This window comes from Aureimonas glaciei (assembly GCF_014643375.1).
GTDB lineage: Bacteria > Pseudomonadota > Alphaproteobacteria > Rhizobiales > Rhizobiaceae > Plantimonas > Plantimonas glaciei.
In genome coordinates this window covers 1-56,652 of the sequence record NZ_BMJJ01000004.1, presented here as the reverse complement: position 1 = coordinate 56,652, position 56,652 = coordinate 1, and the positions used below count along the sequence as shown (strand labels likewise).

50 protein-coding genes (1 of these 50 only partly in view) are annotated in these 56,652 nt (G+C 66.5%); 28 read left to right on the top strand and 22 right to left on the bottom strand.

Annotated elements, in window-relative coordinates; all coding sequences use genetic code 11:
* On the bottom strand, window positions 1-470 hold the 5' portion of the coding sequence (locus IEX88_RS09595) for a hypothetical protein (RefSeq protein ID WP_188850397.1). It extends 85 nt beyond the left edge of the window; 470 of the gene's 555 nt are visible here — the first part of the coding sequence; it begins with the start codon at window positions 468-470; its stop codon lies off the left edge, out of view.
* Between the two features lie 233 nt (window positions 471-703).
* Here IEX88_RS09595 and IEX88_RS09590 point away from each other — a divergent pair, with 233 nt between their 5' ends.
* From IEX88_RS09590 to IEX88_RS09570, 5 genes are all read left to right on the top strand, one after another.
* Window positions 704-1,672 (top strand): DMT family transporter, encoded by a 969-nt coding sequence (locus IEX88_RS09590; RefSeq protein WP_188850396.1) that lies wholly within the window; start codon window positions 704-706, stop codon window positions 1,670-1,672.
* 288 nt (window positions 1,673-1,960) lie between these two features.
* Window positions 1,961-2,761: an ABC transporter substrate-binding protein gene (locus tag IEX88_RS09585; protein ID WP_188850395.1), complete on the top strand. Its 801-nt coding sequence runs from the start codon at window positions 1,961-1,963 to the stop codon at window positions 2,759-2,761.
* A gap of 141 nt (window positions 2,762-2,902) precedes the next feature.
* A complete protein-coding gene (locus IEX88_RS09580; RefSeq protein ID WP_188850394.1) occupies window positions 2,903-3,613 on the top strand; it encodes an ABC transporter permease in 711 nt (236 codons plus the stop codon).
* Window positions 3,610-4,407 carry an ABC transporter permease gene (locus IEX88_RS09575; protein WP_373289566.1) on the top strand — a complete coding sequence of 266 codons (798 nt, stop codon included), beginning with the start codon at window positions 3,610-3,612 and terminating at the stop codon, window positions 4,405-4,407. Before IEX88_RS09580 ends, IEX88_RS09575 begins: the two co-directional genes overlap by 4 nt.
* Before the next feature lie 145 nt (window positions 4,408-4,552).
* Window positions 4,553-5,422, top strand: coding sequence for an NAD(P)-dependent oxidoreductase (locus IEX88_RS09570; RefSeq protein WP_188850393.1), 870 nt, complete (start codon window positions 4,553-4,555; stop codon window positions 5,420-5,422).
* Window positions 5,423-5,791: 369 nt separating this feature from the next.
* Here the strand turns inward: IEX88_RS09570 and IEX88_RS09565 are convergent, their stop codons facing one another.
* Both IEX88_RS09565 and IEX88_RS09560 read right to left on the bottom strand, forming a co-directional pair.
* On the bottom strand, window positions 5,792-6,277 hold the full coding sequence (locus IEX88_RS09565) for an Lrp/AsnC family transcriptional regulator (protein ID WP_188850759.1): 486 nt from the start codon (window positions 6,275-6,277) through the stop codon (window positions 5,792-5,794).
* A 97-nt stretch (window positions 6,278-6,374) separates the two neighbouring features.
* On the bottom strand, window positions 6,375-6,986 hold the full coding sequence (locus IEX88_RS09560; RefSeq protein ID WP_188850392.1) for a glutathione S-transferase family protein: 612 nt from the start codon (window positions 6,984-6,986) through the stop codon (window positions 6,375-6,377).
* A gap of 142 nt (window positions 6,987-7,128) precedes the next feature.
* Here IEX88_RS09560 and IEX88_RS09555 point away from each other — a divergent pair, with 142 nt between their 5' ends.
* The 3 genes from IEX88_RS09555 (at window position 7,129) to IEX88_RS09545 (ending at window position 9,642) form a co-directional block, all read left to right on the top strand.
* A complete protein-coding gene (locus tag IEX88_RS09555) occupies window positions 7,129-8,634 on the top strand; it encodes a sensor histidine kinase (RefSeq protein WP_188850391.1) in 1,506 nt (501 codons plus the stop codon).
* A gap of 83 nt (window positions 8,635-8,717) precedes the next feature.
* Window positions 8,718-8,930, top strand: a complete 213-nt coding sequence (locus IEX88_RS09550; RefSeq protein WP_188850390.1) for a DUF1289 domain-containing protein — start codon at window positions 8,718-8,720, stop codon at window positions 8,928-8,930.
* Window positions 8,931-8,934: 4 nt separating this feature from the next.
* Window positions 8,935-9,642, top strand: coding sequence for a retropepsin-like aspartic protease family protein (locus IEX88_RS09545; protein ID WP_188850389.1), 708 nt, complete (start codon window positions 8,935-8,937; stop codon window positions 9,640-9,642).
* Window positions 9,643-9,664: 22 nt separating this feature from the next.
* On the opposite strand, the gene dusA is transcribed toward IEX88_RS09545, so the two are convergent.
* From dusA to IEX88_RS09530, 3 genes are all read right to left on the bottom strand, one after another.
* Complete coding sequence (gene dusA, locus IEX88_RS09540) at window positions 9,665-10,690, bottom strand: tRNA dihydrouridine(20/20a) synthase DusA (protein WP_188850388.1); 1,026 nt, start codon at window positions 10,688-10,690, stop codon at window positions 9,665-9,667.
* A 254-nt stretch (window positions 10,691-10,944) separates the two neighbouring features.
* On the bottom strand, window positions 10,945-12,147 hold the full coding sequence (locus IEX88_RS09535; RefSeq protein WP_188850387.1) for a porin: 1,203 nt from the start codon (window positions 12,145-12,147) through the stop codon (window positions 10,945-10,947).
* Window positions 12,148-12,854: 707 nt separating this feature from the next.
* Window positions 12,855-14,096 (bottom strand): porin, encoded by a 1,242-nt coding sequence (locus IEX88_RS09530; RefSeq protein ID WP_188850386.1) that lies wholly within the window; start codon window positions 14,094-14,096, stop codon window positions 12,855-12,857.
* Between the two features lie 601 nt (window positions 14,097-14,697).
* On the opposite strand from IEX88_RS09530, the gene IEX88_RS09525 reads away from it, so the two are divergent.
* From IEX88_RS09525 to IEX88_RS09505, 5 genes are all read left to right on the top strand, one after another.
* Entirely contained in the window at window positions 14,698-14,979 is a 282-nt protein-coding gene (locus tag IEX88_RS09525; protein WP_188850385.1) for an acyl carrier protein, read from the top strand.
* Between the two features lie 124 nt (window positions 14,980-15,103).
* Window positions 15,104-16,309, top strand: a complete 1,206-nt coding sequence (locus IEX88_RS09520; RefSeq protein WP_188850384.1) for a beta-ketoacyl-ACP synthase — start codon at window positions 15,104-15,106, stop codon at window positions 16,307-16,309.
* 13 nt (window positions 16,310-16,322) lie between these two features.
* A complete protein-coding gene (locus IEX88_RS09515) occupies window positions 16,323-17,603 on the top strand; it encodes a beta-ketoacyl-ACP synthase (RefSeq protein WP_188850383.1) in 1,281 nt (426 codons plus the stop codon).
* Between the two features lie 28 nt (window positions 17,604-17,631).
* Window positions 17,632-18,675: a zinc-binding dehydrogenase gene (locus IEX88_RS09510; RefSeq protein WP_188850382.1), complete on the top strand. Its 1,044-nt coding sequence runs from the start codon at window positions 17,632-17,634 to the stop codon at window positions 18,673-18,675.
* Window positions 18,672-19,589, top strand: coding sequence for a lipid A biosynthesis lauroyl acyltransferase (locus IEX88_RS09505; RefSeq protein WP_188850381.1), 918 nt, complete (start codon window positions 18,672-18,674; stop codon window positions 19,587-19,589). Before IEX88_RS09510 ends, IEX88_RS09505 begins: the two co-directional genes overlap by 4 nt.
* 134 nt (window positions 19,590-19,723) lie before the next feature.
* Here the strand turns inward: IEX88_RS09505 and IEX88_RS09500 are convergent, their stop codons facing one another.
* Window positions 19,724-20,158, bottom strand: coding sequence for a L,D-transpeptidase (locus IEX88_RS09500; RefSeq protein ID WP_188850380.1), 435 nt, complete (start codon window positions 20,156-20,158; stop codon window positions 19,724-19,726).
* Between the two features lie 256 nt (window positions 20,159-20,414).
* On the opposite strand from IEX88_RS09500, the gene IEX88_RS09495 reads away from it, so the two are divergent.
* The 4 genes from IEX88_RS09495 (at window position 20,415) to IEX88_RS09480 (ending at window position 26,422) form a co-directional block, all read left to right on the top strand.
* The gene (locus IEX88_RS09495; RefSeq protein WP_244640015.1) at window positions 20,415-22,412 is read left to right on the top strand and encodes a putative bifunctional diguanylate cyclase/phosphodiesterase; all 1,998 of its coding nucleotides are present in this window, start codon (window positions 20,415-20,417) and stop codon (window positions 22,410-22,412) included.
* Window positions 22,413-23,188: 776 nt separating this feature from the next.
* A complete protein-coding gene (locus IEX88_RS09490) occupies window positions 23,189-24,190 on the top strand; it encodes an ABC transporter substrate-binding protein (protein ID WP_188850379.1) in 1,002 nt (333 codons plus the stop codon).
* A gap of 335 nt (window positions 24,191-24,525) precedes the next feature.
* Complete coding sequence (locus IEX88_RS09485; protein WP_188850757.1) at window positions 24,526-25,386, top strand: ABC transporter permease; 861 nt, start codon at window positions 24,526-24,528, stop codon at window positions 25,384-25,386.
* Window positions 25,379-26,422, top strand: a complete 1,044-nt coding sequence (locus tag IEX88_RS09480) for a quaternary amine ABC transporter ATP-binding protein (RefSeq protein ID WP_188850378.1) — start codon at window positions 25,379-25,381, stop codon at window positions 26,420-26,422. The genes IEX88_RS09485 and IEX88_RS09480 overlap by 8 nt, the downstream gene beginning before the upstream one ends.
* Window positions 26,423-26,544: 122 nt before the next feature.
* On the opposite strand, the gene IEX88_RS09475 is transcribed toward IEX88_RS09480, so the two are convergent.
* Both IEX88_RS09475 and IEX88_RS09470 read right to left on the bottom strand, forming a co-directional pair.
* Window positions 26,545-26,754 carry a hypothetical protein gene (locus IEX88_RS09475; RefSeq protein WP_188850377.1) on the bottom strand — a complete coding sequence of 70 codons (210 nt, stop codon included), beginning with the start codon at window positions 26,752-26,754 and terminating at the stop codon, window positions 26,545-26,547.
* Between the two features lie 171 nt (window positions 26,755-26,925).
* Entirely contained in the window at window positions 26,926-27,072 is a 147-nt protein-coding gene (locus IEX88_RS09470; RefSeq protein WP_188850376.1) for an entericidin domain-containing protein, read from the bottom strand.
* A 143-nt stretch (window positions 27,073-27,215) separates the two neighbouring features.
* On the opposite strand from IEX88_RS09470, the gene IEX88_RS09465 reads away from it, so the two are divergent.
* The 3 genes from IEX88_RS09465 (at window position 27,216) to IEX88_RS09455 (ending at window position 30,207) form a co-directional block, all read left to right on the top strand.
* Window positions 27,216-28,364: a patatin-like phospholipase family protein gene (locus tag IEX88_RS09465; protein ID WP_188850375.1), complete on the top strand. Its 1,149-nt coding sequence runs from the start codon at window positions 27,216-27,218 to the stop codon at window positions 28,362-28,364.
* Window positions 28,365-28,510: 146 nt separating this feature from the next.
* A complete protein-coding gene (locus tag IEX88_RS09460) occupies window positions 28,511-28,885 on the top strand; it encodes a hypothetical protein (RefSeq protein WP_188850374.1) in 375 nt (124 codons plus the stop codon).
* A 266-nt stretch (window positions 28,886-29,151) separates the two neighbouring features.
* Window positions 29,152-30,207 (top strand): GlxA family transcriptional regulator, encoded by a 1,056-nt coding sequence (locus tag IEX88_RS09455; RefSeq protein ID WP_188850373.1) that lies wholly within the window; start codon window positions 29,152-29,154, stop codon window positions 30,205-30,207.
* Window positions 30,208-31,111: 904 nt separating this feature from the next.
* Here the strand turns inward: IEX88_RS09455 and IEX88_RS09450 are convergent.
* Window positions 31,112-31,963 carry a DUF1194 domain-containing protein gene (locus tag IEX88_RS09450; RefSeq protein ID WP_188850372.1) on the bottom strand — a complete coding sequence of 284 codons (852 nt, stop codon included), beginning with the start codon at window positions 31,961-31,963 and terminating at the stop codon, window positions 31,112-31,114.
* 83 nt (window positions 31,964-32,046) lie between these two features.
* The gene (locus IEX88_RS09445; protein WP_188850371.1) at window positions 32,047-34,560 is read right to left on the bottom strand and encodes a GcvT family protein; all 2,514 of its coding nucleotides are present in this window, start codon (window positions 34,558-34,560) and stop codon (window positions 32,047-32,049) included.
* Between the two features lie 363 nt (window positions 34,561-34,923).
* Between IEX88_RS09445 and IEX88_RS09440 the strand changes: the two genes are divergently transcribed.
* The gene (locus tag IEX88_RS09440) at window positions 34,924-36,561 is read left to right on the top strand and encodes a hypothetical protein (protein ID WP_244640014.1); all 1,638 of its coding nucleotides are present in this window, start codon (window positions 34,924-34,926) and stop codon (window positions 36,559-36,561) included.
* A gap of 202 nt (window positions 36,562-36,763) precedes the next feature.
* Here the strand turns inward: IEX88_RS09440 and IEX88_RS09435 are convergent, their stop codons facing one another.
* The 7 genes from IEX88_RS09435 to IEX88_RS09405 all read right to left on the bottom strand — a co-directional run bounded on the left by IEX88_RS09435 (window position 36,764) and on the right by IEX88_RS09405 (window position 46,501).
* A complete protein-coding gene (locus tag IEX88_RS09435) occupies window positions 36,764-38,146 on the bottom strand; it encodes an aspartate aminotransferase family protein (protein WP_244640063.1) in 1,383 nt (460 codons plus the stop codon).
* An 83-nt stretch (window positions 38,147-38,229) separates the two neighbouring features.
* Window positions 38,230-39,231, bottom strand: a complete 1,002-nt coding sequence (locus tag IEX88_RS09430; RefSeq protein ID WP_188850368.1) for an NAD-dependent epimerase/dehydratase family protein — start codon at window positions 39,229-39,231, stop codon at window positions 38,230-38,232.
* On the bottom strand, window positions 39,228-39,656 hold the full coding sequence (locus IEX88_RS09425) for an EamA family transporter (RefSeq protein WP_188850367.1): 429 nt from the start codon (window positions 39,654-39,656) through the stop codon (window positions 39,228-39,230). The genes IEX88_RS09430 and IEX88_RS09425 overlap by 4 nt, the downstream gene beginning before the upstream one ends.
* Window positions 39,657-39,785: 129 nt before the next feature.
* Complete coding sequence (locus IEX88_RS09420; protein ID WP_188850366.1) at window positions 39,786-41,168, bottom strand: FAD-binding oxidoreductase; 1,383 nt, start codon at window positions 41,166-41,168, stop codon at window positions 39,786-39,788.
* Window positions 41,161-42,597, bottom strand: a complete 1,437-nt coding sequence (locus tag IEX88_RS09415; protein WP_188850365.1) for a UbiA family prenyltransferase — start codon at window positions 42,595-42,597, stop codon at window positions 41,161-41,163. Before IEX88_RS09415 ends, IEX88_RS09420 begins: the two co-directional genes overlap by 8 nt.
* A gap of 221 nt (window positions 42,598-42,818) precedes the next feature.
* The gene (locus IEX88_RS09410; protein WP_188850364.1) at window positions 42,819-44,078 is read right to left on the bottom strand and encodes a CaiB/BaiF CoA transferase family protein; all 1,260 of its coding nucleotides are present in this window, start codon (window positions 44,076-44,078) and stop codon (window positions 42,819-42,821) included.
* 296 nt (window positions 44,079-44,374) lie between these two features.
* Window positions 44,375-46,501 (bottom strand): ice-binding family protein, encoded by a 2,127-nt coding sequence (locus tag IEX88_RS09405; protein WP_188850363.1) that lies wholly within the window; start codon window positions 46,499-46,501, stop codon window positions 44,375-44,377.
* A 223-nt stretch (window positions 46,502-46,724) separates the two neighbouring features.
* Between IEX88_RS09405 and IEX88_RS09400 the strand changes: the two genes are divergently transcribed.
* Window positions 46,725-47,318: a Crp/Fnr family transcriptional regulator gene (locus IEX88_RS09400; RefSeq protein ID WP_188850362.1), complete on the top strand. Its 594-nt coding sequence runs from the start codon at window positions 46,725-46,727 to the stop codon at window positions 47,316-47,318.
* Window positions 47,319-47,413: 95 nt separating this feature from the next.
* On the opposite strand, the gene IEX88_RS09395 is transcribed toward IEX88_RS09400, so the two are convergent.
* Window positions 47,414-47,947 (bottom strand): L,D-transpeptidase, encoded by a 534-nt coding sequence (locus IEX88_RS09395; RefSeq protein WP_244640013.1) that lies wholly within the window; start codon window positions 47,945-47,947, stop codon window positions 47,414-47,416.
* 288 nt (window positions 47,948-48,235) lie between these two features.
* Between IEX88_RS09395 and IEX88_RS09390 the strand changes: the two genes are divergently transcribed.
* The 6 genes from IEX88_RS09390 to IEX88_RS09365 all read left to right on the top strand — a co-directional run bounded on the left by IEX88_RS09390 (window position 48,236) and on the right by IEX88_RS09365 (window position 52,128).
* Window positions 48,236-48,646, top strand: a complete 411-nt coding sequence (locus IEX88_RS09390; RefSeq protein ID WP_244640012.1) for a ribbon-helix-helix domain-containing protein — start codon at window positions 48,236-48,238, stop codon at window positions 48,644-48,646.
* 37 nt (window positions 48,647-48,683) lie between these two features.
* Window positions 48,684-49,793: an extracellular catalytic domain type 1 short-chain-length polyhydroxyalkanoate depolymerase gene (locus tag IEX88_RS09385; protein ID WP_188850360.1), complete on the top strand. Its 1,110-nt coding sequence runs from the start codon at window positions 48,684-48,686 to the stop codon at window positions 49,791-49,793.
* 149 nt (window positions 49,794-49,942) lie between these two features.
* Window positions 49,943-50,788 carry a polysaccharide deacetylase family protein gene (locus tag IEX88_RS09380; RefSeq protein ID WP_188850359.1) on the top strand — a complete coding sequence of 282 codons (846 nt, stop codon included), beginning with the start codon at window positions 49,943-49,945 and terminating at the stop codon, window positions 50,786-50,788.
* Window positions 50,789-50,873: 85 nt separating this feature from the next.
* Window positions 50,874-51,533 carry a sulfite oxidase-like oxidoreductase gene (locus tag IEX88_RS09375; protein ID WP_188850358.1) on the top strand — a complete coding sequence of 220 codons (660 nt, stop codon included), beginning with the start codon at window positions 50,874-50,876 and terminating at the stop codon, window positions 51,531-51,533.
* Between the two features lie 78 nt (window positions 51,534-51,611).
* Entirely contained in the window at window positions 51,612-51,926 is a 315-nt protein-coding gene (locus IEX88_RS09370; protein WP_188850795.1) for a hypothetical protein, read from the top strand.
* 55 nt (window positions 51,927-51,981) lie between these two features.
* Complete coding sequence (locus IEX88_RS09365; RefSeq protein WP_188850357.1) at window positions 51,982-52,128, top strand: hypothetical protein; 147 nt, start codon at window positions 51,982-51,984, stop codon at window positions 52,126-52,128.
* A gap of 139 nt (window positions 52,129-52,267) precedes the next feature.
* Here the strand turns inward: IEX88_RS09365 and IEX88_RS09360 are convergent, their stop codons facing one another.
* From IEX88_RS09360 to IEX88_RS09350, 3 genes are all read right to left on the bottom strand, one after another.
* Complete coding sequence (locus IEX88_RS09360) at window positions 52,268-53,317, bottom strand: dipeptidase (protein ID WP_188850356.1); 1,050 nt, start codon at window positions 53,315-53,317, stop codon at window positions 52,268-52,270.
* 48 nt (window positions 53,318-53,365) lie between these two features.
* Window positions 53,366-54,667 (bottom strand): PQQ-dependent sugar dehydrogenase, encoded by a 1,302-nt coding sequence (locus IEX88_RS09355; protein WP_188850355.1) that lies wholly within the window; start codon window positions 54,665-54,667, stop codon window positions 53,366-53,368.
* A gap of 152 nt (window positions 54,668-54,819) precedes the next feature.
* Entirely contained in the window at window positions 54,820-56,388 is a 1,569-nt protein-coding gene (locus IEX88_RS09350; RefSeq protein WP_188850354.1) for an HAL/PAL/TAL family ammonia-lyase, read from the bottom strand.
* Between the last annotated feature and the right edge of the window lie 264 nt (window positions 56,389-56,652).

Genomic DNA, 56,652 nt, shown 5'->3' with positions numbered 1-56,652 from the left:
TCCCCGGCCTGGCGATAGGCGAAGGTGACCGGCAGGAACTCGTTCCGGCTGACGAACCAGTCGATGAGGTGCCGGACCCGCTCGGGATCCGGGCCGTAGGGCAGCGGCGCGGCGTCGGCCGGCTTTTGAGGCGCCGCCGCCGTTTCGGTCGCCCCGCTGGCCTCAACGCTCGTCGTCGCGGCAGCGACAAGCGGCGTTGCCAGCCAGGGGACGGAGAGCGCCGGCTCTGCCTCCTGAATGGCGATGTCGAGCGACGAGGCCGTCGGCGGCGTCGGCGACTGCGAGAGGCCGGTCGCTGTTAGCGGATGCACGGACGGGGTGGCCTGAACCGGACCGGTGTCGACAGCGTCGGTACGGCTCTCGCGGACGATCTCGGCGATGGGAATCGGCACCGGCTGGAGAGCGGCGAGATCCGTTCGGGTTTCGAGGCGCAGGGGCGAAAGCGGCTGGATGGCGTCGAATGCCCCCATGGCGGTGTCCTTCTTGACAGTTTCCTGACGGGAATTTCGCAGGAAACAATCGAGGGAACGCTACACCAATCATTAGGATTTGCCCGATTCGCAGGTTTCTGCCGGGATCGTTCCGCAAGGGCGGGAAGTCTGGGGAAGCGCCACCCGCCAAGAGGCGATCGGCGGCAACGGTCGCGCTGCCGGCCGCGAGCGGCTAAGGGAGGGTGACCCTCCGCGACCACCCTGGAATCAGCATGCCCCTTCCCGTTCGTCCGCCGCTGTCGGCCAATGTCCGCGCCGGCCTCTGCATGCTGGCCGCCATGGCGGCCTTCGTGGTCAATGACGGCCTCGTCAAGCTCGCTTCCGAGGACATGGGCGTGGGGCAGATCCTGGCGGTGCGCGGCCTGATGGCGACCGCCATCCTGGCCGCCTTCGCCTTCTGGCTGGGCGCCTTCAGGCCGCTGCGCACCGTGCTGCAGCCGATGCTTCTCCTGCGCACCCTCGCCGACATTCTGGCGACGCTGACCTATGTCTCGGCCCTCAGGGCCCTGCCGCTCGCCAACACGACGGCGATCTTCCAGGCGCTGCCGCTGGCGGTCACGCTCGGCGCCGCTTTGTTCTTCGGCGAGCGCGTCGGCTGGCGGCGCTGGACGGCGATCGCGGTCGGCTTTCTCGGCGTGGTCATCATCGTCCGCCCCGGCCTCGAAGGCTTCACCACCGCCTCGATCTACGTTCTTCTGTCCGTCGTCTGCGCCGCCACCCGCGACCTGGCGACGCGGCGTCTTCCGGCCGGCATTCCCTCGCTGTTCATTTCGATGACGACCGCGCTCGCCGTGTCGCTCACGGGATGGGCCATGCTGCCCTTCGAAGGCTGGCAGCCCATGGCCGCGCCGCAGGTGCTGACCCTCGGCTGCGCGGCGGTGCTGATCACCATCGGCTACGTCTTCATCGTCGAGGCCATGCGCGCCGGCGATATCAGCTTCGTCGCACCGTTTCGCTATTCCGTCCTCGTCTTCGCCCTGTTGATCGGTGTCCTCGTCTTCGGCGAGCGGCCGGACGGCTTCGTGCTGCTCGGCTCGCTGATCATCGTCGGCAGCGGCATCTATACCCTCTACCGCGAGCGGGTTCGCGGCGGCAGCCTCCCGGCGACGACGTCCCTGCCGGGACGGGCCGGGGCGATGGCGGTGGTCAAGAAGATCGGTGACAAGGTCGAGGCGGAGTAAGACGCTGCGCCGACCGGCCCGATCCGAGGGCTTCCGCGAAGCCGTCGGTTTCCCGTCCGCCGACTTTCCCGACGCCGCGGACGCCCTGGCCGTATCCCTTCTGCAGCGTCCACACGCCCGGCCGTCTTGCGGCTGGCCGGACCTTCGTGCAAACGCGGTGAAAACTCGGCAGGCGTGATCTCGGCTGTTGCACTTCGCGCAAAAACAGTGGGAGTATCGCCCGGATTACAGGCATGCCCATTGCAAAGGCTCAGGGTTCGCCTGCACCTCGATCTTCCGGAGAACTTCATGCGTTTTGCCCGTAGCCTCACCCTTGCCGTGGCGGCCCTCGCGATGGCGAGCAGCTTCGCCCCCGCCCGCGCCGACGATTCCGCCAAGGACTGGTCGACGATCAAGATCGGCACCGAGGGCGCCTACCCGCCCTTCAACTTTCTGACCGCCGGCGGCGAGCTCACCGGCTTCGACATCGATATCGCCAAGGCCCTCTGCGACAACATGAAGGTCACCTGCACCTTCGTGGCGCAGGACTGGGACGGCATGATTCCGGCGCTGCAGAACAACAAGTTCGACGCCATCATCGCCTCGATGTCGATCACGCCCGAGCGCCAGCAGCAGATCGACTTCACCAACAAATACTACAACACGCCGCCGGCGATCGCCGTCCCCAAGGACAGCCCGATCACCGAGACGACCGCTGAAGCCCTCGCCGGCAAGACCATCGGCGCGCAGGGCTCGACCACCCATTCGCAGGCGGCCGAAATCCTCTTCCCCGACAGCGAGATCAAGGTCTACCCGACCTCCGAAGAGTACAAGCTCGACATCGGCAACGGCCGCCTCGACGGCGTGATGGACGACGTCGTCGTCCTGTCGCAGTGGATCGACAGCCCGGATGGCGCCTGCTGCAAGGTTCTCGGCACCCTGCCCGCCGACCCGAAGATCTACGGCGTCGGCGCCGGCATCGGCCTGCGCAAGGGCGACGAGAAGCTGAAGAAAATGTTCAACGACGCGATCGTCGCCATCCGCAAGGACGGCACCTACAAGACCATCCAGGACAAGTACTTCAAGTTCGACGTCTACGGCGCCGAGTAAGACCGACGGCGCGGCGGCCTGACCGCCGCGCCCTTCGCTTCGGCCTTCGGCCGGTCGCCACTCCCGCAAGCTGCCGGTCCTCGGGCGCCGGCCCGGGCCATCCGGATGGACAGATCGAAGACATGACACTGCGGGGCGTGCATGGAGAGTAACTGGGCCCTGATCGGCTTCGGGCCGAACGGCTGGGGCGACGACATTCTCGCCGGCGTGCTCGTGACGGTCTCGCTGGCCTTGGCAACCCTGCCGCTGGGCCTTGCCTCCGGCTTTCTCCTGGCGCTCGCCAAGCAGTCGGAGGACAAGGCGCTGCGCCTTTCCGCCGACATCTACACCACCATTTTCCGCGGCCTGCCCGAACTCCTGACGCTGTTCCTGGTCTATTTCGGCGGCCAGAGCGCGATCAACGCGCTGACCGGCGCCGTCGGCCTGCCGGAGCTCACCGTCTCCTCCTTCATCGCCGGCATGATCGCGCTCGGCCTCGTCTTCTCGGCCTTCGCCAGCGAGGTGTTCCTGGCGGCGTTCCGCGCCATTCCCAAGGGCCAGACCGAAGGCGCCATGGCGCTCGGCCTGTCGCGGTGGCGGATCATGCTGCTCATCCTCATCCCGCAGTTGATCAAGATCGCGCTGCCGGGCCTCGCCAATCTCTGGATGAACCTGTTGAAGGATACCGCGCTCGTCTCCGTCGTCGGCCTCGCCGATACGCTCCGCCAGTCCGGCATCGCCTCGCGCGTCACGCGCGAGCCCTTCCTGTTCTTCGGCGTCGCCTGCGCAATCTTCCTGGTGCTGACCATGCTGTCCTCGATCGTCATCGGCCGGATCGACACCTGGACGCGGCGCAGCGGCGTGATGCGTTGAGCGAGGCAGCGCCTCCCGTCGTCCGCCGCCCCTATGGCAAGGCCGGCCTGATCACGCTCGGCTTCTGGCTGCTCACCGGCGTCGGCCTCGTCTATTATCTGGTCTCGGCCTACAATCCCGAGCTGATCGCCCGCTACGGACCGCTGTATCTCAAGGGCCTGTGGACGACGATCTCGCTCGTCCTCATCTCCTTCGTCGTCGGCGCGCTGATCTCGATTCCCGTCGCGCTCGGCCGGCGATCGCAAAACCGCATCGCCCGCGGCCTGTCCTTCGTCTTCGTCTACTTCTTCCGCGGCACCCCGCTGATCGCGCAGATTTTTCTCGTCTACTATGGTTTCGGCCAGTTCCGCGGCGCGTTCGAGAGCATCGGTCTCTGGTGGTTCTTCCGCGAGGCCTGGTACTGCGCCATCTTCGCCCTGTCCCTCAACACCGCGGCCTATCAGGCGGAAATCCTGCGCGGCGCGATCGAGAGCGTCGGCCGCGGCCAGTGGGAGGGCGCCCGCTCGCTCGGCCTGTCGCGCCTCGTCATCTTCTGGAAGATCATCCTGCCGCAGGCGATGATCGTGGCGCTCCGGCCCTATGCCAACGAGATCATCCTGATGATCAAGGCCTCGGCCATCGTCGCCATCATCACCGTCTATGATCTCTTCGGCGAGACGCGCCGCGCCTACTCCCGCACCTTCGACTTCCAGACCTATATCTGGGCGGCGATGTTCTACCTTGCCATCGTCGAGGTCCTGCGCAATCTCACCGCCGTCGCGGAGAAGCGCCTGATCCGGCATCTGAAGCGATAGAGGGGGCGGCCGGGAACTTCCGGCCGCCGATCGAAGCGCCGTCTCGCCCGATGCCCCCAGGATTTTTTGCTTTGACCGAGGGCCTCCTTCGTCTAACCCCTGACTGCTAAGGGGCGCGAAAAGCGCCCGAAACAGGGAGACGGGCATGGCGAAGGTCGCATTCATCGGATTGGGCGTCATGGGCTATCCCATGGCCGGGCATCTCAGGAACAAGGGCGGCCACGACGTCGCCGTCTTCAACCGCACCCACGCCAAGGCCGAGAAATGGGCGGCCGAGTTCGGCGGCACGGCGGCGAGGACTCCGTGCGAAGCGGCGACGGGCGCCGACTTCGTCTTCTCCTGCGTTGGCAATGACGACGACGTGCGCCAGGTCCTCCTCGGCGACGACGGCGCCATGGCCGGCATGAAGTCCGGCGCGACGTTGATCGACAACACCACCGCCTCGGCCGAACTCGCCCGCGAGCTCGACGCCGCCGCCCGCGAAAAGGGTCTGAAATTCCTCGACGCGCCCGTCTCCGGCGGCCAGGCCGGTGCCGAGAACGGCGCGCTGACCGTCATGGTCGGCGGTGACCAGGCCGATTTCGACGCGGCGCAGCCGATCATCTCGGCCTATGCCAAGATGGTCGGGCTGATGGGTCCCGCCGGCGCCGGCCAGCTCACCAAGATGATGAACCAGATCTGCATCGCCGGCCTCGTCCAGGGCCTGTCGGAAGCGATCGGCTTCGGCCAGAAGGCGGGCCTCGACATCGCCAAGGTCGTCGACGTCATCTCCAAGGGGGCCGCCGGCTCCTGGCAGATGGAGAACCGCCACAAGACGATGGCGGCAGGCCAGTACGAGTTCGGCTTCGCCGTCGAGTGGATGCGCAAGGATCTCGGCATCTGCCTCGCCGAAGCCCGCCGCAACGGCGCGGCGCTGCCGGCCACGGCGCTGATCGACCAGTTCTACGCCGAGGTCGAGGGCATGGGCGGCAAGCGCTGGGACACGTCCTCGCTCCTGGCGCGCCTCAACCGCTGACGCGGCGCGAGGGTGTTTGCGCACTGGGGCAGGTGCTTGAATCACCACGTGAGGAAGATGATTCGCTGTGCGAACTGTCAGCCTCAAGGGATTCGGGGGATTCAGAAATTCCGCCCCTCACTCCCCCGACGGTCGTCATCCCGGGCTTGACCCGGGATCCAATCCAAATCGCTGGACAAGTCAGGGACAGGGCCACTTCTGACCCGAATTGACCGTGACACGGCTTCGGAATGGATCCCGGCTCAAGGCCGGGATGACGAAGCTGAGAGGCTGTGCCCCAAGTCGGACAGGGCGTTGGGACTCCCTCGGACAACCTTCCCCGCGGATCGAGCCGAATCCCATGCAACGGCGAGGCGCGTTAGCGCCCGCTCACACCTCCTTCGGCTCCTTCTCCAACTGGATGTAGTCCAGCGGCATTTCCGTCGTGTACTTGATCTGCTCCATGGCGAAGGACGACGACACGTCGCGGATTTCGATGCGGGCGATCAGCCGCTTGTAGAAGGCGTCGTAGGCAGCGATGTCGGGCACCACGACGCGCAGGAGATAGTCGACGTCGCCGCTCATGCGGTAGAACTCGACCACTTCGGGAAAATCGCCGACGACTTCGGAAAACCGCTTCAGCCATTCGTTCGAATGCGAATTGGTGCGGATCGAGACGAAGACGGTGACGCGCAGATTGACCTTCGCCGGATCGACGACGGCAACCCTGCGGCGGATGACGCCCTCTTCCTCGAGCTTCTGGATGCGCCGCCAGCACGGCGTCGTCGACAGGCCGACGCGCTTGGCGATCTCGGCCACGGCGAGCGTCGCGTCTTCCTGCAGGAGCCGCAGAATCTTCTTGTCGAGCCGGTCCATGATGCTGCCTTCTGTGCCGTGTCCGACGCCCTTATAGCAGGTCATCCCGCGGCGTCAGGCCCGTCTGCACGCCGGAGCGAGCCTCGGAGCGACGGGCTTAGGCGCGGGCGCTCGGCCGAGCCGCCATCTCGGCGTGCCAGCGGCGGACGTGGTCGAGCCCGTCCGGCAGGACGATCCGCGCCGGCTTCATGAAATCGATGGCGACGAGGCCGGTGATATCGGCGATCGACAGCGCCTCGCCGGCGACGAAGCGATTCTCGGCCAGATGCGCGTCGAGAAGGCGCAGAAAAGCCTGGGCCCGCGGCTTGTTCGCCTCGCCCCAGTCGGCGATCTGCGGCACTTCCCATTCGCGCATGGCAGGATGCAGGTGGCGAAAGGCGGCGGCGACGCTGGCGAGGAGCTGGAGTTCGAGCCGCCGGTTCCACTCCTCCACCCGCGCCCGCCCGAGGGCCCCGATGCCGAACAGCGGCGGGTCGGGATGCAGCTCCTCGAAATATCGAGAGATAGCCACCGATTCAGTGAGGATCGTGCCGTCGTCGAGCTCCAGAACCGGCAGGCGCTGCAGGGGATTGCGGGCGGTAACGGCGTCGCCGCGATGCTCCATCGCGCCCATGTCGACCGGGTGCAACGGCACGGCAATGCCCTTTTCGGCCAAGAAGATGCGCACGCGGCGTGGATTGGGCGCCAGGCCCCCGTCGAAGAGCTTCATGGTCTTCCCCTGTGGCTGATTTTCACAAGCGTTCACTGCTCCAATGCAGCGTATTTTCGTGATTGCTTAAGGCATTTTTTTAAGCTTTCGGAAAGATGATGGGCCGGTCGAAGCCAGTCCGTGGAAGCCTCCCTCCCCCATCATGTCCGTCGCAGCCCCCCCCAGTTACGACAAGAACATTGTCGAGCGCCGCAGGGTCCCGCGCAATGCGGACCTGACGCGCACGCTGCGGCTGGCGCGCGGGCGGCTGACGTCCAGCCATGGCGTCGAGCCGCGATTCGACCGCGAAATTCTGCTGCAGCATGCCCAGGCGCTGAAGTCCTTCGTCGTCGTGATGCCCCTGCCGATCCTCCTGATCGGCTTCGGCCTCATGAGCTTCATCGGCTTGAACGTCGCGGCCGTGTGGGCGGCGATCGCCGTGGTCGGCTATTTCGTTCTCTACCTGATCACCCATCAGTTCCGCGCACTGGGCGATCGGCCAGTCGACGTCGCGGTCTGGAGCCGACGCTTTCTGTTCGGCCATCTCGTCGCCGGCACAGGCTGGGCCTATTTCGCCGCCGTGGACTGCCAGAACTGCGGGCCGCTGCGCTTCGAAATCTTCCAGCTGGTCGTGCTGCTGATCGCCGTGGCGTTGACCGCCATGGTGTCCTCGACGCTGCGCGGCGGCGTCATCGCCGCGTTCGTGCCGCTGATGGCCGTCCTCGCCTTCCGGATGTCGGACGGCGCCGAGCCGATCTCGATCGTCATGCGCGCCGTCGTCATCGGCGCCGTCCCCTTCTTCACCGTGGTCGCCGAGCATCTCCGGCGCATCAGTGTCGAACGGATGCGGCATCAGGCGGAAAAGGACGAGCTGATCGCCGAGCTCGACACGGCGCGCATCATTTCCGACGAGGCACGGCGGCGGGCCGAGGAAGCCAACTTGGCGAAGTCGCGATTCCTCGCGACCATGAGCCACGAGCTGCGCACGCCGCTTAACGCCATTCTCGGCTTCTCCGAGGTGATCGCCAAGGAGATCCTCGGCCCCATCGGCAATTCGACCTACAAGGACTATGTCGAGGACATCAACGCTTCCGGCCAGCACCTGCTCGACCTGATCAACGAGATCCTCGACCTCTCGCGCGTCGAGGCCGGGCGCTACGCGCTCGACGAGGAGGCGGTCGACCTGTCGCGGATCGCCCGCGACTGTCTGGCCTATGTGCAGCTGAAGACCGAGGCCAAGGGGATTGCGCTGCAGATTCAGTTCGAGCCGAACCTGCCGCAGCTCTGGGCCGACGAACGCTCGATCCGCCAGATCATCCTGAACCTCCTGTCCAATGCGGTGAAGTTCACGCCCCGCGGCGGCACGATTACCATTCGCGTCGGCTGGACGGCGGGCGGCGGGCAGTATGTCTCGATCCGCGATACCGGCCCCGGCATCCCCGAGGAGGAGATCCCGATCGTGCTCTCGTCCTTCGGCCAGGGCTCGATCGCCATCAAGAGCGCCGAGCAGGGAACCGGGCTCGGCCTGCCGATCGTCCAGGCGCTCGTCCACATGCACGACGGCGAGTTCGTGCTGAAGTCGCGCCTGCGCGAAGGCACCGAGACCATCGCCATCTTCCCGCATGCCCGCGTGCTGGAAGTGATGCCGGCGTTCCAGGACATGTCCTGACGCAGCCCCCTGCCCTTGCCCCGGGCCGGATGATCCTTACATGCGGCACGCCCCCAGAACGCGCCCCCGCCAACCGGAGCCCCATGTCGATCGAGTCCCCCTGCACCAAGATCTGCGTCATCGAGCCCCGCAGCGGTCATTGCCGCGGCTGCGGGCGCAGCGGCGAGGAGATCGGTGGCTGGATCGCCTATTCCCCGCAACAGCGCCGGGACATCATGGCGCTTCTGCCGGCACGAATCGCGGCGCTGGGCGAACCCGCGACGCCGCGGCCGATCGCTCTTGCGGCCAAGGCCTGATCCGGTGCGCGATAGCCGCCTGCTGATTCTCCTCCTCGCCATCATCGGCGTCGTCCTCGCCGTTCTCGTCCTCAACGACGACGGCATGGTCGGCGGCCTGCCAGAGGGGCAGTTTGCCGATGCGGCCTACATGTCGGTCTGGGGACTCGTTCTCGCCTCCAGCGTCTTCTTCGTGTTTCGCGGCAATCTGACCGGCGCCTTGAAGGGCATCGCGATCTACGCCCTCGGCTTCGTCGTCCTGATCGGACTTTACGGCTATCGCGGCGAGTTGCGGGAGGTCGGCGACCGGATCATGGCCGAGCTCCTGCCCGGCCATGTCATCGCGGTCGCCGGCGGCGATGGAAACCAGTTCATGGTCATGCGCGCCGATGACGACCATTTTCACGTCTCGGCAGAAGTCGACGGGCGCACGGTCGAGTTTCTCGTCGACACCGGCGCCAGCGTCGTCGCGCTCGACCGCCGGGCCGCGGCCGCCATCGGCGTCGACATCGCCGGCCTCGACTACAGCGGCAGGGTGATGACGGCCAATGGCACCGCCCGCGCCGCGCCCTTGACCCTCGGGACCGTCCGGATCGGCGACATCGAGCGCGCCAATGTCCAGGCCGTGGTGATGGACCGCGACGATGACGGCCTCAGCCTGCTCGGCATGAGCTTTCTGGGAACGCTGTCGTCCTTCGAGTTCCGCGGCGAGCGTCTGGTCCTGACCGACTGAGGACTCGCGGGAGGCCGAACGTTCAGGCAGCCTGCCGCGGCGTCGCCGCCAGATCGACATGCGCCAGCGCTTCGAAGAACAGCTCCGGCCCGGCATCGCGCCGGCTGCCGGCGTCCGACAGGGTCTGGCGCCAGCGCCGCGCGCCGGGCAGCCCGGTAAACAGCCCGGTCATGTGGCGGGTGACATGCACAAGGCGGCCGCCGGCGGCGATGTGACGGCCGGCATAGTCGGCCATGGTCGCGACGATTCGGGGGTAATCCAGCGCGGACGCCTCGGCGCCATAGAAGAGCCGATCCACCGCGGCGAGCTGGTCCGGCGTCTGGTAGGCTCCCCGTCCCATCATCACGCCGTCGACGAAGGCCAGCTGTTCCGCGGCTTCCTCGACCGTCCGCAGCCCGCCGTTCAGGCCGACGAACAGGGTCGGCAGGCGCGCCTTCAGCCGGTGCACGCGGCCGTAGTCGAGCGGCGGGATGTCGCGGTTTTCCTTCGGGCTCAGCCCCTGGAGCCAGGCCTTGCGCGCATGCACCCAAATGCCCGAGACGCCGGCTTCGACGGCCGCATCGGCTAGGGCGTCGAGCGCCGTTTCGGGGTCCTGATCGTCGACGCCGAGGCGACATTTCACCGTCACCGACACGGCCGACGCCTCGCGCATCGCCTGCAGGCATTCGCCGACGAGACCGGGCTGGCGCATCAGGCAGGCGCCGAAGGCCCCGGACTGCACGCGATCGGAAGGGCAGCCGACATTGAGATTGATCTCGTCATAGCCGAAGGACGCGGCCAGCGCCGTGGCGCGAGACAGTTTTTCCGGATCCGAGCCGCCGAGCTGGAGCGCGACGGGATGCTCCGCGGCATCGAAGCCGAGCAGACGCTCGCGATCGCCGTGAATCACCGCGTCGGCCACGACCATCTCGGTGTAGAGCAGCGCCCGGCCCGTCAGCTGCCGATGGAAGAACCGACAATGCCTGTCCGTCCAGTCGATCATCGGCGCCACGGCGAACGACGGGAAATGCGCGCCCAAGGCGATTGTCGGCTGATGCTCTCGAATCATCGGTTCGGGTCGCTGTCCAGGGCTGGCCATCGGGGGATCGAGGTTTTCCATAGGACCTGAGCCGCTCCGGCGCAACACGACCGAAACCTTGCCGCTGCGGAGAGGGAGGGCGAAGGGCGACTCGACATCCCTGCGAGCTCGGCCACCCCGGCCCGCGCCGTCGCCCGGCAACGGCCGCGCGCCGGGCCGGCCGCCGAACGAAGAAAGGCCCGGCGTTGCCGCCGGGCCTCCCATCAGTGGATCAGATGATCCGATTAGAACGAGCGCTTGAACTCGATGAAGCCGCGGGTCTGGTCCAGGTCGCCAACGGCGGCCGGAACGTCGAGGCTGCGGTAGGACACTTCGCCGAGGACGGAGAAGTTCGAGGTCAGCTGGTAGCCGACGTTGCCGGCGACGCCGAAGTAATCGGCACCATCGATCTGAACGCCACCGACGTTGAAGTCGAAGGTCTGGCCGTAGATGCCCGACAGGATCGCCGTCAGCTTGCCGAAGCTCTGCTGATAGGCGGCGCCGATCTGGTACTCGGACGGGATGCCGAGGTTCGTGTCGCCGAGGTAGCCGCCAGGTGCGAGCGAGGCGTATTCCGTCGCATCGAAGGCGTAGTGGCCTTCAACCTTGAAGACGGAACCAGCAGCGATCATGTCCTTCAGGGAAACGCCGGCCTTCAGAGCGAACGCGCCGTCGGAAGCATTGTCGAGATCGTAGTCGTCGATCGTGTAGACGACGCCGTCGACGATGACGGAATAGTTGTTCGTGCTGTAGGCGTCTTCGTCGTAGATGCCCGAGAGGTAGGCCGAACCCCAGGCGCCTTCGTAGGCGAGCTGGCCGACGACGTCCGGCGTGAAGTCGCCATCGCCATCGTCTTCGAGCGACAGAGCGGCGCTCAGGCCGTTGGCGGCATAGGTGTAGGAAATGCGGTTCTGGCTGATGTCGCCGACCGACCAGTCAGCATCGGTCAGGAGGCCGTCGCGCTCGGCCCAGAGCGAGTCGAGCTTGCCCATGGTGAGGCCGCCCAGCTGGATGAAGGCCTGGTCCATCTCGTACTGGCTGTTGCCGACGCCGTAACCATTGGTCTGTGCGGTGCTGCTGTTGGTGGCCTGGACGCGGGCATAGGCGCGCAGGGTGCCGAGCTCGGTCTCTTCGCGAACGTCGAAGTTCAGGCGGGTACGGATGCGGGTCGAGAAGCTGTAGTCTTCGTTGCCGTCGAGGTTACGGCCGTTGCTGTACTCGAAGCCGTCGATGGCGTCGTTGGCCTGCAGGCGCATGCGGACGTAGCCGCCGATCTTCAGGCAGGTCTCGGTGCCGGGGATGTAGAAGAAGCCCGTGCCGTAAACGTCGCAAACGCGAACGTATTCAACCGGCTCCGGCTCGACCATCACGATGGCGTCGGCAGCGCGGGCGCCGGAAACTGCGACGAGGGCCGCAGCGGTTCCGAGCAGGATGCTCTTGATGTTCATGTCCTGACCTCCAGTCAAGTTAAAAAGGTGGGAGGGCATTACTTCGAAGGTAAACCTTCCTGCCTCTTTCCCTGCTTTGAAAGACCGTAGCATCTGCCCCGTTCTCTCGAGGGGGACTATTGAGGAATGGTCCGTCATACGCAATCGCTCAAATGCCTGAAGCTTGGATTTGATGCGCGCAGAGCACACCCTGTGGCGAGAATGGCACAATATTTTTCATGAATTGGTAACACTTGTTCTGAAATGTCGTCAAAACAGTAGTTTACGGGGATTCTGGTTCGGCGACCGCCAAACCGTGACCGCCATGAGGCCTCAAGGTTGGCCTTTGCGTCCGCGCCGCCTGCAGCCCTGCCTCGGCAGAGCCAAGGAGATTGACCCTGGGGCAAACAGGGTTGCGCCGGGTTGCTGCTGTCGAATCTGCCTCGCCAGGACGTGCGACCGGATCGTGGCCAGCCGTTCGCGTCCATGATGTCTCCCTCGGCCCGCGGCGTAAGGCCGTTACCATCAGCACAGCGGTTCCGGCTTCATCGGCACGGACGAAACCTGCACACAGATAGGGGTCCCTGCGGGCAGATGACCGGGGGCGGGAAAAGATGGGCCGACATGAACAGGGTTCCGCCCGCGAGCGACCAGGCCCGCCCAGCCCCAAACAAGAAGGGGCCCGGCGTTGCCGCCGGGCCCCTCGATCGTCCAATCAGATGATTGGATTAGAACGTGCGAATGAACTCGACGTAGCCCGAGGTCTGGTCGGTGTCGTCCAGGCCGCTGCTGTCGATGTCGCGGTACGAGACTTCACCGCTGACGGCGAAGTTCGAGGTCAGCTGGTAGCCGACGTTGGCGGCAACGCCCCAGTACTCGCCACCGTCGAAGCCGAGGATCACGTCGGCCGGAAGGCCGCTGTCCAGCGAGTCGAGGTAGAGGTCGGTGTCGAAGAGCTCGCCGTAGACGCCGGAGACGGTGCCGGTCAGCTTGCCGAAGGTCTGCTGATAGGCGGCACCAACCTGCCACTCGCTCGGGATCGCGAGACGGTTCGCGTTGCCGAGGTAGCCGCCTGGCTCGAGCGAGGCGTATTCGGTCGGATCGAAGGCATAGTGACCCTCGACCTTGAAGATCGAACCAGCAGCGAGCAGGTCCTTGAGCTCGACGCCGGCCTTCAGAGCGAAAGCGCCGTCCGAAGCGTCGTTGATGTTGTAGTCATCGAGGAAGTAGAACGACGCCAGGCCGGCATCGGTGGTGTAGAAGGAGCCGCTGTAGGCGTCTTCGTCGTAGACACCCGAGATGTAGGCCGAACCCCAGGCGCCTTCGTAGGCGAGCTGGCCGACCACGTCCGGCGTGAAGTCGCCGTCGCCGTCGTCTTCGAGCGACAGGGCGCCGCTGAAGCCGTTGGCAGCGTAGGTGTAGGAAACGCGGTTCTGGCTGATATCGCCGACCGACCAGTCATTGTCGGTCAGGAGGCCGTCACGCTCGGCCCAGAGCGAGTCGAGCTTGCCCATGGTGAGGCCGCCCAGCTGGATGAAGCCCTGGTCCATTTCGTACTGGCTGTTGCCGACGCCGTAGCCATTGGTGTTGGCGGTGCTGCGGTTCGTGGCCTGGACGCGGGCATAGGCGCGCAGGGTGCCGAGCTCGGTCTCTTCGCGAACGTCGAAGTTCAGACGGGCGCGGACGCGGGTCTGGAAGGAGTAGTCTTCGTCGCCGTCGAGGTTCTGGGCATCGAAGAAATCGCCCTCTTCAACTTCGTCGGCAGCCTCGAAGCGCATGCGGACGTAGCCGCCGATCTTCAGGCAGGTCTCGGTGCCGGGGATGTAGAAGAAGCCCGTGCCGTACACGTCGCAAACGCGAACGTATTCGACCGGCTCCGGCTCAACCATCACAACGGCGTCGGCAGCGCGGGCACCGGAAACGGCGACGAGGGCCGCAGCGGATCCGAGCAGGATGCTCTTGATGTTCATGTCCTGACCTCCAGTCAAGTTAACAAAGTGGGCTGGGCCTTGTTGTGAAGGTCAAGCCTTCTCTGCCCCGTCCTCGTGTCGAAAGTGCCAAGCAAAAGCTTCATTCTTTCGAATTTGAACATCTCCCACTCGCCCGCCGGATGCAATCGCGGAAGCGGTTCGGAAGCATCTTGGCCACAGTCCTGTTGCGACAAAGCCACAAAAAGGCCCGCCAATTGGCCTTTGTTAAGATCGGGTTAATGGCCAATGCCTTGGATGCGTGACAGTCGGCGCAGGCATGCGCCCGACACGCCAGATGAATGCCATGCCGCGGCGAGTCTCGCGGCGCCTTGTGCGCTTCGAGCGGGAGCGAACGCTCCCCCTCTGAAGCGCGCGGTCGGGGCCGGGTGGCCTTTCCACCGGCGCCCGTCAGAATGCCGACCGGGACGCGATCTCTTTATATGCGGGGTTGGACGGTCCGTCGGCGACCCCGCCTCGCCCGCCGATCCGTGCGTCCCCGCATCCAACTTTGCTTTTGCGCGCCGACCCCCTATAGCTTCGCGAATTCGCACTGCACATCAAACGGCGGTCCCGCATCGCCACCAGACACGAGGACAGGCCTTTGTCATCAACGTTCGACAAGGTGGCGGACATCATCGCCGAGACCAGCGAGATCGATCGCGACCAGATCACGCCCGAAAGCCATACGATCGACGATCTGGGCATCGACTCGCTCGACTTTCTCGACATCGTCTTTGCCATCGACAAGGAATTTGGCATCAAGATCCCGCTCGAGCAGTGGACGCAGCGCGTCAACGAGGGAGAGGCGGCGACGGAGGAGTACTTCGTCCTGAAGAACCTCTGCGCCAAGATCGACGAACTGCGCGCCGCCAAGACCGCCTGAGCGGCGATACCCCGGACCGGAACGGCGGTCGGCGGCCGCCCCCGCTGCCGGGCCTTGCGCCCGGCGCGACACAGGCCCGCTGGCGCCTTTCGGTTGTCTCGGACCTGAACGAGTTGGAAGCGCCATGAACAATCCTGCGCGGGACGTGCTCATCACCGGCATCGGCCTGGTTTCCTCGCTCGGCGAGGGCATCGAGGCCCATCTCGACCGCCTCGGCGTCGACAGCGTGCCACAGCCCGAGATCGATGCCGAAGGCTACGCCCCCCATTTCGTCCATCCGCTGCCGGCCATCGACTGGTCGCAGCAGATCCCGAAAAAGGGCGACCAGCGCCAGATGGAGACCTGGCAGAAGCTCGGAACCTACGCCGCCGGCCTGGCGCTGGGCGACGCCGGTATCGAGGAGGGCGAGGAGACCCGCTCGAAGATCGACATGATCGTGGCAGCCGGCGGCGGCGAGCGCGACGCCGCGGTCGACGCACTGGTCATGCAGCGGGCCCGCGGCCTTGCCGATCCCCAGGCGATGGTCAATGAGACGCTCTCCTCCGAACTGCGGCCGACCCTGTTCCTGGCGCAGCTGTCGAACCTTCTGGCCGGCAACATTTCGATCGTCCATAAGGTCACGGGCTCCTCGCGCACCTTCATGGGCGAGGAGGGCGCAGGCATTTCGGCAATCGCGACCGCCGCAGCGCGGATCGCCGCCGGGCAGAGCGACATCTGCCTCGTCGGCGGCGCGTTTTCGGCCGAGCGCAAGGATCTTCTGACCAATTACGAGATGGGCGGCTATCTCCTCACCGGCGAATGGCGCCCGGTCTTCGCGCGCACGCCCGGCCATGACGGCTTCACCATCGGCAGCGTCGGCGCCTTCCTGGTGCTCGAATCGGCCGAGCACGCCGCCGCCCGCGGCGGTGCCGGCTACGCCCGGCTCGAGCATGTCGTCGGCGACCGCGGTCCCCGGGACCAGGCGTCTCTCGCCGAGCGATTCGATGCCCTCCTCTCAAGAAGCGGCGCCACCGATGACGATCTCCTGATCCTGTCGGGCGCGACCGGGATCGCGGCGCTGTCCGAGACCGAGAGGGACGTCCTTAGGTCCCGCTTTCCCGATGCCGCGCTGCGCAGCTTCGGCTCCTTGCTCGGCCAGTCCTTCGAGGCGCAGTTCTCCGCCGGCATCGCCCTCGCCGCCGCCGCGCTCGCCCGCCGCCAGGGCCTGCCGCCCTTCGACGGCCGGGTCGAGAACGCCGTCGGCTTCACCCCGTCGAGCGCGCTCGTCACAACCATCGGCCACGCCCAGGGCGAAGGCGTCTGTGTCCTCCATGCCCTCGACGGCCGCTGACGGAGTTTTCGCCATGACTTCTTCCCACAGGGACTTCCAGGGCCGACCAATCGTCGTCGTCACCGGGATCGGCCTCGTCTCCTCGCTCGGCCAAGGCGTCGAGGACAATTGGGCGGCGCTGACCGCGGGGCGCTCGGGCATCCACGCCATCACCCGCTTCGCCACCGACAACCTGCGTACCAAGATCGCCGGCACCGTCGACTTCATGGACGTCTCGCCGGTGACCGGCATCGACCTGTCCTTCGCGCTGGCCGAATCGGCCGGTCTCGAGGCCGTCCGCATGGCCGGCTATGACAAGGACTTTCCCGGGCCGCTGTTCCTGGCGGCGCCGCCGATCGAACTGGAGTGGCAGCACCGCTTCAAGCTCGACGCGCTGCCGGGCGAGGCCCGCGAGGAAGCCGGCTACGACCGCCTGCTGGAACTCGTGCGCCAGAACCGCGACCCGGCGATGTACCGCCAGACGCTGTTCGGCGGCATTTCCGAGCGCCTCGCCGACCGTCTCGGCACGCGGGGCCTGCCGGTGACGCTGTCGACCGCCTGCGCTTCGGGCGCCAGTGCCATCCAGCTCGGCGTCGAGGCGATCCGCCGCGGCGATACCGACCGCGCCATCTCGATCGGCACCGACGGCTCGGTCGGCGCCGAAGCGCTGATCCGCTTCTCGCTGCTCTCGGCCCTGTCCACCCAGAACGAGCGGCCGGAAAAGGCTTCAAAACCCTTTTCCAAGGACCGCGACGGTTTCGTCATCGCGGAAGGGGCCGCCGCCCTGGTGCTCGAATCGCTGGAATCGGCCAAGGCCCGCGGCGCCACCATCCTTGGCGTCGTCATGGGCTGCGGCGAGAAGGCCGACGATTTTCACCGCACCAGGTCTAAGCCCGACGGTTCGCCGATCATGGCCACCATCCGACACGGCCTGGCCGATGCCGGCCTCGAGCCGGACGATATCGGCTACATCAATGCGCACGGCACCTCGACGCCGGAGAACGACCGCATGGAGGCCGGCGGCCTGACCGCGGTCTTCGGCGAGCGCATCCGCGATGTGCCGATCTCGTCGAACAAGTCGATGATCGGCCATACGCTGACCGCCGCCGGCGCGATCGAGGCGGTGTTTTCGCTTTTGACCATGCGCGAGGGCGTCCTGCCGCCGACGATCAACTATGATGTCCCGGACCCGGCGATCGTTCTCGACATGGTGGCGAACGTGAAGCGTTCCGCCGATGTCGCCGCCGTGCTCTCCAATTCCTTCGGCTTCGGCGGACAGAATGTCAGCCTCGTCCTCGGCCGCGAACCCGGCTGATTCGACAGACCGCTTTTAAGGTAATCTCATGCGCGCACTGCAACTCATCGGCGACAAGGATCTGCGCCAGACGGAGATCGACGAACCGCCGGCGCCGGGGCCGGGCGAAGCGCGGGTGCGCATCCAGGTCGTGGCGCTGAACCATCTCGACGTCTGGGGCTGGCGCGGCATGGCCTTTGCCAAGCGCAAGCTGCCACTGGTGATCGGCGCCGAGGCGTCGGGCATCGTCGAAGCCCTCGGCCCGGGCGCGAGCGGCGTCCTGCCGGGACAGCTGGTCTCGATCTACGGCGCGCGCACCTGCGGCCTGTGCAAGGCCTGCCGCGAGGGCCGCGACAACCTGTGCGAACATGTCGGCGGCGTGCACGGTTTTCACCTCGACGGATTTGCCTGCGAGTACGTGAACCTGCCGGTCCGCCTGCTGGTCCCCGCCCCGCCCGGCTGCGACGCCGTCGGCGCGGCCCTGGCGCCGGTGACCTTCGGCACGGTCGAGCACATGCTGTTCGACAATGCCAAGCTGGAGGCCGGCGAAACGATTCTCGTCCATGCCGGCGGATCGGGCATCGGCTCGGCGGCGATCCAGCTCGCCAAGCGGCAGGGCGCGACCGTGATCACCACTGTCGGCTCGGACGCCAAGATCGAGGGCGCCAAGGCGCTCGGCGCCGACCACGTCATCAACTACCGCTCCGACCGGTTCGAGGGCGTGGTGCGCAAGCTGACCAAGAAGAAGGGCGTCGACGTCGTGTTCGAGCATGTCGGCGTCGACACCTGGGCCGGCTCGATGCTGTGTCTCAAGCGCGGCGGGCGGCTCGTCACCTGCGGCTCAACCTCCGGCGTCTCGGCCCCGACCAATCTGATGATGCTGTTCCAGCAGCAGCTGCGCCTTATCGGCTCGTTCGGCTGCCGGATGGAGAACATGGCCGACGCCATGCAGAAGATGGCCCGCGGGCTGGTGAAGCCGGTGATCGACACGGCGATCGGCTTCGACGAGATCGACGTCGCGCTGCAGCGCATGGCCGGGCGCGACGTCTTCGGCAAGATTATCCTCCACATCGAGGGCCGGCCGACCGCATGAGCCCGCTTCTCAAGCAGGCGTGGAAGCGCTGGCGCATCGTCTCCGACTGGACGGCGGCGCAGGCTGTGTTCGGCCTCCTGCGCCTCATCCGCCTGATGCCGCCGCAGGCGGGGCTTCGGACCGCCGCGGCCCTCGGCCGGTGGATCGGCCCGCTGACGCCCCGCCACCGCGTGGCGACGGAAAACCTGCGACTGGCCTATCCCGAGAAGGACGCCGCCTGGATCGAGGCGACCGCGCGCGCCAACTGGGAGCAGATGGCGCGCCTGGCGGCCGAGTTCGTGTTTCTCGACGACATCTTCGACTTCGACCCCGATCGCCCCGGCGAGGGCCTCATCGAAGTCGAGGGACGCGAGATCTTCGAGGAACTGCGCAACCGCAAGGGCCCCTTCATCTTCTTCACCGGGCATCTCGGCTGCTTCGAGCTGCTGCCGATCTGCGCCGCGGCCTTCGACCTCGAAGTCACCGCCCTCTTCCGCAAACCGAACAACCGCTACATCGCGCGCGAGATCCTGGCGACGCGCCGCACCAGCGGCGGCCACATGGTGCCGTCGAAGGCCGGCGCCGCCTGGGCGCTGGCCGGAACGCTGGATCGCGGTGGCGCCGTCGGCATGCTCGTCGACCAGAAGTTCAAGAAGGGCGTCAAGACCACCTTCTTCGGCCGGGAGTGCCGGACGAACCCGCTCGTCCCCAAGCTAGCACGGCAGTTCGACTGCGAGGTCTATCCCGTCCGCTCCATCCGCCTGCCGGGCGGCCGCTACCGCCTGGAGCTGAAGCCCAAGCTCGCGCTGCCGCGGACGGCCGACGGTGCCATCGATATCGCCGCCAGCTGCCAGACGCTCAACGACGTCGTCGAATCCTGGGTGCGCGATCATCCGGAACAGTGGATGTGGTTCCATCGCCGCTGGCAGGAATGAGCCGCTCCGCCTGAGGCGCCCAGGCCCGCGAACCCTAGGCCGCCCTGACTCCATGCCCTCACGCCCTTGAGAGAACGCGCCCCGCCCGCCGCGGGGAAGTGTCCGTTGCCGGTCTCAGGACCGGAGATCATCCGTTACCGCGTGATGACGATCGACGTCCCGGCCGGGCCGACCTTGCGGACCATCGCATACAGCTGGGCGGCATGGCTGGGATGCAGCCGGATGCAGCCGTGGGAAGCCGGACGACCGAGGCGCGACACCGCGCCGGTCCCATGGATGGCATAGCCCCCGCGGAAGAAGATCGAGTGGGGCATCGGCGAGTTATGGTACTTTTTTGAGTACCACATGCGGTGCATCCGGGTCGGCCTGTATCGCCCCGTCGGCGTGCGATAGCCGGCCCCGGCGGTCGACACCTTCCAGCGATCGACCACGGCGCCATTGCGCGTCACCGTCATCGTTTGCGAGGAAATATCGACAGTCGCAACCAGGACGGGCTTGGCCGATGCGGCGTCGGGCAAAAGGCAAAAGACGAGCGCGGCGACCAACGCCAGACAATTCAACACTTTCATGAAATGAACTCCCCTGCCCCTGCCGAACGACTGGCTGAGCTGGAACTAATCGTAAGAAATTGCCGGCGGCAGCGTCAATTACCCACGCGGATTCATAGTTTATTTCCGAACGCCTGTGACAGTCACGCAACGGAAGGTGAGTGACGGCGCTGGACCCGGACGACGCCCAGCGAAGAAACCGCGAAAGTCGCTCCAGACCAAATTTTTACTTTCTGACGTTATGCATGGGAAGACTGAGGAATCATCGACACACCCGATGCTGAACGGACTGAAAAGATACTGGGCGACCATCCTCGGTGCGGCGATCCTCGCGAGCCTCGTGACGTTCGGCATGCTTCACATTGCGGCGACCACGATCGGGGGCCTCATCGAGACAACGCTGCGGACGAAGGCCGAGAAGTTCTCCGATCTGCTGCTGTCCGACGAGGGCAATGTGAACGCCTTCCTCACCGGCGTCTCGCGCAAGGCGGATGCCGAGACGACGATTCGTCAGCTCGCAGCGCTCGCCGATATCGACAGCTTCGCGGTCTTCAATCGGAACGGCGAGGAAGTCTTCCGCTCGCGCTCCGATCGCTACGAGTGGCTCCTGCGCGACCGCCCGGGCGGCATCAGCTCCAAGGACCGCCTCTCGGACCAGACCATGGGAAAGCCGGGCAAGTGGCAGGTCGTCCACGACGATGGCCGCACCAATCCCTCCGTCGTCTCGCCGCTCGTCCAGGACGGCCAGACGATCGGCTACCTCTCCGTCGTCGCCGACATGATCGACGACCGAACCGCCTACACGGTGACGCTGCGCGATGCCGCGCTCTCGATCCTGCTGCTCCTTTTCACGGCCACCGGCGTTCCGCTGCTGATCTACGTCCGCCGCCACCGCAAGATCGCGGAGGCGGACGATCGCATCCAGTTTCTCGCCAATCACGATCCGCTGACGCACTTGTTCAACCGGACGCGGATGCAGGAGGAGACCCAGCGGATCCTCGCCACGTCCCGGGCGACGCGCGAGGAGATGGCCTTCTGCTTCATCGACATCGACGGACTGTCGGATATCAACGACAGCCTCGGCCAGGGCTTTGGCGACGAGCTCCTGCGGATCGTCGCCAATCGCCTGACCGCGACGGTCGATCGCAGCGATCTTCTGGCCCGCATCGGCGCCGACGACTTCGTCCTGCTTCGACGGCGCGTCACCGGTCCGGACGATCTGGCCGCCGTCGCCCTCAGCATCAAACGCGCCATCGCCGAACCGGTGGAGCTGAAGGGCCAGACCATCCGGCCCAACGTCTCCATCGGCGTCGCCATGATGCCGCGCGACGGTCGCACCTATGGCGAGCTGGTCAAGCACTCGGAACTGGCCCTGTTCCAGCACAAGACCTCCAAGACCGGGCACTTCGTCGTTTTCGAGCCGCATATGGACGAGGAGGTGCACCGCCGCCGCCAGATCGAAGCGACGGTGCGCGACGCTTTGGCCAATGACGGGTTCGAACTGTTCTACCAGCCCATCGTAGACGGCTCGGGCACCCAGCTTCTCGGCTTCGAAGCCCTGCTGCGGCTGCCTGATCCCGCCGGCGGCTACATCTCGCCGGTGCTCTTCGTGCCGATCGCCGAGACGCGCGGCTACATCAAGGAAATCGGCACCTGGGTGATCCGCAAGGCGGCCGAGCAGATCGCGCTCTGGCCCGAGCACCTGTTCGTTTCGGTCAACCTGTCGGCGGTGCAGTTCAGGGACGGCGATCTGGTCGCGATCGTCAAGCAGGCGCTGGACAAGGCCGGCATTCCCGGCCGGCGGCTCGAGATCGAGGTGGTGGAATCGCTTCTGCTGGAACGCTCGGACGACATACTGGGACAGCTGAACGAGCTGAAGGCGCTCGGCATCTCCATCGACATGGACGATTTCGGCACCGGCTATTCCTCGCTCGGCTATCTCTGGCGCTTCCCCTTCGACAAGCTGAAGATCGACCAGTCCTTCATGGTCGCCTTCGATTCCGGCGAACAAAACGTGCGGGAGATTCTCGGCACCATCGTCTCGCTCGCCCATCACATGCGCATGAAGGTGACCGCCGAGGGCGTGGAGACGAAGGAGCAGGCCGATCTGCTGCATTCGCTCGGCTGCGACCAGCAGCAGGGCTACTTCTTCGGCAAGCCGATGCCCGCCGACCGGATCGCCGGTGAAATTCTGTCGCGATACCAGACGCGGTCGGGCGGCTCGACGGAAGCTTTGCCCAGACCCGCCCTGGGCCGCGTCATCACGGCGGTCTGACGTCTGGCGCGAAGCGTCGCCATTTCCCCATGCACGGTGCGAGGCCGATCGAAACTTGATGCTGGAAGCGGGAGCGGTCGGACGGCCCCTCCCCGGCCCGGGTCGACGCTGGCGATGGGACGGGCGCCGGAGCGCCGCGGGCCGGACTTGCGGCGCCAGGGCCGAGCAGTCGGCACGCCCGTGGCCGTTCCTCCATGCAGACGCGAAAAAACCGCGCCGTCCGAAGACGCAGCGCGGTTTTCTCCACAACGTGACTGGAGGGTCTGGGCGCCACGATCCGGTACGCAATACCTTGTCCGGAGCGGGGCGTCTTTCGTCGCTCCCTGTTATCGCAGGCAGGTGTTACTCATCCTCTAACGTTTGCGCGTCGTCCGGAACGGGATGCGGAAATGATGCGCCGGGCCGCCACGCAATCGACGCCTGGCGCGACGCCATGCCGCTAAGACAACTGCCGCCGTCGCGTTCGGGCATGCGCACCGCTGTCACTCTCTTAGTCTGGTGTAAGGTCGAAGGGTGCAAACGCGGCGCAAGGCGCGTCGACAATCCCGACCGCCTTTGCCCGTCAGCCTGATCTTTCTCAACACCTGCGTGATCGCTGCCAGAATAAATCAGAAAACGGTTGGATTCGCGGCGCCAACCCGCTAGCCTTCGCTCTAACACAACTGCGACCCTCTCCTGCAACGCATTCGACTGATGTAGATCTCTACGTCTACTTGAGGCGCTTGCGTTTCGTTGTGACTTCCAGTTGATTACTTTACTCTCTTGAAAGGCCGGACATGAAGAAGCTACTCGCATCGACAATCCTGACTGCCTCGATCTTCGGCTTCGCCGGCAGCGCATCCGCTGCGGAAGACTGCGGGACGATGACGATTTCTGCGATGAACTGGGCCTCCGCTGAAGTCCTCGCCTCGATCGACGAGTTCATACTGGACAAGGGCTACGGTTGCGACGCGTCCCTGGTGCCGGGCGACACCATGCCGACCTTCGCCTCCATGACCGAAAAGGGTCAGCCGGACGTGGCGCCGGAAATGTGGGTCAACCAGTTCCGCGACCAGATCGATGCGGCGGTCAAGGACGGCCGGGTGGTCTACGGCGCCGAGTCGCTGACCGACGGCGGCGAGGAAGGCTGGTGGATCCCGACCTATTTTGCCGAGGCCCATCCCGAGATCAAGACGATCCAGGACGCCATGGACCATCCCGAGCTTTTCCCGTCGAGCGAGGACCCATCCAAGGGCGCCGTCTACAACTGCCCGTCGGGCTGGGGCTGCCAGATCACCACGACGCAGTTCTTCAAGGCCTATGAGGGTGAGAAGAAGGGCTTCGTGCTGGTCGACACCGGCTCGGGCGCCGGCCTCGACGGCTCGATCGCCAAGGCCTACGAGAACAAGCAGCCCTGGCTCGGCTACTACTGGGCACCGACCGCCGTGCTCGGCAAGTACGACATGACCAAGCTCGGCTTCGACACCACGTTCGACGAAGCCGAATGGAAGCGCTGCACCTCGGTCGCCGACTGCCCGGATCCGAAGATCAACGCCTGGACCAAGAGCGAGGTCTTCACCATGGTGACGCCCAAGGTCGCCGAATCGTCGAGCGGCGCGGCCGAATACCTGAAGACCCGCGGCTGGAGCAACGATATCGTCAACAAGCTTCTCGCCTGGAAGGAAGACAAGCAGGCGAACGGCGAGGACACCGCCATGCACTTCCTCGAGAGCCAGCCGGACGTCTGGACGAAGTGGGTCCCGGCCGATGTCGCCGAGAAGGTCAAGGCGGCCCTCTAGGCCATTCCGGCAGGAGCCGCTCTCGCGGCTCCCGCCCCAAGCCTCGGCAGGGCATGGCGCGCAAGCGGGCCATTTCCCCCGTTGGCAAGCGACGGCGACCGACGGGACTTCCGCAAGCCCGGCCGGTCGCCATGCGCGTGAGTGACTGTCCCCCATGCCTTCTCAGGCTCCATGCCGACCCAGGCTCCGGGGCCTGCCGAGGCTCCCAGCCTGCCGAGGCCGGACGCGTCACTCATGCGCGCCCGGGATGACCTCACCGCCGAAGCGACGCGGCACAGGACAACGTGTTGGATTGGTTGAAAACCGTGCCGGATTGGTTTTACGAGTTTCCCGAAATGAACGGCAGCCTCCTGCGGGAGGGAACCCGTGCTGTCGACCAGGCCTATAAGGCGTTCTCGCGCGCCTGGGGCGACACCATCGAGGCGATCTTCCGACCACTGCTGGATTTCCTGCTGTGGTTCGAGAGCCTGCTTTTGACCACGCCCTGGTGGATCGTGCTTTTGGTCGCCACCGCCATCGTCTGGTTTTCCAGCCACTCCCGGAAGATCACGATCGGCACGGTGGTGGCCCTGCTCCTCATCGGCATCTTCGGCATGTGGGAAGATACGATGCGCACGCTGTCGATCATCGTGGTCTGCACGCTCTTGTCGATCGTCATCGGCCTGCCCATCGGCATCCTGATGTCACGGTCTGACCGGGTCCAGGCGATCGTCTCGCCGATCCTCGACGTGATGCAGACCATGCCGTCCTTCGTCTACCTCATCCCCATCGTCATGCTGCTCGGCATCGGCCTCATTCCCGGCCTCCTCGTCGTCGTCATCTACGCCATGCCGCCGATCATCCGGCTGACCAATCTCGGCATCAGGCTGGTCGACAAGGAAGTGCTGGAAGCGGCCGACGCCTTCGGCGCGTCGACCTGGCAGCGGTTGACCGGCGTCCAGCTGCCGCTGGCGCTGCCGACCATCATGGCCGGCATCAACCAGACCATCATGATGGCCCTCGCCATGGTCGTCGTCGCCTCGCTGATCGGCGTGCGCGGCCTCGGCCAGCCGGTGCTGCAGGCCATCACCAACCAGTATTTCGCGCAAGGGGTGATGAATGGCCTCGCCATCGTCGCCATAGCCATCATCTTCGACCGCACCAGTCAGGCCTATGGCCATCGGCTCCAGCGCCACCGGGAGGCCGCCCATGGATGACGTCGCGATCCGCATCCGCTCGCTCTACAAGATCTTCGGGTCGGAGGATCGCCGCCTCGTCGAAGAGGTCAAGGCCGGCATGACCAAGGCCGAGCTGATGGAGAAGCATCAGCACGTCCTCGGCCTGAAGGACATCAACATCGACATGCCGAAGGGGGGCATCCAGGTGGTGATGGGCCTGTCGGGCTCGGGCAAGTCGACCCTGATCCGCCACATCAACCGCCTGATCGAGCCGACCTCCGGCGAGATCCTCATCGGCGGCGAGGACGTGCTGGCGATGTCGGCCCTTCGCCTGCGGGATTTCCGGCGAAACAAGATCTCCATGGTCTTCCAGCGCTTTGCGCTTCTGCCGCACAAGACCATCATCGACAACGTCACCTACGGCCTCACCATCCAGGGCAAGGGCGAGGCGGAAAAGCGCGCCGCCGCCAAGCGCTGGATCGACCGCGTCGGCCTGTCCGGCTACGAGGACCGCTATCCCACCGCTTTGTCCGGCGGCATGCAGCAGCGCGTCGGCCTTGCCCGCGCGCTCGCCACCGATGCCGACATCCTTTTGATGGACGAAGCCTTTTCCGCCCTCGACCCGCTGATCCGCAGCGACATGCAGTCCGTGCTGCTCGGCCTGCAGGAAGAGCTGCACAAGACCATCGTCTTCATCACGCATGATCTGGACGAGGCCCTGCGCATCGGCAACCGCATCGCCATCCTGCGCGACGGCGAGATCGTCCAGCAGGGAACCGGCGAGGAGATCGTGCTGAGGCCCGCCGACGGCTATATCGCCTCCTTTGTGCGCGAGGTGAACCGCGGCCGCGTGATCCAGGTCCAGACGATCATGGAGCCGACGACGTCGCAGGAGGGCCCGCGCGGACCGGCCGTGGCCAGGGGCACCATCATCGAGGAAGCGGCCCGCACCATGACCGACTGTTGCAGCCAGTCAGCCCATGTCGTGAACGGGTCGGGCGTCGCGATCGGTCATCTGACGTTGCAGGGCATCATGACCGCCATGGTCAATCCGCCGGATCGCCCAGCCGCCTAGGGCGCGGGGCACGTCAAAAGACCGAATATCGGATCTCCGACCGACTCTGCCGGCGGGGCCGCGAGCGCGGCCTGAAGTGGCGCGGGCTGCGGGCGCCGGTATGGTCGCGTCGATGAGCTGCGTCAGGCGCGTCGGGACGCCGCGTAGGCGCGCGGCAGGGTCACCAGACACGCTTCCAGCGCAATTAGATTGCCGGGCTTGGCAGCTTTCGTGAGGGAGGCTTTGATCTTGCCGGGCTGGATGCCCGCATCGGCCAGCATCTGCACCAGGGCCGCGACGGTCGAGACGACGTCCGCCTTCGCAATTTCTGGCTTTTCCGGGGTCTGCTTCACGACGGCGCGTCTCCTCAGGATCGTGAGGCGACTGTGTCCGAGCGCCATTAAGGAGGGGTTAAAGAGCCAGGCGACACACCACCCTCTTCCACTGCACCCCAAACGAAAAAAGGGAGCCGACTGGCGGCTCCCCTTTCCGATCCGACAGGAATGTCGGACGAGTTGGAATGCTTACTGCGCGACGTCGTTCACCGCAGCGCCCGTCGCATCGACGGTGTTGCCGACATCCCGTCCGACGCCACGAACCGTATTGGCGCAGGCCGAGAGCGTCAGGATGGCGGCGAGACAGAAAGAGACGGCGGCAATACGGTTCGACATGGTTCAGTCTCCAAATAACATTATGTGGCGGTAAAACGGCCGAAAGGTGAATCCGTTCCGCTCCCGGCTATTTTTTCACGACGGGGTGTGGCGCCTGGTCTGCCGTCTTCTGCGGACCGGGCGACCGGGCTATATTGCGCCGCATGACCGCGGACAAGCCAACCTTCTCCCATCCGCCCATCGTCCAGAAGGACGAATCCCTCGTCGTCGTCTTCCAGGGGGGCGGCGCGCTCGGAGCCTATCAGGCTGGCGTTTTCGAGGAACTGGCCGCGCACGGGGCGGAGCCCTCCTGGGTCGCCGGCATTTCCATCGGCGCCATCAACGCGGCCCTCGTCGCCGGGAATCCTCCGGCCCGACGCGTCGCCGCTCTGCGCAGCTTCTGGGAGGAGGTCTCTTCCGGCCTGACAGCCTCGCCGCTTCTCGCCGACGAGATCTCGCGAACCAGCTTCAACCACGCCAGCGCGGCAACGACCGCCCTCTTCGGCGTCCCCGGCTTTTTCAAGCCGCGGATCCTGCCGGCCGTGCTGCATCCGCCCGGCACGCAGGGCGCGCTCGGCATCTACGACACCACGCCGCTGAAAGCCACGCTGGAGCGCCTGGTCGACTTCGACTATCTGAACGAGGGCCGGATGCGCCTCAGCCTCGGCGCGGTCAATGTTGCCACCGGCAATTTTCGCTACTTCGACAGCCGGCACATGACGATCGGCCCGGAGCACGTAATGGCCAGCGGCGCCCTGCCCCCCGGCTTCTCCCCCGTCGAAATCGAGGGTGAACACTACTGGGACGGCGGCCTCGTCTCCAACACGCCGCTGCAATACGTGCTCGACGAGGAGAGCCGACAGGATCTCCTAATTTTCCAGGTCGATCTCTTCAGCGCCAGGGGCCCGCTGCCGCAGACCCTTCTCGACCTGTCCGAGCGCGAGAAGGACATCCGTTTTTCCAGCCGCACGCGGCTCAACACCGACATGGCCAGGGAGCGGCAGAAGCTGCGGCGGGCCCTGCACCGTCTTCTGGCCAAGCTCCCTGCCGAGTTCGACGACGACGTCGACGCCGGCATGCTGCGGGAGGTCAGCAACGACGCCTCGGTGACCATCGTGCATCTGATCAACCGCCGTCGGTCCTGGAGCCGCGATTCCAAGGACTACGAATTCTCGCGCCACACCGCCACCGAGCGCTGGGCCGACGGGCGGGCGGACGTGCGGCGGACGATTGAGGACGAGCGCTTCGTGCATCGGCAGAAGCCCGACTTCGCCATCCAGGTCATCGATTTCTGCGGCACCGGCCGCGACTGAGGCCACAGCAAGAGCGCGGCGACGCGGCCGTCCCGCCGGGCCGGCGATTTTCTTTCGGAACCGGGAAGCAAAACGTTCGCACCTCGCCAATAGTCTGTGACGAATGAACGCTCTGATGCCTCGCGCGTTGATGAGAGCGCTGCGAGATGAGCAGCCCGACCAAGGTATCCCCTGTGATGACACTCCCGACGCATAAAGCCGCCACGGCCATGGCGACCCTCGCCATGGAAGCCCCCTTCGTCATCGCAAGCCGAATGACGGAATTCTGGATCACCGCGGCAGCGCCCACCGCGAGTTCCAAGCGCGAGGCCTCACAGATGGTCACCGAGAAATTGCAGGCCATGGGCGAGAGCGCGGTGGCGATGAACATGGCCATGGTCAAGGTGGCGATGGAGACGACGATGAGTGCCATGACCGGCGTCATGCGCAGTGCACACAACGATGCCGACGACGTACTTTCGGCGGCGCTGCATCCCTATTCCAGGCGCGTCACAGCCAACGGCAAGCGGCTTTCTCGCTAGGGAGCGCGCGGCGTGCAGTCGTTCGCAGGAGCAGCCGGCGACCCGCCTGACTTCTCCCAGCGCTGCAAAAACCCTGGTCCGAAATCCGGATCGATGCGGCAGAAGCGCGGCTCCGGTGCCGAGCGTCTGGCGCCGTTAAGGACGGCGCTGCACAATTGGCAGTCGCTTTCTGGAATTGTCGCAAATTTGGCTGCAGGCGCTTGAACCACATGTGATTTACGCGCACTTTGGAACGACGGCAAACAAGCCGAACCGACCGAGTGGCCATGCTCCAGTTGCCCGTTCCCGTCCCGTCACGGCCCGAACCGTCGAAGACGCTGAAGCGCAGCATCGTGTTTCTGCTGGTGCCCAATTTTTCGATGATCGCCTTCGCCACGGCGATCGAGCCGCTGCGGATCGCCAACCGGCTCCTGGGCTACGAAGCCTATCGCTGGCGCCTCGCCTCCCCCACCGGCGCCCCCGTCTTCGCCTCCAACAATGTCGAGATCACCGTCGGCGGATCGGTCGAGACCGAGCGGCGGGCGCTGATGGGCGAGGGCAAGCCGTCGATGGTCTTCGTCTGCTCCGGCGTCTTCGTCGAGGATTTCAACGACCGCGCCAGTTTCTCCTACCTGCGCGAGACGCACCAGCGCGGCGTCTCCGTCGGCGGCCTGTGCACCGGCGCCTGGATCCTCGCCCGCGCCGGCCTCCTCGCCGACCGCCGCTGCGCCATCCACTGGGAGAACCTGCCGGGTTTTGCCGAGGCCTTTCCGCGCGCCGACGTGCATGCCGACCTGTTCGAGATCGACCACAACATCTTCACCTGCGCCGGCGGCACCGCCGCGCTCGACATGATGCTGGCCCTGATCGGCGAGGATCACACCGACGACCTCGTCAACCGGGTTTGCGAGCAGGCACTCACCGACCGCGTGCGCGCCAGCCACGACCGGCAGCGCCTGCCGCTGCGCGCCCGCCTCGGCGTCCAGCACGCCAAGGTGCTGGCCATCATCGAGATCATGGAGGCCAATCTCGGCGAGCCGCTGTCGCTGGTCGAGATCTCGCGCCGCGTCTTCCTCTCCCGCCGCCAGGTCGAGCGCCTGTTCGACAAGGAGATGAACCGCTCGCCGGCGCGCTACTACCTCGAAATCCGCCTCGACCGCGCCCGCCACCTTCTGCTGCAGTCGGCCCTGCCGATCGTCGAGATCGCCGTCGCCTCCGGCTTCGTCTCCGCCTCGCACTTCTCCAAATGCTACCGCGAACTCTACGGCCGCTCGCCGCAGCAGGAACGCGCCGCGAGGGCAGCCGTCAACGCGCCGCCGGTGGCGGTGGCGAAATACGGCTGAGGCTTTGCTGCGGGCCGGGTGGGGCCTGGCCGAGGCCGTCGATCGGCGGATTGGCCCCGTCTGCGCCGAAACCACTCTCCGTCTCGTCATCCTCGTGCGCAGCGCGGGGATTCATGCGGCAGCCAGTCTCCCGACGATGCCATTCAGGACGGCCCCACCGGCTCGTCTTGTTCAGCGGCGGGGCCGGATCACCGAGTCCGGATGACGAACGCGAGGGACAATGCTTCGTGCTCTCCAGGCAATGAAGCTTCCTGCCCCCCTCTGAGAGTAGTCATTCCGGGCTTGACTCGGAACCCATGCCGAGGCGCTGTCACTGCCCCATCGGGTCAGGATCGGGAATGTCCACCGTCCTCGATCATGTTCAGCGATTTGGCATGGGTCCCGGATCAAGTCCGGGATGACTAATCGGAGAGGACGGTGCTGTTCGTTCGGCAGGCTATGAAGCTCCCCGCCCCCCTATGGGAGTAGTCATCCCGGGCTTGACCCGGGACCCATGCCGAGGCGCTACCACTGCCTCATTGGTTCAGGATCGGGAATGTCCGCCGTCCTCGATCATGTTCAGCGATTTGGAATGGGTCCCGGATCAAGTCCGGGATGACTAATCGGAGAGGACGGTGCTGTGCGTTCGACTGGCAATATAGCTTCCTGCCCCTCTCTGAGAGTAGTCATCCCGGGCTTGACCCGGGACCCATGCCGAGGCGCTGTCCCCGCCTCATTGGGTCAGGATCGGGGATGTCCGCCGTCCTCGATCATGTTCAGCGATTTGGCATGGGTCCCGGATCAAGTCCGAGATGACTATTCGGAGACGACGGTGCTTGGCGTTCGGCAGGCGGTGACAACTTCTACCACCCTTCAATATTCGTCATCCCATGCTTCTTGCCGCTCCGGCCAAGCCTGCTTTCGCCTACCGCGTATCGTCGATCCACAGCCCCTGGCGCTGCTGCCACTGGCGCTCGCCGATGAGGCAGTCCGGCGCGGGGCCGGACGCGACGGGGATGATGGCGGCCTCGGGCGCTTTCGGTGCCGGCCAGAGGCCGGCCAGTTCCAGCACCAGCTTGCGGCGGACGGCGTCGGGAAACTGCGCCCAGTCGTTGACCGGGATCATGAAGGCGCCGGGCCCGCCAATGACGCAGTCCGCATAGTATTTGTCGAGATCGGGGATCGAACCCCAGGAGAGATAGCCGCCGGAGTCGCCCGACGTCATCAGCGGCAGGCCGTTGATGGTGATGCCGCGCTTGACCGCCGCGTCGCGCGCCTCGGTCACGCCCCGACCCTGGTTGTTCGGCCCGTCGCCGGAAACGTCGATCACCTTGCGCAGACCGGAGAAGCCATTGCCGTCGAAGAGGCCAGCGGTGAAGTCGATCGCCGCGGCGATGGAGGTGCGGCGCTCGCGCTCCGGCTCCTCTTCGGCGAGCCGGTAGGCAAATCCGTCGGCATCGGCCTTGGAGGCGATCAGCGTCCAGGGCACGACGACCGATTGCGAGAAGGTCCCGGCCCATTCGACATAGGTGACGGCGACGCGCTGGTTGCCGCCCTCGAGGATCGCCTGCTGGACTTCCGGGCTGCGGAAGGCCGCGACATAGCCGTCGCGCTGAAGGCGCTGCTCGCCCGAATCCATCGACCAGGACACGTCAACGGCCAGCACCAGCTCGACATCCACCTCCATCTCGTCGGCCGCAGCCGGCTCACTCCCCGATGCTGCGAGACAGCAACCGGCAAGCAGGAAGGCGAAAGTCGGGGTCCAACGAGCGCGCATCCGGAAAAGCTCGCCCCGATCGCCCGGCGCGGCAATTCACGAATCCGTCATTCGTCTAGACCTTGGCGATCGAGGCGCGCGCGTCAGCCCCGCAGGCGATCGTTCTCCGGATCGAAGGGGCTCTCGCCGACGACGACGGCCTCGTGCAGCGTGCCGAGGATCTTGATCGTCAGCCGCGTGCCCTCCACCGCCAGGTCCGGGCGCAGCATCGCCAGAGCGAGGCTCTTGCCGACGCGCCAACCGAAGCCGCCGTTCGTCGCGCGGCCGATCATCTCGCCGTCGTGGTAGATCGGCTCGGAGCCGCGCGCGTCGGCATCGGTGACGCCCTCGACCTCCAGCGTCGCAAAGCGCCAGCGCAGGCCCTCGGCCTCCGCCTTCAACACGCCCTCGCGGCCGATGAACGGGCCCTTCTTCGGCTGCACGAAGCGGTCGAGCCCCGATTCCAGCGCGTTGTATTCGATCGACATTTCGCGCGGCAGCTGGCGGTAGGATTTCTCCAGCGCCATGGTGTTCATCGCCCGGATGCCGAAAGGCTTGATGCCGAACTCTTCGCCGGCGGCGAGCAGCGCGTCGTAGAGGCGGTTCTGCATGCCGATCGGATGGTGCAGTTCCCAGCCGAGCTCGCCGACGAAGTTGACGCGCAGCGCATGCACGCCGACTTCCGCCACGTCGATCGCCTTGCCGGTCAGCCAGGGGAAGGCGGCGTTGGAGAGGTCGGCGCGGGTGAGTTTTGCCAAGAGCTCACGCGAGCGCGGGCCGGCGATGACGAGGACGCCCATCGCCTCGGTCAGCGGCCGCAGCGTGACGGAGCCGTCCTTCGGCGCGAGACGGGCGAGATTGTCGTGGTCGATCCGCTCGTAGCCACCGGCCGAGACGAGGTAGAAGCGGCCCGGCGCCCATTCGTAGACGGTGAATTCGGCCCGGACGCCGCCCGTCTCGGTGAGGAGATGGCAGAGCGCGACGCGGCCGCGCGCCTTCGGAATGCGGTTGGCGAGGATGCCATCGAGGAAGGAGCGCGCGCCCGGGCCCGAAACCTCCATCTTGGCGAAGGCGGTGAGGTCGAGCAGGCCGACTTTTTCCGTGACGTTCTTCACCTCGTTGCCGACGTGCTCGAAGTAGTTCGAGCGGCGGAACGACCATTTTTCCCGGATGACGCCGTCGGCATCCGCCGGCGCGTGGTTCTCGTTGGTCAGAACGTCGGCGCCGAGGTCGAGCTCTTCCTTGGAGACGGAAAGCCCATCGGGGGCGAACCAGTTGGCCCGCTCCCAACCGTAGACCGAGCCGAACACGGCGCCGAGTGCCTTCTGCCGATCGTAGGAGGGCGAGGTCTTCAGCGGCCGCGCGGCGGCGCGCTCCTCGTCGGGATAGTGCGTGGTGAAGACGTTGGCATAGGCTTCCTCGTTCTTCTGGATGAGGTAGCCCTCGGTCGCATAGGGGCCGAAGCGGCGGGGGTCGACGCCGACCATGTCGACCGTCGGCGCGCCGCCCGCCATCCATTCGGCCAGCTGCCAGCCGGCGCCACCGGCGGCGGTGATGCCGAAGGAATGGCCCTCGTTCAGCCAGAAATTGGTGAGCCCCGGCGCCGGGCCGACGATCGGCGAGCCGTCCGGCGTGTAGGCGATGGCGCCGTTGTAGACCTTCTTGATGCCGACCTCGCCGAAGGCGGGAACGCGGGCGATCGCCGTCTCGATATGCGGCATCAGCCGGTCGAGCTCTTCCTGGAACAGCTCGTATTCGGAGTTGTCGTCGGGACCGTCGAGATAGCAGCAGGGCGCGCCCTTCTCGTAGGGGCCGAGCAGAAGTCCGCCGGCCTCCTCGCGCATGTACCAGGCGGAGTCGCTCTCGCGCAGCACGGCCATTTCCGGCAGTCCCTGGCGCTTGCGCTCCATAATCGCCGGATGCGCCTCGGTGACGATGTACTGGTGCTCGACCGGGATGACCGGGATGTCGAGCCCGACCATGCGGCCGGTGCGGCGGGCGAAATTGCCGGTGGCGGAGACGACGTGCTCGGCGATGATGTCGCCCTGGTCGGTCGAGACCTTCCATTCGCCCGACGGCAGCTGCTCGATTCCCGTGACCGTGGTGTTGCGGTGGATTTTCGCGCCCCTGTCGCGGGCACCCTTGGCCAGCGCCTGCGTCAGGTCGGCGGGCTGGATGTAGCCGTCCTCGGGATGCTGGATCGCGCCGAGGATGCCGTCCGTCTCGCAGAGCGGCCAGATTTCCTTCAGCTCGGCGGGCGTCAGCATCTTCACCTTGACGCCGATCGTCTCGGCGATGCCCGCATAGTACTGGAATTCGTCCCAACGGTCCTTGGTGCGGGCGAGGCGGATGTTGGAAACGACGGAGAAGCCGACATTCATGCCGGTCTCCTCCTGCAGCTCGTGATAGAATTTGACGCTGTAGCGGTGCAGCTGGCCGACCGAATAGCTCATGTTGAACAGCGGCAGGAGGCCTGCGGCATGCCAGGTGGAGCCGGAGGTCAGCTCCTTGCGCTCGATCAGGACGCTGTCCGTCCAGCCCTTCTTGGCCAGGTGATAGAGCGTCGAAACGCCGACGACGCCGCCTCCGATGACGACAGCACGGGCATGGGTCTGCATGGCAACTCCTTGTCGGGCGTCGGCGCCCTCAACGTGACGCGAGATTAGTCGAGCGCTCCCACCCGTCGCAGTCTCTTTGCGACATGACCTGTCGACGGAAGCGAACATCGGGCCGGCCTGAGGCAGGGCTCGGCGAGTCGCTTTCCGCAGGAGGCCGATGGGAGGCATGGCGCAGACCTGATGCACCGCGCCCGGATCTCGCAGTTCCTGCCTCGCCGGACGCTACGTCAGCTTTAGGTTAACCTTGCTGCGGCATTCTATCGCCAGTCGAATCTGGCATGGCGGGAGGCCCGGTTGTCGCAAATGGCCCTAGAACGGCGCTCGGTGCGAAGGGGGCGCGCCCTGTTCGCGCCGGTTGTCCTGTTGGCGGCAACCTGTCTGATCCTTGCTCTCCTGCTGACGGTGAGGACGACGCTGCCGATCGGTCCCTTCTACTGGGACCTCTATATCTATTTCGATGCGGCGAACCGGATCTTCGACGGCCAGGTGCCAGGCGTCGACTTCTTCACCCCGGTCGGAGCGCTTGGCTATTACCTGTTTTCGCTGTTCGTGTGGATCTTCCCCGCGGGCCAGCCCCTGCTTGTCGTGCAATGGTCGCTGCTCCTCGTCAGCGCGCCGCTCTTTGGCGTGGTGCTGACCGATATCGACCGCCGCTCACGCTTCGTCGCGCTGTCTCTGCTTATTCCCTTCCTTGTCTTCTCGATCCTGCCGTTCAACGTCGAGGAATATTACGCCTATCCCGGCGTGGACGGCTTCGGCATCTACAACCGGCAGGTCTCCCTCCTGCTCTACGTGCTGATGGCGGGCCTCGTCTTTGCCGAGTCGCGTCGGACGCTGCTCGTCCTCGTCGCGGGATGCATGCTGGCGCTGCTGTTTACCAAGATCACCGGCCTCATCGCCGGTGCGGTCCTGTGCGTCCTTGCCGTGGCGGCGGGGCGCCTGGCCGTACGGACGGCCATCGCCGCAGCCTTGGTCTTTGCCCTGGTGCTGGCCGGGCTCGAGCTCTGGCTCGGCCTCGTCAGCGCCTATGCCGCCGACATCCTGCTGCTCCTGGAGAAGAACGAGGATAGTCTCCTGCCGCGTTTCCTGCAGGCGGCCTCCCTGCATTTCGGGGTGTTCGCGTCGCTTGTCGCGCTGACGGGCGTGCTGATGGTGCTGAATGCCCGGGCCTTTATCGGGCATGCCCGCGATTTCGCGCGCCAGCCTGCCCTCTCCCGGGTGCCCGCCCTGTTCGACCACGATGCGCTGTGGCTCGGCGTCGCGCTGACGGCGGCGCTTTTCGTCGAAACCCAGAACACCGGCGGCCTCGGCTTCATTTTCGTCTGGCCGGTGCTCCTGCAGCTTTTGACCCGCTGCGGGCGGTGGAACGGGCGCAGCCTCGGCCTGGTCCTGACCCTCGTGGCCGCCAGTTCGCTGCCGACCATGGTGGGGGTCATGCACCGCGCCGCCCGTGCCTTCGTCGGCCAGATGAACTATACCGTCGTCAAGGCCGACGGCCTCAAGAACCTGGCTGCCGTCTCGCAGCGCGAGGCGATCGTCCAGCACGCGGCAACCATGCTGGAGGCCTATAGAAGATTTCCGGACACCTGGCAGTTCTTCGCCGACCGGGACGAACTGTCGGATTTCACCCTCTATACCGACCCCGACTTCCAGATCACCTGGCTGCTGGCGGCAGAGGAGGCCGTCGAGGCGATCAAGGCGTATGAACGGGCCAACGGCGTCCGCTTCGAAACGATCATGAGCCTCAACTTCGTCAATCCGTTCCCCTGGCTGCTCGACCGCCATGCGCCGCGCTACATCGCCATCGGCGCCGATCCCTATCGGGCGGTGCCCGATCCGGGGGCCTCGGTGCTGCGGGCAGTGGGTGGTGCCGATCTCGTCCTCTATCCGAAATGCCCGATCACCAACGCGAACATGGCGCTGCGCGACCTCTATGCGCCGGGTCTCGCCGGCCATCGCCTCGTCAGCCTGTCCCCGTGCTGGGACGCCTATGTGAAGTGAACTGGCGGCCATCGGTCCGCACGGCCCTGCAACGCCCCCTGCCCCGGCCGCCCCCTACCTGGCTTCTGGCCCTCGCGCCCGAATTCCAGGCGGGTCGGCATCCGCGGAAAACCTCCTTGCCGGGCCACCATCCGCGCATACGAAAAACGGCGCGCCCTGGGGACGCGCCGTTTCGATGCTGTCGCCGTGACTGACGGTGCCGCTATCCCATCTGCGCCTTGATGAAATCCTTCACGATGCCGACGATGCCGCGATCAAGGAGATCATCGAGCGCGTCGCAGAACTGGTCGACATTGTCCTCCGAGCAGATCAACGGCGGCTCCAGACGGATGACGTTGCGGTTGTACTCGGTGAAGGCGACGAGCACGTCGTAATCGCGCAGGAGCAGCGCGCCGACGAAACCGGACAGCGAGCCCTTCAGCTTTTCGTCGAGAATGGCGATGACGGGGCGCAGCGCCAGCGGCAGGGTGCGGGAGAAATCGTGGAATTCGAGGCCGACCATTAGGCCCTGGCCGCGCACTTCCTTGATCAGCGAGGGATAGCGCTGCTGGATCACCTTCAGCCGCTGCAGCAGGTAGTCGCCGACCACCTGGGCATTGCCGATCAGGTCCTCGTCGTAGAGCGTGTTCAGCGCCTCGATGGCGGTCACGCAGCCCTCGCCGATGCCGCCAAAGGTGGCGGCAGCGTGGATCATCGCCGTCTTCGGCGTGCCATAGGCCTTCATGTAGACCTCGCGCCGGGCGATCATCGCGCCCATCGCCGCCTTGCCACCGCCAAAGCTCTTCGCGAGGGCCGTGACGTCGGGGACCACGCCGTGATGCTCGAAGGCGTAGAAGCGCCCCGTCCGGCCGTAGCCGCACTGCACCTCGTCGGCGACCCACATCACCTTGTGCTTGTCGCAGAGCGCGCGCACGCCCTGCCAGTAATAGGTCGAGGCCTGGATGATGCCGCCGCCGCCCTGCACCGTCTCGAGCACCACGACGCCGATGTCGGGATCGCTCTCGACGCAGGCGGTCAGCGCCTCGAGATCGCCGAACGGCACCTTGTAGCGGTTCTCGACCAGCTTGAATTCGCCCTGGTAGAGGGTGGAATCGGTGATCGACAGGACGCCCTTGGTCTTGCCGTGAAACGAGTTCTCGGCATGGACGATCTTGCAGTTCTTGCGGCCTGAGGCGCGCTCGGCGACCTTGATCGCGGCTTCCATCGCCTCCGAGCCGGAGGAGCCGAGGAAGACCATGTCGAGGTCGCCCGGGCTGACGGCGGCCAGATTCTTGGCGAGCGCCGCGGCATATTGCGACAGGAAGGCGATGGCGATCTCGTGCCGCTTCTCGTTCTGGAATTCCTGCCGCGCCGCCAGGATGCGCGGGTGATTGTGGCCGAAGGCGAGCGAGCCGAAGCCGCCGAAGAAGTCGAGGATCTTTCGGCCGTTCTGGTCGATGTAGAACATGCCCTCGGCGCGCTCGACCTTCACCTTGTGAAAGCCGAGCAGCTTCATGAAATGGAACTGGCCGGGGTTGATGTGGTCCTTGAACAGGTCGGCCATGGTGCCGACGTCCATCGCCTTGGCGTCGGCGACGGAGAGCATCTTCGGCTTCTCCGGGCCGTGGCGGACGGGAGCCTCGAGCGCGGGCGCTGTGACGGACGGACGATCCAGCATGGTCTCTCTCCTCATTCGGCGGCTTCGGCGAAGGCGGGGGCACCGTCCTTCGTGGCGCGGTATTCGCGATAGGCGGCGATCAGCATGTCCTCGTCGCGGTACTTTGGCACCCAGCCGAGCTGGCGCTCGCCCTTGCCGACGTCGAGGACGCAGTTCTCGTCGGCGATCAGATACTGTTCGGGGTCCATCAGCGGCATGTTGAGAAGGTCGAGGAAGTCGAGCGTGCGCTTGACCGCCCAGGCCGGCGTCGGCAGCAGGATGGATTTCGAGCCGGCATGCTTGACGAGGTCGCCGAGGAGCTTGCGCACCGGCGGCGGGTTCAGCGAGCCGAGATTGTAGGCCTCATTGGGCGTGCCGGCCTTCCAGGCGAGGCGGGCGGCTTCGGCGCAGTCGAAGACCGAGATGAACTGGTAGGGATTCTTGCCCGACCCGATCATCGGCACCGGCAGGTTGGCGTCGATTAGCTTGAACAGTTTTTCCAAAATGCCGAGCCGGCCGGGCCCGATGATGAGGCGCGGCCGGAACAGCGTGATGGCCATGCCGCGCTGGCGCCAGTCGGCGGCCAGTTCCTCGGTCTTCCACTTCGACAATCCGTATTCGCCGAGCGGCGCCACCGGGTGCTCCTCGGTCATCGGGAAGACCTTGGTGTGGCCGTAGATCATGTCGGTGGTGAAGTGGACGAGCCGGTCGGCGCCGGCGGCATCCATCGCCTCGATGATGTTGCGGGTGCCGAAATAATTCACCGGAAAGAAGAACTCGTGGCGCTTCGCCCGCGGCATGATCGGCGACAGCATCTTGGCCGACAGGTTGTAGACTTGGTCGCCCGCCGCGATCGGCACGGAGCGCACGGCGGCCGCGTCGGTCACGTCGATCGCCATGTGCCGGGCGGCGCCGTAATGCGGCAGGTCGCTCTTGGCGATATCGGCGACGACGACCTCTTCACCCTCGGCGACCAGGGCGGCGGCGAGATGGCGGCCGACGAAACCGTCGCCACCGAACAGGACATGTTTCATCGGGAAACCTCGGCAGGGGGTGGGGAAACGGCGGCGCTCTCGTCGGCCAGGTGCGAACCGCCCTGGGCGATGAACACGGTGCCGATGCAGATCAGCGCGATGCCGCCGACGCGGTAGGCGTTGAGATCCTCGCGGAAGAGGAAATACGCCGCGACCGCGACCACGACATAGGCCAGCGACAGGAACGGATAGGCGTAGGAGAGCTCGACCTTCGACAGGACGAACAGATGCGACGCCATCGAGATGACGAAGGTGCACAGCCCGAGGAACACGAAGGGGCTGAAGACGATCTGCAGCAGCCGGAGGATCGGGTGGGTTCCCGCGACGCCGAGCTCGCCGAGCTGCATCATGCCGTGCTTCAGCAGCAACTGGGCCGCTGCATTGGTCAGCACCGTAAACAGAATGAACGGGATATATTTGGCCATGCGTCCACTTCTCGTCGATGGGAGCATTGATCCGGTGGAAATAGCAGATCAAGCGTCGAAATTTGTTAATCGGCCGGGATATCACGGGCCTGTGAACCCGCTTTGGCGATTCAAGGTAAACGGTGTTTATCAGGCCGGCAGGCTCGATCGGCCCTTGCGGAACCCATCGTCTGCCGGCCACGCGGCCACGGCTTCGGGCGGCAGAACGAGCGCGGTCCGGCGCCAGAAGTCGGACAGGATCGCCGGATCGCGCAGCCTTTCCAGCGCCCGCCAGCCAGGAAAGCCCGCCGCGAAGGTTTCGGCCGTCATGCGCGAGTCCTTGTAGGGATTGATCCGGCCGCCGGCGGCGAGCGTGATCGCATCGAGCGCCGCCAGCATCTCGAGTGTTTTCTTGCCCCGATGCGGAAAGTCGAGGGTGAGCGTGTAGCCGGGGCGCGGGAAGGACAGCAGACCGGGGCTTTCCACCGCACCGAAGCGCTTCAGCACCGTCAGGAAGGACCCCTGCCCGTGTGCCCCGGCGCAGGCGAGCAGTTCGCCGATGACCGCCTTGGCATCGGCGAAGGGAACGAGGCTCTGGTGCTGGTGCAGCCCTTTCGGGCCATAGAGCCGGTTCCACTGGCCGATCCGGTCGAGCGGATAGAAGAAGCCGTCGAAGCCGACCTGCCGCCGGCTTGTCCCCGAAGGTGCCTTGTGAAAATAGGCCTCGTTGAAGGCGCGCAGCGGCCAGCCGCGGAGCGGACTGACCGGCGGCGTGAACGGCACGCGCAGCAGCGGCGGCCGCGCGATGCCCTCGCTGTCGCCCGTGGCCGCATGATCGCCGGCAATCAGATGGCCGCGGCCGAACGAGGTCCCGCGGCTCAGCGAGTCGATCCAGGCGACGGCATATTCGTGCCGCTCGTCGGCTTCCTCGGCGAGGTCGAAATAGTCGGCCAGCCGGTCGAAGCGGGTCGTCGTCTCGTCGATGGTCAGCGACGGCACCTTCAGGAGCTGGATCGTGGCGCTGCGCACGAGGCCGGTGAGACCCATGCCGCCGATCGTGGCCTTGAAGAGCTCGGCATTCTGCGAGGGCGTGCAGAGACTCACGCCGCGGTCCGAGCGTTCCAGATCGACGCTCCGCACCCAGCAGCCAAAGCTCCCGCGGCGGTGATGGTTCTTGCCGTGCACGTCGTTGGCGATCGCCCCGCCGAGCGTGACGAACTGCGTGCCGGGCGTGACCGGCAGGAACCAGCCCTGCGGCGCAACGAGGCGCGTGATCGCCGAGAGCAGGATGCCGGCCTCGGCGGTGAGGAGCCCCGTCTTGGCGTCGAACGCCAGAACAGCGTCGGCACGGCGGCTGTCGATCAGCGTTCCCGCGTGGTTGAGACAGCTGTCGCCATAGGACCGGCCGTTGCCATAGGGCAGGAAGGCGTCAGTCGCGGTCTTTTCAGACCAATCGAAGCGGGACGCCGGCACCGCGCGCCGGCCGCGATCGGGAAAGGTCCGCCCCCAACTCGACAGGCCGCGCTCAGACATAGGCCGCCGCGATGAACATGAGAGCGCCGGCTGCGATCATGATCTGGCTGCGCCAGTCGCGCAGGATGAACACCACGGGATCCTCGTGCATCTCGTTGCGACGGGCGAGGATCCAGATACGGACGATGATGTAGAGCACCAGCGGGCAGAGCGGCCACAGCATCCACGGCAGGTCGTAGAGGTCCCGGATCTCCACCGAGTCGATGTAGAGCGCCAGCACCAGGACGGCGGCGAAGCCCGCGCTCATGCCGGCCTGACCCAGCGTGTCGAGATCGACGTCGCGATAGCCGCGTCCGGTCGTCGCCCGGTCCGCCCCGGCGCCGAATTCCAGCAACTCGGTGAAGCGCTTGACCAGCGCCAGCGACAGAAAGAAGAAGATCGAAAACGCCATCAGCCAGAACGACGCCTCGATGTCGGCCGCCACCGATCCGGCGATGATGCGCACCGTATAGAGAGCCGCCAGCGTCAGAACGTCGAGGAGCAGCATGCGCTTCAGCGAGAAGGAATAGAGCGTCGTCATGAGGAAGTAGCCGAACAGCACGAGCTGGAACAGCGGATCGAGGGTGAAGGACAGGAGTGTGGCGACTAGGAGCAGCCCGCCGGCGAGCGCCAGGCCCACCGGGATCGGCACCGAGCCGCAGGCGAAGGGCCTCAGCCGCTTGGTCCGGTGACGGCGGTCCGAGGCGAGATCCAGGAGGTCGTTGAAGATGTAGACGGAGGAAGCCGCGAAGGAGAAGCAGAGGAAGGCGATGATCGCGGCGACCAGCCGCTGCATCTCGAAATACTCGTGCGACAGGACGAGCGGCACCACGACCAGAACGTTCTTCGTCCACTGGTGCGGGCGCATCGCCTTCAGACAGTTGCGGACGAGATCGCGGCCGCCCGCGTCGATCGTCGTGGCGCCCGCGGCCCGGCCCCATTGTGCGGCGGCTCGGTCGGGCGCCACCACGGTCGCCTCGGCGGCGGCGTCGAACAGGCACACATCGTGGCGGGAATTGCCGATGTAGTCGAAGCCGCCGACGTCCTCCTCGGCGACGATCCGCTCCAGCTTGCGCTCGGCGGAGAGATTGACGGTGTCGTCGCTGGCCATCACCGCGTCGAAGACGCCGAGATGATCGGCGATCGCGCCGGCCAGGCGTTCATTGGCGGCCGTCGCCAGGACGACGCGACGCCCGGCAGCGCTGGCGGCCTGCATCTGCTCGACGACGCCTTCGCGATAGGGCAGCAAAGAAGCGTCGAGGACGATCCGCTTGGCGATTTCGGCCTTCAGGCAGGCCTTGCCGCGCGCGAGCCAGAACGGCACCCGCCACAGCGCGCCGGGCGCCTGGCGTGCCAGCAGGAACAGCGACTCCCAAAGAAGATCGGTCTTGATCAGGGTCCCATCGAGATCGACATAGAGAGGTCGATGGTTCTCCACCCGCACGTCCATCGGACTGCTCCTGCGCCGCAAGCCGAGGCAGACCCGGCTCCATGGTCGCACCGTAGACGAAAGGGTCTTTCGTCCCGGTGAATCCAGCTGACGTTGAGGCATCGCGGAGCCCGAAATGCACGCTATGGTTAGATGATCATTACCTTCGCTTGATTTTCAGGCCCGCCGCCTGTTGCCCGGCAGGCCGACACGCCGCGCCGCGCGACCCTTTTGGCGCGTCGTCAGACGATCTTCGCGTCCCTGAGCTCGGCGATCTCCGCTTCACTGAGGCCCAGCCAGCCCTCCAGAACGCCACCGGTGTCGGCACCGAGCGCCGGCGGCGCGTGGTCGTAGCGAACCGGCGTCGCGGAAAGGCGCAAGGGACTGGCGACGAGCGACACCGTCCCGGCGTCCGGATGCGGGACCTCCACCTTGAGGCCGCGCGCCTGAACCTGCGGATCGGCGAACACCTCGGCGATCGTGTTGACCGGGCCGCAGGGCACGCCCACCGCCTCCAGCGCCGCGACCCAGGCGCCCGTCTCGCGCAAGACCGTCACCGCCTCGAGCAGCGGCACGAGCACGGCCCGGTTTTCCACTCGTGCGCGGTTGGTCGCGAAGCGCTTGTCGAGGCTCCACTCGGGATGGCCGAAAGCCTCGGCGAGCCGGGCGAACTGCCCGTCATTGCCGACGGCGACGATCATCGCGCCATCCTGCGTGGCAAAACTCTGATAGGGCACGATGCTGGGATGGGCGTTGCCGAGCCGCCCGGGCGTGACGCCGCCCGCCAGATAGCTCGAGGTCTGGTTGGCGAGGCTCGCCACCTGCGCATCGAGAAGCGCGATGTCGAGATGCTGCCCCTTCCCGGTGGCGTGCCGGGCATTGACCGCGGCGAGGATGCCGATCGTCGCATAGAGGCCGGTGACGACGTCGGTGATGGCGACGCCGACCTTCTGCGGCCCGCCGCCGGGGGCGCCGTCCGGCGCGCCGGTAATGCTCATCAGGCCGCCCATCGCCTGGATCAGGAAATCGTAGCCCGCCCGCCCGGCATAGGGGCCGGTCTGGCCGAAGCCGGTGATCGAACAGTAGATCAGCCGCGGGTTCAGCGCACTCAGGCTCGCATAGTCGAGGCCGTACTTCTGGAGGCCACCGACCTTGTAGTTTTCGATGAGGATGTCCGACATGGCGGCGAGGCGGCGGATCAGCGCCTGGCCCTCCGGCCGGGCGATGTCGATCGTCACCGACTTCTTGTTGCGGTTGGCGCAGAGGAAATAGGCGGCGACGTCGGTCTCGCGGCCCTCGGCATCGCGCAGATAGGGCGGTCCCCAGCCGCGCGTGTCGTCGCCAGCTTCGGGGCGCTCAACCTTGACCACCTCGGCACCGAGATCGCCGAGCGTCTGCCCGACCCAGGGCCCGGCCAGAACCCGCGACATGTCGAGAACGCGCAGGCCCGACAGCGCGCCGGGCGGCGCATCGGTGGCCTGAAGCTTGGTATCGTCGATCATCACTGCCCTCCCCCGAGTGAGGCGCGAGCCCGGCCCGGCCGCCCCGAATGGAGCGGTGATAGACCGGCGGCGTCGGCAGCGGAACAGGGCGGGCCGGCAAACTTGCCTGTCGACAGCCCGAAATGGCGATCCGGCTCGCCCATAACCGGCGTTGGCCGGCCCCGCTAACGGGCCGCCGACGCGCCCGGAGCAAGGCGGGTCCGACGACCGGAACCCTCCTCCCCGCGACGGCGCGGCGTCGGCTGTGGTGCGGAGGCGTCGCTGGGAACGCCTCCTCGCCAGTCGGCAGATTGATCCTACCAGGCGAAACTCAGGCGCCCTGTTCCGGAAAAGGTCTGGGAGTTCTGCGAAATCGCGCTGTCGAAGAAGCCGCCGACGGCAAAGCCGCTGGCGAAACGCACCTCGGCGCCGGCCGAGGCGAGGAGGTAGTCGCCATTCGCATCGGTACCATCGACCCGGAAATTCGATCCCGGCAGCGTTCGGAAGCTGACATCCGCGGTGGCATCGTTGCCCTCGTCATGGGCCCAGGCCAGACGGCTGCGCAAGGTCAGGACGGCGTCGCTGTCGAGCGGGATGCTGCGGCCGAACCGTGCGCCGAGCTCCGTCCGGGTCGAGGTCGTCGTGCTCGAGTCGTAGTCCAGGGCAAACAGCGCGGCCGCGGGAGCGGAGTCTTCGCTGTAGGAGGGAATGAAGAAGGTCTGCACCTGCAGCGAGGCATAGGGCGTCACCCAGCCGGCGCCGGGCAAAGGAAGAAGGTCGGGCACGTCGATGCGATAGCCGGCCTCGATCTGTCCGGCGATGTCATAGGTCGAGAAGTCGGCCGTGTAGCGGTCCGTGGTGCCGATCGTCAGGCTGCGGTCGGTCGACACGTCGCCATAGCCAACGCCGACGACCGCCGCGACATAGGCCGCATCGAAGTTCGCCCGGCCGTAGACCGATGCCTGCACCGTATCGATGCTGCCATAGCCGTTGCCGCCCGCAAGGCCGAAATTGGCTTGGCCGGCACCGAGGGCGACGCCGATCATCAGGTCCGGATCGACGAGATAGTCGACGCCGCCGGCAAAGCCGGCCGTATCGACTTGGCGATCATTGGCGCCGATACGACTGTTCCCGTCGGTCCGAGTCTGCGAACCATAGCCCGAGACCCAGGCATTCCACGGGCGGTCGACGGGCTGGACGATCGACGGCATCGCCTCGCTCGGCCCCATGCTGGCCATGGCCCGCAGCGGCGCGGCGTCTTCTGGACCGTAGCCGAGGGCTCTGATCGTCGCGCTCGGGCCGGCCGGCCGATCGGCGCCGAAACGCTCGCTGGCGGGAATCATCTGGTCGTTCGGCACGGGCGCGACCGGTCCGCGATTGTCCGCAAACGGTCCCTGGTCGCCGCTCACCCGGTTGAAGACCTCGTTCAGAAAGCCCGACATCGCCTGGCGGCCGGCCGGTCCGACTGCGGTGCCGACCTCGCCGGTCAACTGGCTCAGGACATCGAGCACCTGCGAGGCGGTCAGCAGGCCGAAGACGAGCGGTGCGCGGCTGCCGGCCACGACGGCGGCGTCGATGCCGCCGGCGACGGCGAGTTCGTTGCTCGTCGCGGGTCGGGTCACGGTCACGGCTGGTCCAGGCGTGCCCCCTGTCACAGGCGTGCCCCCTGTCACCGGCGTGCCGCCCGTCACCGGCGTGCCGCCCGTCACCGGTGTGCCCCCTGTCACAGGCGTGCCGCCCGTCACAGGCGTGCCGGGAACGGTCCCGACCGGCGCCACGATGGCCGAGATCGGCGTGGTCGCCACGGTGCAGACGGAAATCGTATTGGTGTCCAGGGTGACCGCCCCGTTGCGCGCCAGCGCGGCACCGCAGTTGATGGTGGCACCGGTGTTCAAGGTGATGCTGGTCAGAGCCAGAATATTGCCGGCCAGCGTCGTCGCCGTTCCCAGCGTCGCCGAACTGCCGACGACGAAGTAGACATTGGCGCCCTGGGCGCCGTTGACGAGCGCCACGGCTGAGGCGCTGCCGGTGATCAGCGTGCTGCCGATGTTGACGACGAAGACCGCGTTGGGATTGTTCTGCGCGTCGAGCGTCAGCGTCCCGGAGAGCTGGGCAGCGGTGTCGTAATTGTAGACGCCGGGCGCCAGGGTCAGGCCCGCGAGATCCTGGCCGGTCAGGTTGACGGTCGCCGGACGATTGGCGAGCGCGTTGTATTGGCTCGTCAAATCGATCTGGGCCTGGATGGCGACGCCGTCATTGGCGTGGATGGTGTAGGGCGCCGTGACGATCCCGGGGGAGAAGAAACCGACCACCGCCGTTCCCGGACTGAGACCGATATTGCCGTTGATCACGCTGGGGCCCGTGTTGGTCACCGTCGATCCGGCGAGGATCGCAAAACTCTTGAGATCCTCGCCGAGCGCGGCCCCGCCGGAAGCAACGACCATTGCTAAGGTAGAGAAAATGATTTTTTGGGAAAAAAGAAAAGCGCTCATAACTTCCTCGATTCATTGTATCCCGGTTCGTTTATTATATTTTCTTCAAGGGATATGATCCAAATTGATCACTGTAGAAAAAAAGTTTCAGCCGTCAGAGACCGATTAGACTGATACTGTGAGACCGGACATGGTTGGGAGAGCGTCAGGCGTGAAGCCATCGTCGGGCGATCCCATGAAGAGCCGTATGGCCGCCGCCTACCGGAAAAACGCCTCCATCTTCAAACAGGGCGACACCGCGGACGCGGTCTTTTACGTGACCCGCGGCCATGTGAAGATCGTCGCCGCATCCGCGGAGGGAAGGGATGCCGTGGTCGCGGTGATCGTCGCCGGCGGTTTTTTCGGAGAGGCCTGCCTGGTGGGTCAGGGCTTTCGCGCCACCTCTGCCACCGCCATGACCGATTGCGAACTGGTCTCGGTCGAACGGTCCGCCTTTGCGCAGCTTCTGGCCACGGAACCCGGCTTTTCCGACATCTTCCTGGCCCACATGCTGAGGCGCGCCATCCGCAGCGAGGAAGACCTGATCGATCATCTGTTCAATCCGAGCGAGAAGCGTCTCGCCCGCGCATTGCTGCTGCTGGCCAATGCCGCCAACGAAGAGGGCCCGGTGCCCATCACCGCCAGGATCAGCCAGGAAACGCTGGCCGAAATGATCGGCACGACGCGCTCCCGGGTCAGCTTTTTCATGAACAAGTTCCGCCGCCACGGCTTCATCCGCTATGGCACGTCGCTGGAAATCTATCCCGCGCTCCTCATGACGGTGCTGTAGCCCCGGCCGAGGCGGTCAGGCAGGATGCCTCGCTTCGGCGACACGCAAGGATGAGCGGATATGGCCGGGCAGCCCTGCCCGGAACGGCGACGGCGCTATCGCGTGACGAGGACCGGCGTCCCCACCCGCACGCGGTCGTAGAGATGGATGATGTCCTCGTTGAACATCCTGATGCAGCCGTAGGAAACGAAACCGCCGATCGACTTCGGGGAATTGGTGCCATGGATGGCGTATTCGCCTCCCGCCAGCGTCATCGCCGCGACGCCCATCGGGTTATTGGGCGCCCCGCCGGGGATCATGTCCGGAAGGCTCGGCCTGTCCCGCTTGACCGCGGCCGGCGGCGCCCAGTTCGGCCGCACGTATTTTCCGGTGATGGCAGAGAGACCGGTCCACTGCCGGTCGGCCCGCCCGACCCCCACGGGATAGCTGAGCGCCCTCCCCTCGCCGAGCACCAGATACAGCCGACGCTCCGTCGTGCGGATGACGATTGTCCCCGGCAACGCGCCCGCGCTGTCGAAGCCGACCGGCTCGCGTGCGGCAGCCGCGCCGAGAAACAGTCCGAAACCGATCGCACCGAAGGCCATCCCTGCGGCCGCCCGTCTCGCGGCCACCTTGCCGATGCTGTTCATTCGCGCCTTTCGCGGCAGGGTGCCGAGCCCGTGAGCCGAAGCCCCGGCCGGCCGCCGCGCACAAAGGCGGCTCTCCACACTAGACCCGTCCGAAGCGGGATACCATGGCCCCGAGCGCGACTGCCGAGCCGAGCTGCCCGGCTGTGACCGCCGTCCGGCCGGGGCGCGCAGCGCATGGGTGCCCGGCCGGCAGAACCGGCGAGCGTGTGCGATACACCCTCCTGCCTCTTGCGCCGCAGCATCTACCATCCATATGACATCCACACGGATGGTGTAAGGATGGAATCGATGCAGACGACGCTTCGGACGAAGGCGGCAGACAGCGAGAAGATCACGCTCAATCTCGGCTTCGTCGACCTCGGCCATGTCGACCTCTTGGTCGCCGAAGGCTTTTATTCCAACCGCTCGGACTTCATCCGGACCGCCATTCGCAACCAGCTCGACCGGCATGGCGACACGGTCCGCCAGACCGTGGCGCGGCGCCGGCTCGACCTCGGTCTCCAGCACATCGGCCGGCACGAACTGGAAGCCCTGCGCGAGGCCGGCCAGACCCTGGCCATCCGCGTCCTCGGCCTCGCCGTGATCGCTCCGGACGTGACGGCCGACCTCGCGCGCGCGACCATCGCCTCGATCGAGGTCCTCGGCGCCCTTCAGGCGAGCCCGGCCGTCAAGGCGGCGCTCGGCGACCGCCTCAGCTGACAGCCTGCATGCCCCTTTTCCCGCACAGGATGACACCATGAATTTCCCGTCCAGAACCGACATGAAGGAAGCGAGCCGCCTGACCCGCGAGGGACGCCTCGCCGAGGCGATGGCCATCCTCAGAGGCGAGCCCGCCGGCACTGCGAGGCCCCCATCCCCCGCATCGTCCCCCTTTGCCGGCCGCCTTTCCGGCCTCGCCCGCATGGCACAGACCATGGCGAAAGGCTTCGAGAAGGGGTTGGAGCCGGCCGGGCGGACGAAGCGCCCGTCCAGCGCCCCGACCCCGTCGGCTGCCGCGCCCGGACGGTTCGAGACGCGTTCCTTCGCCGGCGCTGGCGGCTCGCGCGAGTACAAACTCTACATCCCGGCGACCCTGCCCCCCGGACCGCGGCCGCTGGTCGTGATGCTGCACGGCTGCACCCAGTCTCCCGACGATTTCGCCGCCGGCACGCGGATGAACGAACTGGCGGAAAAGGAAGGTGTTCTGGTGGCCTATCCGGCCCAGTCGCGCGCCGCCAATGCGCAGAAATGCTGGAACTGGTTCAACGTCGCCGACCAGCAGCGGGAGACGGGTGAGCCGGCCCTCATCGCCGGCATCGCCCAGGCGATCATCGCGGAAGGGGCGGTCGACCCTGCCCGGGTCTATGTCGCCGGCCTTTCCGCGGGCGGCGCGGCGGCGGCTATCATGGCGAGCACCCATCCCGACCTGTTCGCCGCGGTGGGCGTGCATTCCGGCCTGGCCTGCGGCGCCGCCCGCGACATGCCGTCGGCCTTTGCCGCGATGAAGAAGGGCGGCCGGGGCGCGGCGCCAGCCCGCGACCGGCGGGTGGTGCCGACCATCGTCTTCCACGGCGACAGCGACGCGACGGTCCACCCCGTGAACGGCGACCACGTCATCGCCCAGTCGGCACCGGGCGGCACGACCGCGCAGCGCGAGACGCACGCGCGGTCGCCCGGCGGCATGGACTACACCTGCACCGTCCACAACGACCCGCACGGGCGGCCCGTCCTGGAACATTGGCAGGTGCATGGCCTGGCCCATGCCTGGTCGGGCGGGAGTGCCGACGGCTCCTACACCGAGCCGAATGGCCCGGATGCCAGCCGCGAGATGCTGCGGTTCTTCCTGGCCCATCCCCGCGCGGACTAACGCCGCCAGCCGGCTGGATCGCCGGGGCGCCATGGCGCGGCAGGTCCGGAGCGGCAGGACGAAAGCCCGCGACCCCTCGGCCGATCAGGCCAATTCGTTAACCACGTCTGCAATATCTCTGGCGGGTCAGGCAACGCCAGAGAGTTCCGATGAAAGCTTATTTAACGGTTGCCAGCCTCGCGGCACTCCTGTTGTCGCTGGCCGGATGCGCCACGCCGCCGAAGACCGTCACCCCGTCGGCGACGCCGGTCCTCTCCTTCGCCGAGATGGGGCCGTTGCACCGGGGCCTGCCGATCGCAGGGCCCTATCTCGGTGACCGTCGCAGCCGCCTGACCGGCCGCACCATCGTCGTCGACTCCATTCACGACATCGTCCTCGAGGACCACGAGGTGGTGCTCACCTTCGACGACGGCCCCATGCCCGGCAAGACGCCGAAAGTTCTCGACGCACTGGATGCCAAGGGGGTCAAGGCGACCTTCCTGATGGTCGGCCGGATGGCGAGCGCCTACCCGGCCATCGTCCGACAGGTCGCCGCCCGCGGCCATACGATCGGAACGCATACGCAGGATCATGCCAATCTCACCACGGTCGGCCTGGAGACCGCGCTGGCCGACATCGACAAGGGCCGCCAGAGCGTCGCCGCCGCCCTCGTGCCGATGCAGGCGCGGCCGGCGCCGTTCTTCCGCTTTCCCTATCTCGCCGACACGCCGGCCCTGCGCCGCACGCTCGCCGCCCGCGGCACCGTCGTCATCGACGTCGACGTCGATTCCAAGGACTACTTCGTCTCCTCGCCCGACGACTTGAAGAAGCGCGGCCTGGAACGGCTCGACGCCCGCGGCTCGGGCATCATCCTCTTCCACGACATCCATTCCCGCACCGTCGCCATGCTGCCCGGTTTTCTCGACGAGCTCGAGGCACGCGGCTACAGCGTCGTGAACCTCGTCCCCGGCAAGTCGGGCGCGCGGGAGCTGCTGCTGTCGCAGGCGGGGTCCTGACCGCGGCGCGCCCCGCCGTTGCCGCCGCCCGCCGGCCGCCCCATCTGCGTCGCTGAAGGGTGATCTTGACCCCAGAGGAGAGCACATGGCCGACGAGCCGGAACATCCCGACAGCAAGCTGACCCGCACCAAGCAGGAATGGGCCGAACAGGGAAAATTCCTGACCGGGCGCTCGTCAGGACCGGAGGCCGATCGCCTGCCGCCCGGCCAGCACCTGGTTCAGAACTGGCCGATCCTCGACCTCGGCCTGCGCCCGGACACGACGCCCGCGACCTTCAAACTGCGCATCGACGGCGCCGTCGACGCCCCGGCGCTCTGGGACTTTTCGCAGGTGATGGCGCTGAAGCAGACGGAGGCCGTCTCGGACATCCACTGCGTCACCACCTGGTCGCGCTACGACAACCGCTGGTCGGGCGTCGCCATCACGGATCTCCTCGACATCGTCCGGCCGAAATCCGGCGCGGCCTTCGTCGTCCTTCACAGCGACGACGGCTACACCACCAATCTCACGCTTGCCGATTTCGCCGCTCCCGGCGCCATGCTCGCCCATGCCTGGGAGGGCCGGCCGCTCGCCGCCGAGCATGGTGGGCCGCTGCGGGTCGTCGTGCCGCATCTCTACTTCTGGAAGAGCGCCAAATGGCTGAAGCGCATCGAATTCAGGACCACCGGTGCGCCCGGATTCTGGGAGGTGCGCGGCTACCACAATCGTGGTGATCCCTGGAACGAGGAGCGCTATTCCGACTGACTTTCCCTTGAAGTCGCCGGCATGCTTGCCGATCACCGTTTCGGCGCTAAGTGCTGACGACCATTGGAGAGAATTATCATGTCGGTCAAATCCACCCTCATCATCGCCGCGACGCTCGGGCTCGCAACCCTCACAGGTTGCGTCGACGGCGGTCCCCGCTACGGCGACGGCTATCGCACCCCCGGGCCTGTCGTGGTCGAGCGTGTCGACCGGACGGACCGATACGATCGGCGCGACGACCGCCGCGGACCTCACGTCGACCGGCGCGGTCCGGATCGTCGCGACGACCGCTACCAGCGCGACGACCGCCGCGACGGCCGCCTGGCCGAGCTCTGCCGACGCGACCCGCGTGCCCGCGAGTGCCGTGGCTACAATGACGGTCGCCGCTACTAATAGCTGACGGAGCGACGCCGCTGGACTTGTTCCGGCGGCGCCGCTACGAGGCGGCATGAAACAGAACACGCTCTACCTTCTCCTCGGCGCCCTCCTGGTCGTCGTCATCGGCCTCGGCTTCTATGTCTATCGCGAGGAGACCAAGCCGCAGGGCGTGGAACTCAAGATCGACGACAGCGGCATTTCGCTGGAAGGCAACTAGGCTTTCGCCACCGCTCCGATTTGACTCGTCGAAAATGCCAACGGCCGCCCCTTTCTGAGGGGCGGCCGTTTTCATGTAGGGTGGCGCCTTGCCGGCGGCAGGAGGCGGCTTGGGCGGCTTCCCCGGACCGGCCGTGGGCTCACGCCTTCCAGGTGCGCCCGAGGACCTTCAGCCAGTTGCGCCAGGCGATCTTTTCCAGGAGCGCCTCGCTGTAGCCGGCCTGCGAGAGATGCTCGAACAGAAGCGGCAGGCCCGCCGCCGAGCCGATGACGGCCGGGATCAGCGCGCCGTCGAAATCGGAGCCCAGCGCGACGCCGTCTTCGCCGAGGATGTCCAGCATCGCATCGAGATGTGCCCGCATCGTCTCCAGCGGCGTGTCGGCATCCATCCTTCCATCCGCGCGCAGAAAGCCGGTGGCGAAGTTCAAGCCGACGACGCCCTTCGACGCGGCCACCGCCTTGAGCTGCCTGTCCGTCAGGTTGCGGCTGACGCCTGACAGCGCGTGAACATTGGAGTGCGTGGCGACCAGCGGCGCGTCGGAGAGCTCGGCGACCTCCCAGAATCCTGCTTCGTTCAGATGCGAGAGGTCGAGGAGGACGCCGAGCTGGTTGCAGCGCGCGACGAGGCGCCGCCCGGCGTCGGTCAGGCCCGGCCCGGTATCGGGGCTGGAGGGAAAGCGCATCGGCACGCCATGGCCAAAGTGGTTCGGCCGGCTCCACACCATGCCGATCGAGCGCAGGCCCGCGGCATAGAGAACGTCGAGCATTTGCAGGTCCGCGTCGATCGCCTCGGCGCCCTCGATGTGGAGGACGGCGGCAAGGCTTTTCCGGGCGATCGCCGCCTCGATGTCGGCGACGCTGCGGCAGACCGTCAGCTGTCCCGCGGAAGCCTCCTCCAGCCGGAACAGGATCGAGGCCATGGCGATCGTGGAGTCCAGCCCGAAAGGGTGGACCAGCGGATCGGGCAGTGGCAGGTCGTAGCCCGCCAGTGCCATCCGCGCCGACAGGTCGTCGCTGCGCACCGACGGCGGAAAGATCGCGAACAGGCCGCCGACGAGGCCGCCCTGCCGCGCTTTCGGCAGATCGATGTGCGCGTCCGACCCCCCGTTCAGGAAAGCGTCGAACGCCTTGCCCGTGGAATCCTGGTAGAGGCGCAGCAGCGCATCGTTGTGACCGTCGAAGACCTGCATGGGATTCCTCTGGATGGGCGAGGTGGCAATGTGCGGCAGACCGCGCCCTTAGGCGCCGGTCACCCGCCAGATGACGTCGCCGACATCGTCGGCGACGAGCAGCGCGCCGTCCGGCCCGAGCGTCACCCCGACGGGACGGCCGTAGGAGACCTTTTCGTCGGGCGCGAGGAAGCCGGAGAGGATGTCGCGCGGCGGGCCCGAAGGCTTGCCGTTTTCGAAGGGCACGAAGACCACCTTGTAGCCCGACAGCGTCGAGCGGTTCCACGAGCCGTGCTGGCCGATGACCATGCCCTCGGGAAAGCCTGGCAGCGTGCCGGCCGGCAGCCAGCAGAGGCCGAGCGAGGCGGTGTGGCCGCCGAGCGCATAGTCCGGGCGGATCGCGGTGGCGACCAGCGCCGGATCCTGCTTGACGCGGTCGTCCACCGTCTGACCCCAGTAGCAATAGGGCCAGCCATAGAAGCCGCCGTCGCGCACCGAGGTCAGATAGTCCGGCGGCGTCTCGTCGCCGATGCCGTCGCGCTCGTTCACCACCGTCCAGAGCGAGCCGGTCGACGGCTCGATGGCAAGGCCGACGGGGTTGCGCAGGCCGCCGGCGAAGATGCGGCTGGAACCGGTGGCGAGGTCCAGCTCATAGATCGCCGCCCGCCCCTCCTCGGCCTCCATGCCGCTGTCGCCGATATTACTGAGCGACCCGACGCCGGCATAGAGTTTTTGGCCATCCGCGCTGGCGAGCAGGCTGCGCGTCCAGTGGCCGCCGGGCTTGAACGTGGTCAGCCGGCGTCCGGGCGCGGTGATGCTCGTGGCGCCGGGCGCATAGGGGAAGGCGAAGACGCCGTCGGTGTTGCCGACGTAAAAAGTCTCGCCGACCAGCGCCATGCCGAAGGGACGGTTCAGCCCCTCCAGAAACGTCCCGCGTACCTCCGCCACGCCGTCGCCGTCGTCGTCGCTGAAGAGGGTGATGCGGTTCATGCTGACGCCGATGGCAGCGGCGCGCTTCATCGTCGCCTGCATGGCGAAGTCGAAGATCGTCTTCACCGAGCCATCCTCGCCCATCGCCTCGGCGACCAGCACCTCGCCGGTCGGCAGGGTATGGATCCAGCGCGGATGCTTCAGGTCCCGGGCGAAGGCGTTCACTTTCAGGCCCGGCGCGGCGACCGGTGTATGGTTGCCGGTCCAGCCCTTGGCGGTCGGCATCTTCAGCGTCGGAAGGCTGCCTTGCGGCTTGGCTTTCGGAATGACCGGCTGGGTGCCCACGGCCTGCTTCTCGCCGCGCCCGTCCTGCCGCCGCAAGACGATGGCGGCAGCGCCCACCTGCGCGACGACGCGCGCGAAAACATCGGTGAAACTCATCGCACTTCTCTCCCTGGATCGCGCGGGACGCTAGCGGAAGCCGGCGGGCGTTGGAACCTCCGAATTGCCGCAGCGCACAGGCCGTTTGGCTTCCGCCGTCGCCGGGCGCACATCCCGGACGGTCATCAGCCGCGCCCCTCGCCGTTCGGCTGCTATTCCGAGGCTCCGCCGGCGCCGATCAGCCAGGCGAGAGCGCTGCCGGCCGACGGGCGGAGCGCGGCGCACAGCGCGGCGACCAGATCGGGCCGCCCGAAACGCTCGATCACCTTTTCGGCGTCCCAGCCGGTCTCGCGATCCTCCTGCATCATCGGCACGGCGGCCCGGACGGCATCGAACAGGACCTGAGTCGCCGGCGCGAGCACCGGCCGGCCGCGCAGATCGACGGCCTGCGCCGCCGTCAGCGCCTCGATGGCGGTCAGCATGCGCCAGAGGTCCATCTGCTCGGCCAGCTTGCGGATGGTGAGATGCGTCTGCGGCGCATGGTCCTCGACCGTGTCGGACACCGCCAGCGCGTCGAGGCTGGCCGGCGCCGCCTTCAGCCGGATCTCGGCATGCAGCCCCGCGACGGTCTTCTGCAGCGCGTTGAGGCCGACCGAACCACCGCCGACCGGCGACAGATACTTCGGCAGGCCCGACAGCGTCGGGCTCATCATCTTGATCGTGCGGTAGGCCGCGGCCGTGGAAAGGTGCGTCACGGCAATGGCCAGGGTGTCGAAGGACAAAGCGATCGCGGGCGTGTGGAAATTCGCCGTCGACAGGATCAGCCCGTCTTCGGCGAGCACCAGCGGGTTGTCGGAGGCAGCAAAGATCTCGGTCTCGACGTCGCCGACGGCCGTGGCAAGGCTCGACAGCATCGGGCCCATGAGCTGCGACAGGACCCGAAAGCTCAGCGCGTCCTGGATCGAGCGGGCGGCACCGGGTTCGGCCAGCGCGCTGCCGCCGAGCATTTGGCGGAACAGCGCCGCCGCCCGTTCCTGCCCCCGCGCCGGCCGGGCGGCGGCCAGGCGGGCGTCGAAGATGGCGATGTTGGCGCCGTAGCCCTCGAAGGAGAGGGCCGCCGTGGCCGTCGCGAGGACGAGGAGGCCGGCAAGGTCCGACAGCACTTTCGCGGCATAGCCGCTGGCCGGCGCGCTGCTGTTGAGCAGGCCGAGGCCATCCTTCGGGCCGAGCACGGCGGGCTGGAGGCCGGCGGCCGCCAGCGCCTCGGCCGCCGGCACCACGGTCTCGCCGACGAAGAAGCTGCCGAGGCCGATTACGGCCGAGGCCATGTGGGCACAGAGGCCGAGATCGCCGGCGCCGATCGAGCCGCGGCCGGGGACGACCGGCGTCAGCCCGGCATTGTACTGGGCGACCATGGCGTCCAGCACCGCCGGCGTGATGCCCGCGCCGCCTTCCGCCAGCCCGATGATCCGGCAGAGGAACATCAGCCGCGCCGTCGCCGGATCGAACGGCGCGCCGATGCCGATGCAGCGCCCGCGCACCATCTGGATCTGGAAGGCGTCGAGCTCCTCTCGCGACAGGCGAAAGCCGATATTGCCGCCGAGGCCGGTGTTGAGGCCGTAGATCGGCTCGTCGCCCTCGGCATAGCGCTCGACGACGCGGCGGGAGGCTTGGAGCCTGGCACGTGTCGCCGCCGGCATCGACAATTGCGCGCCCGGCGCCGCGAGGCGCATCAGGCTGGAGAGGTCGACGCGGCTCTGGCCGAGCGCAAAAGCGGTCATGGGGCGATCCTTGGACGCGGCCGGACAAACCGGCCGGGCGAAAGTGCAGCCGCGACGCGAGGGGGCACGCCGTTTGCTTTCCATAGCATTCGCTTCGGGGCGGGACGCAAGCCATCGCGCGACGTCTCAGCGAGCCCTCTCGACGGCGTCCCGTCTGTGCTAGAGCGGTTCAGCGTCAGCTTGAATCGGTCCGGATTCCCTAAGCTTTGATTCTGTGATTCAAGATGCTGGCTGGGTGGGAGGCCAGCATCGGATGGGTCGACC

Coding starts and splice junctions, on each gene's coding strand:
- IEX88_RS09590 (WP_188850396.1), top strand. CDS start 704: ATGCCCCTTCCCGTTCGTCCGCCGCTGTCGGCCAATGTCCGCGCCGGC.
- IEX88_RS09585 (WP_188850395.1), top strand. CDS start 1,961: ATGCGTTTTGCCCGTAGCCTCACCCTTGCCGTGGCGGCCCTCGCGATG.
- IEX88_RS09580 (WP_188850394.1), top strand. CDS start 2,903: ATGGAGAGTAACTGGGCCCTGATCGGCTTCGGGCCGAACGGCTGGGGC.
- IEX88_RS09570 (WP_188850393.1), top strand. CDS start 4,553: ATGGCGAAGGTCGCATTCATCGGATTGGGCGTCATGGGCTATCCCATG.
- IEX88_RS09565 (WP_188850759.1), bottom strand. CDS start 6,277: ATGGACCGGCTCGACAAGAAGATTCTGCGGCTCCTGCAGGAAGACGCG.
- IEX88_RS09560 (WP_188850392.1), bottom strand. CDS start 6,986: ATGAAGCTCTTCGACGGGGGCCTGGCGCCCAATCCACGCCGCGTGCGC.
- IEX88_RS09555 (WP_188850391.1), top strand. CDS start 7,129: ATGTCCGTCGCAGCCCCCCCCAGTTACGACAAGAACATTGTCGAGCGC.
- IEX88_RS09550 (WP_188850390.1), top strand. CDS start 8,718: ATGTCGATCGAGTCCCCCTGCACCAAGATCTGCGTCATCGAGCCCCGC.
- dusA (WP_188850388.1), bottom strand. CDS start 10,690: ATGATTCGAGAGCATCAGCCGACAATCGCCTTGGGCGCGCATTTCCCG.
- IEX88_RS09535 (WP_188850387.1), bottom strand. CDS start 12,147: ATGAACATCAAGAGCATCCTGCTCGGAACCGCTGCGGCCCTCGTCGCA.
- IEX88_RS09530 (WP_188850386.1), bottom strand. CDS start 14,096: ATGAACATCAAGAGCATCCTGCTCGGATCCGCTGCGGCCCTCGTCGCC.
- IEX88_RS09520 (WP_188850384.1), top strand. CDS start 15,104: ATGAACAATCCTGCGCGGGACGTGCTCATCACCGGCATCGGCCTGGTT.
- IEX88_RS09515 (WP_188850383.1), top strand. CDS start 16,323: ATGACTTCTTCCCACAGGGACTTCCAGGGCCGACCAATCGTCGTCGTC.
- IEX88_RS09510 (WP_188850382.1), top strand. CDS start 17,632: ATGCGCGCACTGCAACTCATCGGCGACAAGGATCTGCGCCAGACGGAG.
- IEX88_RS09505 (WP_188850381.1), top strand. CDS start 18,672: ATGAGCCCGCTTCTCAAGCAGGCGTGGAAGCGCTGGCGCATCGTCTCC.
- IEX88_RS09500 (WP_188850380.1), bottom strand. CDS start 20,158: ATGAAAGTGTTGAATTGTCTGGCGTTGGTCGCCGCGCTCGTCTTTTGC.
- IEX88_RS09495 (WP_244640015.1), top strand. CDS start 20,415: ATGCTGAACGGACTGAAAAGATACTGGGCGACCATCCTCGGTGCGGCG.
- IEX88_RS09490 (WP_188850379.1), top strand. CDS start 23,189: ATGAAGAAGCTACTCGCATCGACAATCCTGACTGCCTCGATCTTCGGC.
- IEX88_RS09485 (WP_188850757.1), top strand. CDS start 24,526: ATGAACGGCAGCCTCCTGCGGGAGGGAACCCGTGCTGTCGACCAGGCC.
- IEX88_RS09480 (WP_188850378.1), top strand. CDS start 25,379: ATGGATGACGTCGCGATCCGCATCCGCTCGCTCTACAAGATCTTCGGG.
- IEX88_RS09470 (WP_188850376.1), bottom strand. CDS start 27,072: ATGTCGAACCGTATTGCCGCCGTCTCTTTCTGTCTCGCCGCCATCCTG.
- IEX88_RS09465 (WP_188850375.1), top strand. CDS start 27,216: ATGACCGCGGACAAGCCAACCTTCTCCCATCCGCCCATCGTCCAGAAG.
- IEX88_RS09460 (WP_188850374.1), top strand. CDS start 28,511: ATGAGCAGCCCGACCAAGGTATCCCCTGTGATGACACTCCCGACGCAT.
- IEX88_RS09455 (WP_188850373.1), top strand. CDS start 29,152: ATGCTCCAGTTGCCCGTTCCCGTCCCGTCACGGCCCGAACCGTCGAAG.
- IEX88_RS09450 (WP_188850372.1), bottom strand. CDS start 31,963: ATGCGCGCTCGTTGGACCCCGACTTTCGCCTTCCTGCTTGCCGGTTGC.
- IEX88_RS09445 (WP_188850371.1), bottom strand. CDS start 34,560: ATGCAGACCCATGCCCGTGCTGTCGTCATCGGAGGCGGCGTCGTCGGC.
- IEX88_RS09435 (WP_244640063.1), bottom strand. CDS start 38,146: ATGCTCTCCGTCGCCGACGCCAAGGCGATGGACGTCGGCACCATGGCC.
- IEX88_RS09430 (WP_188850368.1), bottom strand. CDS start 39,231: ATGAAACATGTCCTGTTCGGTGGCGACGGTTTCGTCGGCCGCCATCTC.
- IEX88_RS09425 (WP_188850367.1), bottom strand. CDS start 39,656: ATGGCCAAATATATCCCGTTCATTCTGTTTACGGTGCTGACCAATGCA.
- IEX88_RS09420 (WP_188850366.1), bottom strand. CDS start 41,168: ATGTCTGAGCGCGGCCTGTCGAGTTGGGGGCGGACCTTTCCCGATCGC.
- IEX88_RS09415 (WP_188850365.1), bottom strand. CDS start 42,597: ATGGACGTGCGGGTGGAGAACCATCGACCTCTCTATGTCGATCTCGAT.
- IEX88_RS09410 (WP_188850364.1), bottom strand. CDS start 44,078: ATGATCGACGATACCAAGCTTCAGGCCACCGATGCGCCGCCCGGCGCG.
- IEX88_RS09405 (WP_188850363.1), bottom strand. CDS start 46,501: ATGGTCGTTGCTTCCGGCGGGGCCGCGCTCGGCGAGGATCTCAAGAGT.
- IEX88_RS09400 (WP_188850362.1), top strand. CDS start 46,725: ATGAAGAGCCGTATGGCCGCCGCCTACCGGAAAAACGCCTCCATCTTC.
- IEX88_RS09395 (WP_244640013.1), bottom strand. CDS start 47,947: ATGAACAGCATCGGCAAGGTGGCCGCGAGACGGGCGGCCGCAGGGATG.
- IEX88_RS09390 (WP_244640012.1), top strand. CDS start 48,236: ATGCAGACGACGCTTCGGACGAAGGCGGCAGACAGCGAGAAGATCACG.
- IEX88_RS09385 (WP_188850360.1), top strand. CDS start 48,684: ATGAATTTCCCGTCCAGAACCGACATGAAGGAAGCGAGCCGCCTGACC.
- IEX88_RS09380 (WP_188850359.1), top strand. CDS start 49,943: ATGAAAGCTTATTTAACGGTTGCCAGCCTCGCGGCACTCCTGTTGTCG.
- IEX88_RS09375 (WP_188850358.1), top strand. CDS start 50,874: ATGGCCGACGAGCCGGAACATCCCGACAGCAAGCTGACCCGCACCAAG.
- IEX88_RS09370 (WP_188850795.1), top strand. CDS start 51,612: ATGTCGGTCAAATCCACCCTCATCATCGCCGCGACGCTCGGGCTCGCA.
- IEX88_RS09365 (WP_188850357.1), top strand. CDS start 51,982: ATGAAACAGAACACGCTCTACCTTCTCCTCGGCGCCCTCCTGGTCGTC.
- IEX88_RS09360 (WP_188850356.1), bottom strand. CDS start 53,317: ATGCAGGTCTTCGACGGTCACAACGATGCGCTGCTGCGCCTCTACCAG.
- IEX88_RS09355 (WP_188850355.1), bottom strand. CDS start 54,667: ATGAGTTTCACCGATGTTTTCGCGCGCGTCGTCGCGCAGGTGGGCGCT.
- IEX88_RS09350 (WP_188850354.1), bottom strand. CDS start 56,388: ATGACCGCTTTTGCGCTCGGCCAGAGCCGCGTCGACCTCTCCAGCCTG.